A 45,687-nucleotide genomic window follows, 5' to 3' on the forward strand; every position below is an offset into this window, starting at 1 on the left:
GGGCGGGAGCTCGGTCAGGTGCTGGGTGAGGAGGAGGTGCAGCCAGCTCAGCCGCTCCGGTCCGGTGACGGTGACGACGCCGCGGTGCGACAGGTCGACGAAACCGCGGCCGTCGGCGAGGGCGCGCTGTTCGCCGTAGAGCTCTCCGTAGTGGGCTGCGACGCCTTCGTCACGGCCTTCGGCCGGTACGGCACCGGGCAGATCAATCAAAGGGCTGGTCATGGGGAAAGCCTACGACTGCCTACGACTGGTCCGACCGCCGCTTGGCGGCGCACTTCGCGCACAGTCCGAAGATCGCGAAGTGCTTCATGTCGGTCTCGAAACCGAAGTCGGCGCGCAGCTTGGCGGTGAACTGGGAGGCGACGTCCTGGTCCGCCTCGATCACGTCCGCACAGTCCCGGCACACCAGGTGGATGTGGTGGTGCCGGTCGGCGAGGTGGTAGGTGGGGGCGCCGTGGCCGAGGTGGGCGTGGGACACCAGGCCGAGCTCCTCCAGGAGCTCCAGGGTCCGGTAGACGGTGGAGATGTTCACGCCGGAGGCGGTCTTGCGGACCTCGGCGAGGATGTCGTCCGGGGTCGCGTGCTCCAGGGCGTCGACGGCCTCCAGCACGAGCTGGCGCTGCGGGGTCAGGCGGTATCCGCGCTGCCGCAGGTCACTCTTCCAGTCGGTGCTCACCACCCGGCCAGTGTAAGCGCGCGAAGGGGGCCGCGGACCGTTCCCGCGGCCCCCTTTCGCGGGGCTCGGCCGAGTCGGGCTCAGCGGAAGAACGCGATGCCGTCGTCGGGCATGTCCGGGAGGTTGCGGGCCATCTCGGCCACGTCCTCCGGGGTGACGACCTTCTTGAGCTGGGCCGACATGTACGGGCGCAGCTCGACCTCGGGGGTGGCCTTCTCGCCGACCCACATCAGGTCGCCCTTGACGTAGCCGTAGAGGCGCTTGCCGCCGCTGTACGGGCCGGAGGCGGCGGTCCGCGCGACCGCGTCGGTGGCGAGGTCGATCTGCGGCTTGCCCTCGGCGAGCTCGCCGTACCAGACCTCGACCACGCCCTGGTCGCGGACCATCACGATCTCGATCTGGCGGTCCTTGCCGATGCGCCAGTACCCGGTCTCCGACTCCAGGGGCTTCACCTTGTTGCCCTCGGCGTCCAGCACCCAGGTGTTCGAGGAGTACGACAGGAAGTCCCGGCCGTCGTGGGCGAAGACGACCTCCTGGCCGAAGTTGCACTTCTCGTCGCCGGGGTAGTCGAAGACGCCCGCGCCCTCCCAGGTGCCGAGGAGGAAGGCGAGGGGGACGAGGCCCGGGTTCAGGTCGGACGGAATGTGGATCATGTGTGGCTGCTCAGGCGATCTGTGGGAGGGGTGGTGGACCGGAGGTCAGCGCTGGCCCTGGTAGAGCTTGGCGACGGCCAGCACGGTGAAGGCGAGGACGCCGACGCAGACCAGGACCAGCAGGGAGGTGAAGACTGCCTCAAGCACGGGGTGCTCCTCGGGAGGGTTGACTGTGCGGGACCGGTCCCCAAGCCTACTGGCCCGGGGACCGGCGCACTGTGTGAGGTGGGCCGTAATGGCAACTCGGCCGGTGCCCGGGGCTCAGCCGAGCAGCTGGTTCTGGAGGATCACGGTCTGGTGGAAGGGGACGGTGGCGACGCCGCCCTTGCGGGTCTGCAGGATGACCGCCTGCACGTCTCCGATCTGCAGGCAGCCCAGCCGGACCTGCTCGTCTCCGACGGGCACCGCCTCCTGGTAGACGTTCACCGTGCTGGAGCTGAGCGTGCCGGAGCCCTGGAAGCCGCCGGAGGAGGGGCCACCGGGCTGGGAGACCTTGGCTTTGCTCCAATCGTGGTCCGGTTCCAGCCGCGGGCCGCCCTTGATCCGGATGTCGACGCCGCAGCTCTTGTACGTGTCCACGAAGCCGGAGGAGTGGAACCGCAGCAGGTAGACGCGGGTTCGGGTGCCGTCGGAGGTGACCCAGCCGCGCGCCGCCACTTGGCGGAGTCCCTCGTCCCGGAAGGCCTGCCCCATCGTCTCCCGCTGTCCGGGCTCGTCTCCGGGGTGGACCGTACGGCTTGCTGTGGCTCGGCCGCGGTCAGTGCGTCTTCCAAAAGGGGTCCCCCCACAGGACATGCGTCATGGATTCGATCACCAGTGCACAAGAAGGACCGTCTGAGGGGAGGGGGAGTTCAGGACACCCGAGATCACGATTCGGTGTCGCCCGGGCGGCGCTTGCCGTCCAGTTCGTCCCACCACTCGTCGGACTTCGGGTCGCCCGACGGGTCGTCCCACCAGCGGTCGTCGGGGCCGCGGCGGTTCGCGACCAGGGCGGCGACCGGGGGAAGGACCATCGCGACCACGCAGAGGGCGACGGCCGCCTCCACCGACCACAGCCGCACGTAGGACCAGGCGGAGACGAAGAGGAAGAGGCACGCGCCCATCAGCAGGAAGTAGGCGCGCCGGCGCCGGGCGTACATGCCTTCAGCGTAGTTCCGGGCGCGGACGGCACGAAGGGCCGCACCCGTCCCCGGTCCAGTGGCGTCCAACCCCCGGGGGAAAGGTGCGGCCCTTCGGCCGATCAGGTGCGCGTCGCTCAGACGGCGATCGCGACGTCCGTCACGCCGCCGGCCTCGGCGACGACGACGGAACGGTCCGCCTGGGCGCCGGGCACGAGCGCCCGCAGCGTCCAGGTGCCGGTGGCCGCGTAGAAGCGGAACTGGCCGGTGGCCGAGGTCGGCACCTCGGCGGTGAACTCGCCGGTCGCGTCCAGCAGGCGGACGTAGCCGGTCACCGGCTCGCCGTCCTTGGTCACCTGGCCCTGGATGGCCGTCTCACCCGGCTTGAGGGTCGAGAGGTCCGGCCCGCCGATCTGTGCTCCACACATGTCTCTGTCCTGTCCTAGAGAGTTCGTACTACGGGTCGCGCGTGCCCGTGGGGTTACTTGTTGGGGCCGAGCTCGATCGGCACGCCGACCAGGGAGCCGTACTCGGTCCAGGAGCCGTCGTAGTTCTTGACGTTCTCCTGGCCCAGGAGCTCGTGCAGCACGAACCAGGTCAGCGCGGAGCGCTCACCGATGCGGCAGTAGGCGATGGTGTCCTTCGCCAGGTCGACCTGCTCGGACTCGTAGAGGGCCTTGAGCTCGTCGTCCGACTTGAAGGTGCCGTCGTCGTTGGCGTTCTTGGACCACGGGATGTTGCGGGCGCTCGGCACGTGGCCGGGGCGCTGCGACTGCTCCTGCGGCAGGTGGGCCGGGGCGAGCAGCTTGCCGGAGAACTCGTCGGGCGAGCGGACGTCGACCAGGTTCAGGCTGCCGATGCCGGCCACGACGTCGTCGCGGAAGGCGCGGATGGAGGTGTCCTGGGCCTTGGCCTTGTACTGGGTGGCCGGGCGCTGCGGGACCTCGGCGCCGTCGACCAGGTCGCGGGAGTCGAGCTCCCACTTCTTGCGGCCGCCGTCGAGCAGCTTGACGTCCTGGTGGCCGTAGAGCTTGAAGTACCAGTAGGCGTAGGACGCGAACCAGTTGTTGTTGCCGCCGTAGAGGACGACGGTGTCGTCGTTGGAGATGCCCTTGGCGGAGAGGAGCTTCTCGAAGCCCTCCTGGTCCACGAAGTCGCGGCGGATCGGGTCCTGGAGGTCCTGCTTCCAGTCGATCCGGACGGCGTTGCGGATGTGGTTCTTGTCGTAGGCGGACGTGTCCTCGTCCACCTCGACGACGACGACCTTCGGGTCGTCCAGGTGGGCCTCGACCCAGTCGGCGTCTACGAGGACGTCGCTGCGGCTCATGGTGTTCTCCTCCGGGGCAGTGTTCGGCGGGGCGGTGCAGGAGTGCTGCGGTGGTGCGGGGGTGCGTGCGGGCCCGTTTCCGGGTGTGCTCGGGTGCCGGCGCGTCAGGGCGCTGGTCGGCGGTTCGGCGGTTCCGGGGGGGTCACGCGGGGAAGGGGCCGTCGTACGGCCCGGCGGTCGCGGCGTCGCGCGTGGTGCCGGATCAGCGACAGAGCATGGCGGCGACGCGACACAGGTCTACTGCCCGCCGCTTCGTGAGGTCCGCCTGCATTCGCTTCATGGGCATGGATCGTAGGGAGGAACGGGCCGCCCTGTCACCGGCGTGTCATATTCCGAGACGGGATCGTCCGGATTTCGGGATGGAGTGGCTGTCGGGGCCGCCGTGCCGGGGGTTTTCGCGCCCGTCGGTCGCCGTTCTCCTGCGGACCGGACCCGGCCGTCTCAGTATTCGGCCAGAGCGGCCGGATCAGCCGCCCAGGGCCACGTCGGAGCCGCCGAGCGTGAGCCGCACGCCGGAGGCGTCCGAGGTCAGACCGGACAGTGCCAGACCGGCCGGCAGACCGCCGCCCAGTTTCCGGTCGAAGTCGGTCTTCCGCCGGACCAGGTCCTCCACGCCGGGAATGCCCTCGCCGGGCACCTCGTCGGCGCGGACCCGGACCGTACCGCCGTCGACCAGGGTGACGGTGGAGATCACGCTGCGCGTGAGGGTGCGGCCGAGGATCTCGATGCTCGCCGTGACCTTCACCTTGCCGGGCGCCCCGCCGTAGGCGACGGTCACACCGGATTGGGAGGCCCTGGTGAGGTCCTCGTACGTCACCAGGGCGGAGCCGTCGGCGCGGCGGGCGGTGCCGCCGGAGTAGTCGTCGTCGACGGCCACGTCGTGCAGGGCCGCGTCCAGCCGGGCGATCCGCATGCGGCGGCCGTCGGCGGCCACCGTGACGTCGTCGAGGCGGACGTCGACCCGCTCCAGGCGCCGGTCCATGACCTGGGTGAGGAACGGGAAGCCCGCGATGTCGACCTCGGTGCTGCCGATCGAGGAGCCGCCGCCCGCGCGTACCTTGGCGGCCAGCTCGTCCTCCGCGTAGCCGACCGCGAGCCGGTCGGCCGCCGTGAACAGGCCGGCCAGGACCAGCCCCACGACCAGCAGCACCCGTATGACGCGCATTCCGTTCCCCCCTGTCGTGCGACCCTCCCCCGGACGACGTCCGGGGGGACCCGCCCTAGTTGATCACGCGCCCCATCAGGTAGACCGCGGGGGCGGCGGCGGCCAGCGGCAGCGCCACCCCGGCCGTCATGTGGACGAACTTCGAGGGGTAGTCGTACGCCGCCACGCGCAGCCCCACCAGCGCGCACACCCCCGCTGCCAGACCCACCAGGGCCCCGCCGGCGCCCGCGGAGGTCAGGCCGCCCACGGCGACGCCGGCTCCCGCGGCCGCGGCCAGCGAGACGCCCACGGAGGGGGCCGGCGGCAACGGCAGCGCACGGGTGAAGACGGCCACCGCGACCGCCGCGGTTCCGACGGTCACGGCCGCGGGGTCGGCGGCCAGGTAGCCGGCGCAGACGATCGCCAGCGCGGCGGAGGCCACCGAGGCCATCAGGCCGTACATGCGCTCGTCGGGGTCGGCCTGGCTGCGCAGCTGGAGCACCAGCGTGAGCAGCACCCAGGCGCCCAGGGTGCCGATGACGGCACCGGGCCCGTACGGGGCGCCGACCGCGAGCACCGCGATGTCGGCGGTGACCGCTCCGGCGAAGGCGAGGGCGATGCCCTGCCGGGCCGGCCACATGCCGTTCAGCCGGAACCAGCCGGCCGCGGTCAGGCCCTGCAGCGCGACCAGGGGCAGCAGCAGCGCCCAGTCCGCGACCGCGGCGGCCGCGGCCAGCAGCACGCCGAGGGCGGCGGTGAGCAGCGCCGGCTGCGGGCCGGGGTCGATGATCGGGGAGCGGCCCTCGGCCCGGGCCTGGCGGGGGTCCCTTATGCGGGTGGTGCCGGCGAGGGTGGGCGGGGAGTAGCCGGTGTCGCCGTCGTCCGGCCCCGCGGCCCGGGCGGCGTCCGGGCCGGCGGCGTGGGCCGCGTGGTGCGGCTCGGGCGCCGGGGCCGCGGCCGCGGCCGGCTCGGCGCCGGGGCCCGGGTACGGCGGGAGGTACGCCGTCTCGGCGGCGTCCGGGGTGGGCTGCGGGGGCACGGCCGCCTCGGCGCCGGGGCCCGGGTAGGGCGGGAGATACGCCGTCTCGGCGGCGTCCGGGGTGGGCTGCGGGGGCACGGCGGCGGCCGGGGCGGGTGCCGCGGTCTCGCCCGGGTACGGCGGCAGGTACGCCGTCTCGGCGGCATCAACCTGCCCGGCGGCGGCACCGCCCGGGTACGGCGGCAGGTACGCCGTCTCGGCGGCATCAACCTGCCCGGCGGCGGCACCGCCCGGGTACGGCGGCAGGTACGCGGTCTCGGCGGCATCAACCTGCCCGGCGGCCCCGCCGGGGTAGGGCGGCAGGTACGCCGTCTCGGCGGCGGACGGAGCCGGGGCCGCCGCGGCCGGGGCCTCCGGCCAGGGTCCGCCCGGGGCGGGCTGCTGCGCGGCGGCCGCACCGGGCCAGGGCGCGGCGGCCTGCGGTTCGTCGCGGAACCAGCCCTCCGGCGCGATGGGCTGCTGCTGCTCTGGCTGTGGCTGTGGCTGCGGGTGGTGCGAATGCTGCGGGTGGTGAGGCTGCGGGTAGGCGTGCGGGCCCGCGTCGGACCAGGAGCCACTCGCACCGGCGTCGGCAGCCGGCCACCCGGCACCCGGCTGCTGCTGCGGCTGCTGGGCCGCCGCCGGCTCGGCGGGCGCGGCGTCCCGGAACCAGCTGTCGGGGGCGGCCAGCGGCTGCTGCGCCCCTCTGTCCCCCTGGTCCTGGCCGGGGACCACGCCCGGCTGGTGCACCGGCTGGTAGGTGGTGTCCCAGGTGTCGGACTGCCAGGTCTGCGTGGCGTACGGGTCGGCCTGCTCGGGCTGGCCGGGCTGGCCGGGCTGGCCGGGCTGGCCGGGCTGGCCGGGCTGGCCGGGTCGGTTCTCGGCTGGCGTGCTCATCGTCGGCCCGTCACCCGCCCGCGAACGGCGGCAGGACCTCGACGGTGCCGCCCTCGGTCAGCAGGACCTCTTCATGGCTGCGCTTGCCGACCTGCTGCTCGTCCACCAGGAAGGAGCAGCGCTGCAGCACCCGGGCCAGTTCCCCGGGGTGCGCGGCGCGCACGGCGTCGAGCGCCTCGGCCAGTGTCCTCGCCGCGTACGGCTCCTCCGCCGTCCCGGCCGCGGCCTTGGCCGCCGCCCAGTAGCGGATGGTTCCGGTTGCCACTGCAGCTCCTCTCGTCGGCTCCGTACGGGTCCGTACGGCTCCGTACCGTCGGCCTCCATGATGACGCCTCGCGCCACCGGCGAGGGCGCCCGCTCCCCCGTGCCCCGGTGCGCCCGCCGCGCGCCGCCCCGCCCGCACGGCGGGCCGCCGAACCGGTGAAACCGGGCGCACACGGGACGGACGGCCCCCGAGGGGGTGGTGCGTTCCACAGAACCTCTGTGCCGGACGACCTCGGCCCGGGAAGGCCCGGCGGGCTATCCTGGCAGCGAAGAGGATCCGGGCAACGTAGCCCCCCGGGTCCTTTTGTGCTTTCAGCACGTTGAACAGAGTGCGAACAGTGGAATCCATGCGGGCCTCAGGGCGCGGGGACCGCAACCCGTACAGAGCACGTCCTCGACGGGACCGAGGAGGAACCGACGTGATGGGCCAGCCATTCCTGCACCGCCGCACGACCCGCACCCCGGCCGGGGGGTCGTGCCGATGAGCTCGTTGCTCCTGCTGACGAACGCCCTGCAGCCCTCCACGGAGGTGCTGCCCGCACTCGGCCTGCTGCTCCACAACGTACGGGTGGCCCCAGCCGAGGGGCCGGCGCTGGTGGACACCCCCGGCGCCGACGTCATCCTCGTCGACGGCCGCCGCGACCTGCCCCAGGTCCGCTCGCTCTGCCAGCTGCTGCGCTCCACCGGGCCGGGATGCCCGCTGGTCCTCGTCGTCACCGAGGGCGGCCTGGCCGCCGTCACCGCCGACTGGGGCATCGACGACGTACTGCTCGACACCGCCGGCCCGGCCGAGGTGGAGGCGCGGCTGCGGCTGGCGGTGGGCCGCCAGTCGCTCGGCTCCGACGACTCCCCCATGGAGATCCGCAACGGCGACCTGTCGGTCGACGAGGCGACGTACTCCGCCAAGCTCAAGGGCCGGGTGCTCGATCTCACCTTCAAGGAGTTCGAGCTGCTGAAGTACCTCGCGCAGCACCCCGGGCGGGTCTTCACCCGGGCCCAGCTGCTGCAGGAGGTCTGGGGCTACGACTACTTCGGCGGCACCCGGACGGTGGACGTCCACGTGCGGCGGCTGCGCGCCAAGCTGGGCCCCGAGCACGAGTCGCTGATCGGCACCGTCCGGAACGTGGGCTACCGCTTCGTCGCCCCGGAGAAGGTCGAACGGGCGGCCGAGGAGGCCCGCAGCAAGGCGGCCGCGGACGCCGCCGCGGCCGTCCCCCGGATGGAGGACAGGCCGGTCGGCGTCCGAAGCGCAGGACGACCTGCCCAGAGGTAGGTCACCCCGCGTAGACTTCCGCGCGTGGCCAAGGTGACGCGGGATGACGTGGCGCGACTGGCGGGTACTTCCACCGCCGTCGTGTCCTACGTCATCAACAACGGACCCAGGCCGGTCGCCCCGGCCACGCGCGAGCGTGTACTCGCAGCCATCAAGGAGCTGGGGTACCGGCCCGACCGGGTTGCCCAGGCCATGGCGTCGCGCCGCACCGACCTCATAGGCATGATCGTCCCGGACGCGCGGCAGCCGTTCTTCGCCGAGATGGCGCACGCGGTCGAACAGGCCGCCGCCGAGCGCGGGAAGATGGTCCTGGTCGGCAACTCCGACTACCGGGACGAGCGCGAGGTCCACTACCTGCGGGCTTTCCTGGGGATGCGGGTGTCCGGCCTGATCCTGGTCAGCCAGGGCATGAGCGAGCGGGCCGCCTCGGAGATCGAGGCGTGGGACGCGCGGGTGGTGCTGCTGCACGAGCGCCCGGAGGCGATCGACGACGTGGCCGTCGTCACGGACGACATCGGTGGCGCGCAGCTGGCGACGCGGCACCTGCTGGAGCACGGGCACGAGTACGTCGCCTGTATCGGCGGCGTCGAGAACACCCCGTCGGTCGGCGACCCGGTCGCCGACCACGTGGAGGGCTGGCGGCGGGCCATGCTGGAATCCGGCCGCTCGATCGAGGGCCGGCTGATCGAGGCCCCGTACAACCGGTACGACGCGTACCGGGTCGCCCTGGAGGTGCTCGCCCGGCCGGACCGGCCGACGGCGATCTTCTGCGCGACGGACGACCAGGCGATCGGCGTGCTGCGGGCGGCGCGCGAGCTGCGGATCGACGTGCCGCGGGAGCTGGCGGTGGCCGGCTTCGACGACGTCAAGGAGGCCGCGCTCACCGACCCGCCGCTGACCACGATCGCGTCGGACCGGCCGGCGATGGCCCGGGCGGCGGTGGATCTGGTGCTGGACGACGCGCTGCGGGTGGCGGGGTCGCGCCGGGAACGCCTGAAGCAGTTCCCCTCGGCGCTGGTGATCCGCCGCAGCTGCGGCTGCGCGTAGCCCTCGCGGCGCACCCGGGGTCCCGCCCCAGCACTCCGCGCCCCGAACGCCGGCGGGCTGGAGCCGCGGCGGGTTTATATGGGGCATACGCGGTTCTGGCGGGCTTCTCAGGCGGGACTCAGGTTGCTCTCATCATCCGCGGGCAGATTCGGTGCCATGACCGACAGCCACCGCCGCGAAGGCGGGTACCCGCAGGAGAACCGCCCCGGCCCGGCCGGCCCGTTCGGCGTCTACCCGCCGCCGCCCGCGTACCCGCCGGGCACCGGCGCCGCGCATGCCAAGCGGCAGCGGCCGCGCCCCCGGCCCGTCGCGCTGTTCGCCGCCGTGGCCATCACCGCGGCCCTGGTCGGCGGTGGGACGGCCGCCGCGGTGCAGCAGTTCCTCGGCACCGCCCCCGGCTCCGGGCCCGGCGGTTTCTCCGGCAGTCCGATCTCGCAGTCCTCCGCCGGCACGGTCTCCGGCGTCGCCGAGCAGGTCGGCCCCTCCGTCGTCCGCATCGACACCCGTGGCGGCGGCGGCCAGTCCACCGGCTCCGGCGTCGTGATCACCGGCGACGGGGAGGTCGTCACGAACAACCACGTGATCAGCGGCGCGTCCGAGATCCAGGTGACGACGAGCGACGGCAAGAAGTACGCGGCCAAGCTGGTCGGCACCGACCCGGACAAGGACCTGGCGCTGATCAGGCTGGAGGGCGCCAAGGGCCTCAAGCCGGCCAGGCTCGGCGACTCCGGCAAGCTCAGGGTCGGCGAGGAGGTCGTCGCCATCGGGTCCCCGGACCGGCTGACCGGCACCGTCACCAGTGGCATCGTCTCGGCGCTCGACCGCGAGGTGAACGTGCCGAAGTCGAAGTCCCCCCAGGGTGAGCGCGGCAGCGGCGGCTGGCCGTTCTCCTTCGACGGGCGGCAGTTCAACGGCGACACCGGCTCCGACACCACCTCGTACAAGGCCATCCAGACCGACGCCTCGCTCAACCCCGGCAACTCGGGCGGTGCCCTGGTGAACATGGCCGGGGAGGTCGTCGGCATGCCGTCCGCGATCTACTCGCCCGGCAACGACAGCTCCACCGCCGGCAGTGTCGGCCTCGGCTTCGCCATCCCGGTGAACGCGATCAAGGCGGACCTGGACTCCCTCCGCAAGGGCGGCCCCGGCGGGGCCGGCTCCCCGGGCCCCTCCGGCTACGGCTCCGGCTTCGGCACCTCCTTCTGACGGCCGCCGCCGTGCGAGGCTGGGGCGGACGTACCTGACCGACCGCAGACCACCCCCAGGGGGCGCACCGTGATTCCCGCCGAAGGCGACCCGCAGCGGGTCCTGATCGTCGATGACGAGCCCGCCGTCCGGGAGGCGCTGCGCCGCAGTCTCGCGTTCGAGGGTTACGCCACCGAGACCGCCGTCGACGGCCTGGACGCCCTCGACAAGGTGGCCGCGTACGAGCCGGACCTGATCGTGCTGGACGTCCAGATGCCGCGCATGGACGGTCTGACGGCGGCCCGGCGGCTGCGGGCGGCCGGCTCGGTCACGCCGGTGCTCATGCTCACCGCCCGCGACACCGTCGGCGACCGGGTGACCGGTCTGGACGCCGGCGCGGACGACTACCTGGTGAAGCCGTTCGAGCTGGACGAGCTGTTCGCCCGGGTCCGGGCCCTGCTGCGGCGCAGCGCGTACGTCGCGTCCTCCGGCCCCGCGCAGCAGCCCGCCGAGGACGTGCTGGCCTTCGGCGACCTGCGCATGGACCTCGCCACCCGGGAGGTCACCCGGGCCGGGCGGCCGGTGGAGCTGACCCGTACCGAGTTCACCCTGCTGGAGATGTTCCTGGCGCACCCGCGCCAGGTCCTGACCCGCGAACAGATCCTCAAGACCGTGTGGGGCTTCGACTTCGAGCCCAGTTCCAACTCCCTGGACGTGTACGTGATGTACCTGCGGCGCAAGACGGAGGCGGGCGGTGAGCCCCGCCTGGTGCACACCGTCCGCGGGGTCGGCTACGTCCTGCGGGCGGGCGACGGCGGGACCGCGGAGTGAGCCCGGTCGCCGGGTTCCGGGCGCTGCCGCTGCGGTCCCGGCTGGCCCTGCTGGTCGCCGTGGCCGTGGCGGTGGCGGTGGCGGGCGTCGCGGCGGTCAGCTGGTTCATGGTCCGGGCGCAGCTGCGCGACCAGCTGGACGGCTCCCTGCGGTCGACGGACGCGGTGGAGCAGGTGACGAAGTCCCCGGCGTACCGGCTGGGCTGCCTGTCGAAGCCGCCGGTGGGACCGGGCCAGTTCGTGAGCGACCTCAACGCGACGGTGCAGCTCGACTTCGCCGACGGCAGCCACTGCTGGGTGGACGGCCGGGAGACCCTGCCCGTCACCCGGATCGACAAGGAGATCGCGCGCGGGCAGCGGGGGCCGTCGCTGTACGACTCCACGACCGCCGACGGCGACCGGGTGCGGGTGTACAGCCAGCCGCTGCGCGTGGAGACGCAGGCCGGGACCCAGCAGGTGGCCCTGGCGGTGGCCAAGCCGCTGGCCGACGTCGACGAGCCCCTGTCCACCCTGGCCTGGGTGCTGCTGCTGGTGGCCGGGATAGGTGCGCTGGGGGCGGGGGCGGCCGGGCTGGTCGTCGCCCGGGCCGGGCTGCGGCCGGTGGACGAACTGACCGGCGCGGTCGAGCACATCGCCCGTACCGAGGACCTGACGGTCCGGATCCCCGACGAGGGCGAGGACGAGATCGCCCGGCTGTCGCGCTCGTTCAACTCGATGACGGCGGCGCTCGCCTCCTCCAGGGACCGGCAGTCGCAGCTGATCGCCGACGCCGGCCACGAGCTGCGCACGCCGCTGACCTCGCTGCGCACGAACGTCGAGTTGCTGGCGCGCAGCGAGGAGACGGGCCGGGCGCTCCCGCCGGAGGACCGGCGGGAGCTGCTGGCTTCGGTCAAGGCGCAGATGAGCGAACTGGCGGCGCTGATCGGGGACCTGCAGGAGCTGTCCCGGCCGGACGCCGACCGTCCGGGTCCGCTCCAGGTGGTCGCATGGCACGACATCGCCGTGACCGCGCTGGCCCGGGTCCGGCTGCGGGGGCCGGAGCTGTCGTTCGTCGCCGACATCCAGCCTTGGTACGTGCGGGGCGAGGCGGCCTCGCTGGAGCGGGCGGTGGTGAACGTGCTGGACAACGCGGTGAAGTTCAGCCCGCCGGGCGGTGTGGTGGAGGTGCGGCTGCGGGCCGGCGAGCTGACCGTGCGGGACCACGGGCCGGGCATCCCGGCGGAGGAGCTCCCGCACGTCTTCGACCGGTTCTGGCGGTCGCCGACGGCGCGGGCGCTGCCGGGCAGCGGGCTGGGGCTGTCGATCGTGGCCCGTACGGTGCGGCGCGCGGGCGGTACGGCCGAGCTGCGGGCGGCGGCGGACGGCGGCGCGGGGACCGAGGCCGTGCTGCGGATCCCGGGGGCACCGGCCCCGCCGCCGGGCGATCCGTCAGACGGGGTTGTGCGCGATCAGTGACTCGATGAAGCCGGCCCGGGTGTTGGGGAAGTCCATGGGAACGACCCCGAGGCCGGTGCGGCCGGCCATCTCGGCGCCGGTGACGAACGAGTGGATCTGCGGGTTGAGGCGGTCGGCGTTCCAGCGGGGCGGCATGTAGGCGGAGGTCGAGACGTAGTTGACGAAGAGCTTCCCGGGCTGCTGGACGGCCTTGCGGAAGTGGTTCTCGATCTTCCCGCGCTTGGCGAAGGGCTCGGCGTTCCAGTCGTCCTGGATGTCGAAGTGGGTGGGGTCGCCGTAGCGGATGCCGGGCAGGCCGCCGTTGTCGCCGAGCAGGACGACCTTGCCGCGGGCCTGGCCGAGGGTCGGCAGGGCGGTGGCGATGTGGAAGAGGGGTCGCCAGCCGCGGTTGTCGAGGTAGTCGTCGAAGACGGCGCGGAAGACGGCGTCGCTCTCGCCGGAGTACTCCTGTTTGACGCGCATCAGGACGGTCTCGGTGGGGTGGGCGAGCAGGAAGCCGCGGCAGGCGGCGAGCACGTCGCCGAACATCGCGTTCTGGTAGAAGGAGCCGTGGTGGATGGCGAACGAGCCGCCGGTGACGCGGCAGCGGACGTCGAGGAACCGGATGCCGGCGTCGAGCTGGGCGCCGATGCCGATGTTCTGGCAGGCGACGTAGAGGCCGCCGTACAGCGCTCCGGAGTCGTGGGTGCCGGGGACGGTCAGCTGCTGGAGGGCGGTGGAGCCGGGCACCGCGGCCATCCAGTCCCGGGTGCCGAGGGGGGTGCGGGCGGAGGCGGGCGCGGCCGCCGCGCCGAGTCCGGCCGCGGTGCCCGCGGCGAGTGCTCCGACCAGAAACGTACGCCTGTCCAGTGCCATGCCCGCCCCTTCGCCGGCTGCCGCGTCAGCCGGATTATGGCGTGCACAGGTCAGAAATAACTACCCATTGGTAGGAGGCAGTTGGGGCGGGCGGAGCCCCTCAGGCGCCCTCCAGCAGGTCCGCCAGCGCCCGCAGGCCCGACACGATCTCCCGGCCGTCCGGGGCGCACTCCGGGTCGGTGAGCCACTGGGTCATCACCCCGGTCATCACCGCCATCTGCACCGAGGCCAGCCCGCGCAGGTCCGCTTCGGCCACCTCGCCCTCGGGCACGCCGCGCAGCTGGGCGGCGATCTGCCGCCGGCTGGCCCGCTGCCCGGCGGCCAGGACGGCCAGCAGCCCTGGCGAGGACTGGGCGTGCACGAAGGCCTCCACCGACGCGGACCACAGCCAGCGCTGCTCGGTGAAGGAACGGACCTTGCGGGTCCAGACGTCGACGTAGCGCTCCTCGGCGGTCTCCCCCGCACCCCGGAGGCTGCCGACCTCCTCGCCCCACTCGTCCAGGGCGGCGAAGAGCGCCTGGTTGAGCAGGGCCTCACGGGAGCCGAAGTGGTAGCCGATGGCGGCACTGCTGACGCCGGCCGCCGCCGCGATGTCGCGGACGGTAGTGCGCAGGTAGCCCTTCTCCTCCAGGCAGCGGCGCGCCCCGGCCATCAGGTCCTCACGATTTCCCATCCGGGGATCGTACGCCGAACCCGGAGCCGTAAACGCTTGTATAGATCAGGCGATCTATACGAGGGTATTGCGCAAGCGAGCAAGATCGCCGTACGGTGGCCGCACACGCCCCGGCGAGGACGCACCGCCCCGCCGGGAAACGAGGGGAGACACCATGACCAGCACCGACACGGTCGCCCGCGCGGCCATCGCCGCCGCCGCCGACCCCGGCCTGCGCCACTCCTTCACCATCGACGGCCGCACCCTGTCCTACCTCGACTTCGGCGGCCCGGGCCGCCCCCTGCTCGCCGTCCACGGCGGCCTCTCCGAGGGCCTGCTCTGGGCCGACCTGGCCGCCCGACTCGGCGACGAGTGGCGGGTCATCGCCCCCGACCAGCGCGGCTTCGGCGACTCCGACCGCGGCCCCTCACACCAGCGCGCCGACTACGTCGCCGACCTGGTGGCCCTGCTGGAGCACCTCGACCTCGGCCCGCTCCCCGTCGTCGGCCACTCCCTCGGCGGACTCAACGCCCTGCACCTGGCCGCCGGGCACCCCGAACTGGTCAGCGCCCTGGTGAACGTCGACGCGGGCATCGTCTTCCCCCACGACGCCCCCAACTTCTTCGGCTTCCTCGCCTCGTTCCCGTACACCGCGCCCACCCGCGAGGAGCTCGTCGCCGCCTGCGGCCCGCTGGGCCCGACGGTCGCCCCCGCCCTGCGCCCGCTGCCCGACGGCAGCGGCTGGCGACTGCCGTTCCACCCGCAGGACCTGCTCGCCACCGTGGAGGCGGCCCGCGGAGACGACTTCCCCGCCTGGTCCGCCTCCACCTGCCCGGCCCTGCTCGTCCACGGTCTGCGCAGCGAGGTCCTCACCCGGGAGCTGGCCGACGCGATGGTCGCGGCCCGACCGGGGACCTCGTACAAGGCCCTGGACACCGGCCACGTCGTCCCGGTCGAGGACCCGGAGGGACTCGCGGCCGCGGTCGGAGACTTCCTCGGCGCACTCTGAGGAAAGCCGAAGGGGGCGGCCGGCCGCCGAAGCGGCCGGCCGCCCCCTTCCGGGACCGCCGAAGGCGTCGCCTACTTGATGACGGTGATCCGGTCGGCCGCCGGCGGCGCGATCGGGTTCGTCTCCGAGGAGTGCTTGCCCAGGTAGGCGTTGAAGACGTCCAGGTCGGACGCGCCCACCAGCTTGTTCTTGTGCTCCTTCAGGACGGTGAAGCCGTCACCGCCGCCCGCCAGGAACTCGTTCATCGCGACCCGGTAGGTCTTCGCCGGGTCGATCGCCTCGCCGTTCAGCTTCACCGAGTCGACCACGATCCGGTCGGCGCCGGCCTTCGTCATGTCGAGGGTGTAGGTGAAGCCCTTCGAGACCTGGAGGATCTTCGGGTTGGCGCCGTTGACCGGGCCGGAGACCTGCTGCTGCAGGGCCGTGATCAGCTGCGCGCCGGTCAGGTCCACCACGTTCATCATGTTGGTGAACGGCTGCACCGTGAAGGCCTCGCCGTAGGTCACCACGCCGTCGCCCTCGGCGCCGGCCGCCTTGTACGCCAGGTCCGCGCGGATGCCGCCCGGGTTCATGATGGCCAGCTGCGCGCCGCCCTTGTCGGCCGGGGCCAGGGCCTCCAGCTGGGCGTCGGCGATCAGGTCGCCGAGCGGCTTCTCGTAGGCGGAGGAGCCGCGGCCCGGGATGTCGGCCGAGATGAAGCCCTGCGGGCGGTTGGCGATCGGCGCCGCCAGCGCGTTCCAGCGGGTGATCAGCTCGGTCATGTCCGCGGCCTTGGGCTGGTCGCGGTGCACCACGTGGTTGGCGGCGGACGGCGACTTGACCGCGGTGCGGACGATGTCCTTGGTCTTGCGGTCGTACGTCAGCGTGGTCTCGGTGAACAGCCGGCCCAGGGAGGCCGCCGAGGTCACGGTCCGCGGCTGGCCGGCCGGGTCCGGGATGTTGCAGGCGTACGCCTGGTGGGTGTGGCCGGTGACCAGCGCGTCGACCGACGGGGCGACGTTCTTGGCGATGTCGACGATGGCACCCGAGATGCCGGCGCCGGCGCCCGGCACGTTGCAGTCGTAGTTGTACGCGCCGGAGGCGGGCAGGCCGCCCTCGTGGATCAGCGCGACGATGGACTGCACGCCCTGCTTCTGCAGCTGGGCGGCGTACTTGTTGATCGTCTCGACCTCGTCGCCGAACTTCAGGCCCTTGACGCCCTCGGCGGTGACGACGTCCGGGGTGCCCTCCAGGGTCACGCCGATGAAGCCGATCTTCACGCCGTCCTTCTTCCACACGAAGGTGGGCGACAGGAGCGGACGCTTGGTCTTCTCGTCGGTGACGTTGGCCGCGAGGTACGGGAACTTCGAGCCCTCGAAGGTCTTGTCGAACTCGTAGCACCCCTCGACCGGGTGGCAGCCGCCGTACTGCATGCGGCGGAGCTCGTCGCGGCCCTCGTCGAACTCGTGGTTGCCGACGCTGGTGACGTCGAGGCCCATCTTGTTCATGGCCTCGATGGACGGCTCGTCGTGGAAGAGCCCGGACAGCATCGGGCTGCCGCCGATCATGTCGCCGGCGGCGGCGGTGATGCTGAACTGCTTGCCCTTGCGGGCCTCGCGCAGGCTGGTCGCCAGGTACTCGACACCGCCGGCGGGTATGGCCTTGGTCGTGCCGTCGGCCTGCCGCTCGGTCACGGTGCCGGAAGAGCCCTGCGGCGGCTCCAGCGTGCCGTGCAGGTCGTTGAAGGACAGCAGCTGCACGTCGACGGTGCGGCCGTCACCACTGGCGGGCGCGGGCGTGGTGGCCACGGCCGGCAGCGCGACGGCGCCCAGCGTGCCGGCCCCGGCCGTGACGGCGAGGGCGGCGAAGGCCAACCGGCGGCTGCGGCGGCGCCGTTGTGGTGTCGCTGACATCAGTTCCCCTTTGTGGACAGCGAAAGAGTTTGGGAGGTCCCCGCAGCCTATGGTCAACGCGCGTAGCTCCGACAGGGGGTAGCGGGTTGCGAGCTGGTTACGCGCGAGTAGATCACACGGGGCAAACCGGACGAACTGTCCACCCATAGCCGGGAATCGACGGATTTGGGGGTCGGGACCGGCCGTGCGACAGCTCACGGTCGTAGGCTCGTCGCATGACTGACGCAGCAGCGGCCGTGGAGCCGGGACGGCAGATTCTGACGCTCGACGAACTGACGGAGGAGCAGGCGGACGCGGTCCAAGGCCTGCTGGAGGAAGCGGCGCGCACGGACGGCACCAGCGCGGTCTCGGAGCAGGGCCGGCTCCAGCTGCGCGGCGGTGCCCGCCCCGGCATCCGGCACTTCCTCCTGACCGAGGGCGGCAGGCTGGCCGGCTACGCGCAGCTGGAGGACACCGACCCGGTGGAGGCGCCGGCGGCCGAACTGGTCATCCACCCCTCGCTGCGCGGCCGGGGCCACGGGCGGGCGCTGGGCTCGGCGCTGCTGGCCGAGACCGGCAAGCGGATCCGGGTCTGGGCGCACGGCGGCAAGTCCGCCGCCCGCCACCTGGCGCAGGTGCTCGGCCTGACCCTCTTCCGGGAGCTCCGCCAGCTCCGGCGGCCCCTGGGCCCGGACGCGCCGCCACTGCCGTCTCCGGAACTCCCGCCGGGCGTCACCGTCCGCACGTTCGTCCCCGGCGAGGACGACGCGGCCTGGCTCACGGCGAACGCGGCGGCCTTCGCCCACCACCCCGAGCAGGGCTCGCTGACCCAGCGCGACCTGGACGACCGCAAGGCGCAGCCGTGGTTCGACCCCTCGGGCTTCTTCCTGGCGGAACGGGACGGGGCCCTGGTCGGCTTCCACTGGACCAAGGTCCACGCGGCGGAGGGGCTGGGCGAGGTGTACGTGGTCGGCGTACTGCCGGGCGCGCAGGGCGGCGGCCTGGGCAAGGCCCTGACCGCGATCGGCCTCCGCCACCTGGCCGCGGCGGGCCTGCCGACGGCGATGCTCTACGTCGACGCGGACAACCCGGCGGCGCTCTCGGTGTACGAGGGCCTCGGCTTCACGACACACGAGGTCGACCTCATGTACCGCACGGAAAGCTGACCCCCCGAAGCCGCCGCCGACGCCCCGGCCACCCCGGCCCCGCCGGCGTTCGAGGCGTGGGGGTCCCCCGGACGGAGTCCGGGGGAGGGTGCGGGGCGGAGCCCCGCGTGCCCGGCCGGAGCCCCGCGAGCCCGGCCGGAGCCCCGCCCGGCCGCGGGCCCCGCCCGGCCGTGGGCCCCGGGGGCCCGGTAGCGGCTCCCTGGAGGCCACGCCCCATTAACCGCGCATTAATGCACGCTTGCGACGCTCCCCCACATGCACCCTGGACCCCGACCGACGGCAACGCCGTCCGACGCGCCTGTCCTGCCGCGTGCGCGGAAGAATGGAGTCATGAGCCACCAGCCCAGCGCCAGCGCCACCGAGGTCCCCCTCCAGAACTCCCAGCCGGAGCGGCCCGCGCGGCTCGGTTCCATAGCCGCGCACCGCCCCCACGCCGACCTGGAGCCCGAGATCGACTCCGACCTCGACGCCTTCGACGAGAAGGACGACGGCGAACTCCCCGCCGGCCGGTTCCTCGACCGCGAACGCAGCTGGCTGGCCTTCAACGAGCGGGTGCTCGAACTCGCGGAGGACCCGGCCACCCCGCTACTCGAACGGGCTAACTTCCTCGCCATCTTCGCGAGCAACCTCGACGAGTTCTTCATGGTCCGCGTCGCCGGCCTCAAGCGCCGCATCGCCACCGGCGTGGCCACCCGCTCCGCCTCCGGCCTCCAGCCCCGCGAGGTCCTCGACCTGATCTGGACCCGCTCCCGCGAGCTCATGGCCCGGCACGCCGCCTGCTTCCAGCAGGACGTCTCCCCCGCGCTCGCCGACGAGGGCGTCCACCTCATCCGCTGGCCCGATCTGACGGAGAAGGAGCAGGCCCGCCTGTTCACCCTCTTCCGCAACCAGATCTTCCCGGTGCTCACCCCCCTCGCCGTGGACCCCGCGCACCCGTTCCCGTACATCTCCGGCCTGTCGCTGAACCTCGCCGTGGTCGTCCGGAACCCCGTGAGCGGCCACCGCCACTTCGCCCGCGTCAAGGTCCCGCCGCTGCTGTCGCGGTTCCTGGAGGCCTCCCCGCAGCGCTACGTCCCGCTGGAGGACGTGATCGCCGCGCACCTGGAGGAGCTCTTCCCCGGCATGGAGGTGCTCGCCCACCACATGTTCCGGGTCACCCGCAACGAGGACCTGGAGGTCGAGGAGGACGACGCCGAGAACCTGCTCCAGGCCCTGGAGAAGGAGCTCATGCGGCGCCGCTTCGGCCCGCCCGTGCGCCTGGAGGTCGAGGAGTCCATCGACCCCGGCGTCCTGGACCTCCTCGTCCAGGAGCTGAAGGTCTCCGCCGCCGAGGTCTACCCGCTGCCCGGCCCGCTCGACCTGACCGGTCTCTTCGGCATCGCCTCCCTCGACCGGCCGGAGCTGAAGTACCCCAAGTTCATCGCCGGCACCCACCGCGACCTCGCCGAGGTCGAGTCCGCCTCCGCGCCCGACATCTTCGCGGCCCTGCGCGAGCGCGACGTCCTGCTCCACCACCCGTACGACAGCTTCTCCACGTCCGTGCAGGCCTTCCTGGAGCAGGCCGCCGCCGACCCCGACGTCCTCGCCATCAAGCAGACGCTCTACCGCACCTCCGGCGACTCCCCCATAGTCGACGCCCTGATCGACGCCGCCGAGTCCGGCAAGCAGGTCCTCGTCCTGGTCGAGATCAAGGCCCGCTTCGACGAGCAGGCCAACATCAAGTGGGCCCGCAAGCTGGAGGAGGCCGGCTGCCACGTGGTCTACGGCCTCGTCGGGCTGAAGACCCACTGCAAGCTGTCGCTCGTGGTCCGCCAGGAGGGCGAGACCCTGCGCCGCTACAGCCACGTCGGCACCGGCAACTACCACCCGAAGACCGCCCGGCTGTACGAGGACCTCGGCCTGCTGACCGCCGACCCGCAGGTCGGCGCGGACCTCTCCGACCTCTTCAACCGGCTGTCCGGCTACTCCCGCCGCGAGACCTACCGCCGCCTGCTGGTCGCCCCGCGCTCGCTCCGCGACGGCCTGATCTCCCGGATCAACAAGGAGGCCGCGCACCAGCGCGCCGGCCGCCCCGCGTACGTCCGCCTCAAGATGAACTCGATCGTCGACGAGGCGCTGATCGACTCGCTCTACCGGGCCTCCCAGGCCGGGGTGCCCGTGGACATCTGGGTGCGCGGCATCTGCGCCGTGCGCCCCGGCGTCACCGGCCTCTCGGAGAACATCCGGGTCCGCTCGGTCCTCGGCCGCTTCCTGGAGCACTCGCGGATCTTCGCCTTCGGCAACGGCGGCGAGCCCGAGGTGTGGATCGGCAGCGCCGACATGATGCACCGCAACCTCGACCGCCGCATCGAGGCCCTCGTCCGGGTCGCCGACCCGGCCCACCGCGCGGCCCTGGACCGGATGCTGGAGACCGGCATGTCCGACGCCACCTCCTCCTGGCACCTGGGGCCGGACGGCGAATGGACGCGGCACAGCACGGACCCCGAGGGTCAGCCGCTGCGGCACGTACAGGAGATGCTCATAGACGCCCGGAGGCGCCGGCGTGGCTCAGCGAAACCATGACCTGACGGCGGCGACCGCGGGTGACGTCCTCGGGGCGTACCTGCGGTCGCAGGCGACCGCCTTCCTGCGCGGGCTCCGCCTGTACGAGGAGAGCGGCGCCGACGCGGCCGACGGGGCGGAGGCCGCGAGGACGCTGCGGGCCGCGTCCCGGCGCATCAGCGGCTCGCTGGCCACGTTCCGCGCGGTGACCCAGTCGTCCTGGGCGGACGGGCTGCGCACCGAGCTGGTCTGGCTCTCCTCCACCCTGGCCGACGAGCACGCCTGCGCGAGCCGCCTGACCCGGCTGCTGGACGCCCTGCACCGGCTTTCCGGGTCCCCCGACGTACCGGCGCCGAGGGCCTCCTCCGGCTCGCTGACGGTGGGCTCCGCGCGGGCCGGGGCGCTGCTGGAACGCCAGCTCACCCTGGCCCGGACCCGTGCGCATTCGGCCACGCTGCAGGCCCTCGGGTCCTCCCGGTTCCACGCGGTGGCGGACGCGGTGGCCGTGCTGGCGTCGGAGGTGCCGCTGGACGAGGTGGCGGCGGCCGGCCGGGTGCCGGACGTGCTTGTTCCGCTGGCCGAGCAGACGGGGACCCGGCTGGAAGTCGCCGTGTCGGCCCTCCCCCTGGTCCGGGCGGCCCGCCCGTACAACGCGGACGCCCTGGTGGACGACGCCCTGCAGGACGCGCCGTGGCACGCGGTCCGCCGCTTGCTGCGCGTGCACCGGTACGCCCGTGAGACGCTGGGCGAGGACGTGACCCGGCTGGCCGCGGCGGGCGAGGCCCTGGACCGGCACCGGGACGCGGCGGAGGCCGCGGCCGCCTCCGCGACGGCCGCCCGCACCCCCCGCATCGCCCCGGCGACCGCCTACGCCCTCGGCGTGCTGCACGCCGACCAGCGGCACGAGGTGGAGGCGGCCCGCTTCACCTTCCAGCACCTGTGGTCGGGCGCCGCGGCGGCGTCCAGCCCGGCCGGCGTCTGACGTCCGGGAGTGACAGGGTCCCCGCGGGGTAAGGGCGGAGCCATGAGGGGTCGGCGAGCGGGGCCGCGTGCGGTCCCTCCACCGGCGAGATCCGGCCATCCGGATCGCACGTTGAAAACGCCGAGATAACGGCGGGATAACGGAAAGTGGCGCCGCGGTGCTCCGGCGCACCGCCTCACCATGCCGTCCGCCACGGTTCACCGTTCGTTCACTTGCGACCGTCGGCCCCGTCACCTGTTCTGCCTAATTTCGGCAGTGCACGGTGCGAGTCCCGCCGAGAACGCGCAGCTCCGCCGGCCACCCGACGTAGTCCTCTACGCACGCCGCCCCGAAACCAGAAAGCGGCCGGCGGCTCCTGGAAGGAACACCCGAACAGTGAAGCTTCAGCGCAAGAACATGCTTCGTGCCTCCGCCCTCGGGGCGCTCGTCGTGTCCGGCGCCCTGGTCCTCACGGCGTGCGGCTCGGACGACAACACGAAGAACAACGGCTCGAACAGCGCTGCCCCGAGCGTCGCGGCCGGCGACGTCAAGTGCGACGGCGCCACCGGCAAGCTGCTCGCCTCGGGCTCGTCCGCCCAGAAGAACGCGGTCGACCTGTGGATCAAGAACTACATGGCGGCCTGCAAGGGCGTCGAGGTCAACTACAAGTCGTCCTCCTCCGGTGAGGGCATCGTGGCCTTCAACCAGGGCACCGTCGGCTTCGCCGGCTCCGACTCCGCGCTGAAGCCGGAGCAGGTCGAGGAGTCCAAGAAGATCTGCAAGGGCGGCCAGGGCATCAACCTGCCGATGGTCGGCGGCCCGATCGCGCTCGGCTTCAACGTCCCGGGCGTCGACAAGATCAACCTGGACGCGGCCACCATCGCGAACATCTTCAACGACAAGATCAAGAAGTGGAACGACGAGGCCATCAAGAAGCTCAACCCCGGCGTCGAGCTCCCCGACCTCGCCATCCAGGCCTTCCACCGCTCCGAGGACTCCGGCACCACCGAGAACCTCGGCAAGTACCTGAAGGCCACCGCCGGTGACGCGTGGCCGTACGAGGCCGCCAAGAAGTGGCCGGCCCCGGGTGGCCAGGCCGCCTCCGGCTCCTCCGGTGTCGCCGCCCAGGTCAAGCAGAACTCCGGCGCGATCGGCTACTTCGAGCTCTCCTACGCCTCGGCCCAGGGCATCAAGACGGTCGACCTGAACACCGGTGCCACCGCCCCGGTCGCCGCGACCGCCGAGAACGCCTCCAAGGCCATCGCCGCCGCCAAGATCGCCGGCACCGGCTCCGACCTGGCCCTGAAGCTCGACTACGCCACGAAGGCCGAGGGCGCCTACCCGATCGTCCTGGTCACCTACGAGGTCGTCTGCGACAAGGGCAACAACCCCGAGACGCTGAAGACCGTGAAGTCCTTCCTCACCTACACCTCCTCCGAGGCCGGCCAGAAGGTCCTCTCCGAGAAGGGCTACGCGCCGATCCCGGCCGAGATCAACGCCAAGGTCCGCGAGGTCGTCGCCTCGCTCGCCTGATCGACACGACCCAGCTGCCGGGTCGCCCACCGTCCAGGGCGACCCGGCATCCGGGCCCTCCCCCTCCACCCGGGGGATCCGGTGCACCGCCGCCAGGGGGCATGCCCCCCACACAGACCGGAAAGAACATGGCTTCCACCACACCCACCCGCATAGACACGGCTCCGCCATCGGCGACCAGGAGCGACAGGTCCACCGGCAAGGCCGGTGACAAGGTGTTCGCCGGCCTCTCCAAGGGCTCCGGCATCCTGCTCCTGGTGATCATGGCGTCGATCGCCGTCTTCCTCACCTACCGTGCGTCGATCGCGCTGTCGGAGAACGAGGGCAACTTCCTCACCACCTCCGACTGGAACGCCTCGGCGAACCCCCCTGTCTTCGGCATCGCCGTCCTGCTCTTCGGCACGATCGTCAGCTCGATCATCGCGATGGTCATCGCCGTGCCGATCGCCGTCGGCATCGCCCTCTTCATCTCGCACTACGCGCCGCGCAAGCTGGCCTCCTCGCTCGCCTACGTGGTCGACCTGCTGGCCGCCGTGCCGTCGATCATCTACGGCATCTGGGGCGCGCTCTTCCTGGTGCCGCAGCTGAACGGCCTGAACCTCTGGCTGGACGAGTTCTTCGGCTGGACCTACGTCTTCGAGAAGACCCAGGTCGGCGTCGCCCGTTCGCTGTTCACCGTCGGCATCCTGCTGGCGATCATGATCCTGCCGATCGTGACCAGCGTCAGCCGCGAGGTCTTCCTGCAGGTCCCGCGCATGAACGAGGAGGCCGCCCTGGCCCTCGGCGCGACCCGCTGGGAGGTCATCCGGATGTCCGTGCTGCCCTTCGGCCGCTCCGGCATCATCTCCGCCTCCATGCTCGGCCTCGGCCGCGCCCTCGGCGAGACCATGGCCGTCGCGACCGTGCTCTCCCCGAGCTTCCTCATCTCGCTGCACATCCTCGACCCGGGCGGCGGCACCTTCGCGCAGAACATCGCCGCGAAGTTCGACGAGGCCAACGAGTTCGGCCGGGACGCGCTGATCGCGTCCGGCCTGGTCCTCTTCCTGCTCACCCTGCTGGTCAACGGCGCGGCCCGCCTCATCATCGCGCGCCGCAAGGAGTTCTCGGGGGCGAACGCCTGATGAGCCACGCACTTCAGGACCCGCGCCCCACCGGCGCCCGCAGGTCCTCCGGCAGCCTGACCCGCGGCGGCCTGCCCCGCTGGGCCCCGGCCGGCATCGCCGTCGTCTCCATCGCCCTGGGCACCGGCATCGGTGCCGCCGCCTCCCTCGGCAGCAAGGTCCAGTGGGGCCTGATCGCCGCGCTCCTGTTCGTGGTGATCACGTACACGCTGAGCTCGGTCGTCGAGAACCGCCGCCAGGCCAAGGACCGCGTCGCCACCTCGGTCGTCTGGGTCTGCTTCGTCCTCGCGGTCATCCCGCTGCTGTCCCTGATCTGGGTCACCATCAGCCGCGGCCTCAAGGTCCTCGACGGCTACTTCCTGACGCACTCGATGTCGGGCATCACCGCCTTCGACGAGGGCGGCGGCGTCTACCACGCGCTGCTCGGCACCATCGAGCAGGTCGCGCTGGCGACCCTGATCGCCGCCCCGATCGGCCTGTTGACCGCCGTCTACCTGGTCGAGTACGGCAAGGGCTCGCTGGCCAGGGCCGTCACCTTCTTCGTCGACGTCATGACCGGCATCCCGTCCATCGTCGCGGGTCTGTTCATCCTGTCGACCTGGAACCTGATGCTCGGCTTCGGCCCCTCCGGCTTCGCCGGCTCCATGGCCCTGGCGATCCTGATGATGCCGGTCGTGGTCCGCTCCACCGAGGAGATGCTCAAGCTCGTCCCGAACGAGCTGCGCGAGGCCTCCCTGGCCCTCGGCGTGCCGAAGTGGCGCACGATCCTCAAGGTGGTCCTGCCCACCGCCATCGGCGGCATCTCCACCGGCGTCATGCTGGCCGTCGCCCGTATCGCCGGTGAGACCGCGCCGATCATGCTGCTGGTCTTCGGTGCGCAGCTGATCAACAACAACCCCTTCGAAGGCGCCCAGTCGTCGCTCCCCCTCTACATCTGGGAGCAGTACAAGGTCGGTAGTGAGGCCTCCTACGACCGCGCCTGGGCCGCGGCGCTCGTCCTGATCGCCTTCGTCATGATCCTCAACCTGGTGGCCCGCGGCATCGCCCGCTGGAAGGCCCCGAAGACCGGTCGCTGACCGCGGCCACGAAAGAAGCTCTGAATCACATGGCCAAGCGCATCGACGTCTCCGGTCTCTCCGCCTTCTACGGCAACCACAAGGCCATCGACGACATCTCGATGACCGTCGAACCCCGCTCCGTGACCGCCTTCATCGGCCCGTCCGGCTGCGGCAAGTCCACCTTCCTGCGCACCCTGAACCGCATGCACGAGGTCACCCCCGGCGGCCGCGTCGAGGGCAAGGTGCTCCTGGACGACGAGAACCTGTACGGCGCCGGCGTCGACCCGGTCGCGGTCCGCCGCACCGTCGGCATGGTCTTCCAGCGCCCGAACCCCTTCCCCACCATGTCGATCTTCGACAACGTGGCGGCGGGCCTCCGCCTGAACGGCAAGTTCAAGAAGGCCGAGCTGGAGGACGTTGTCGAGCGTTCCCTCAAGGGCGCCAACCTCTGGAACGAGGTCAAGGACCGCCTGGGCAAGCCCGGCTCCGGCCTCTCCGGCGGCCAGCAGCAGCGTCTGTGCATCGCCCGCGCCATCGCGGTCGAGCCGCAGGTCCTGCTGATGGACGAGCCCTGCTCGGCGCTGGACCCGATCTCCACCCTCGCCATCGAGGACCTGATCGGCGAGCTGAAGGAGCGCTTCACGATCGTCATCGTGACGCACAACATGCAGCAGGCCGCGCGCGTCTCCGACCGCACCGCCTTCTTCAACCTCGCGGCGGTCGGCCAGCCCGGCAAGCTGATCGAAATCGACGACACGGAGCGGATCTTCTCCAACCCGTCCGTCCAGGCCACCGAGGACTACATCTCCGGCCGCTTCGGCTGAGTCCCGGTCCCCACAGACGTCCTGCGGTGCTGCATGGCGGTGCCACCGCAGGTCGGCAGAAAGAAGGGCCGGCTCCCCCTGGGTGGGGGGAGCCGGCCCGTTTCCGTTTCGTGCCGCCCCGCGGCCCGCGCGGCTAGCCGAACGCCAGGTTCACGACCCAGAAGCTCAGCGCGGCGACCAGGGCCGCCGCCGGCATCGTGATGAACCAGCCCAGGATGATGTTCTTCGCCACGCCCCAGCGCACCGCGTTCACCCGCTTGGTCGCCCCCACGCCCATGATCGCCGAGGTGATCACGTGCGTGGTCGAGATCGGCGCGTGGAACAGGAACGCCGAGCCGAACATGATCGACGCACCGGTGGTCTCGGCCGCGAAGCCCTGCGGCGGGTCCAGCTCGATGATCTTCCGGCCCAGGGTCCGCATGATCCGCCAGCCGCCCGCGTAGGTGCCCAGCGACAGCATCACCGCACAGGCCACCTTCACCCACACGGGGATCGGGTCGCCGGCCTGCTCGACGTCGGCGATGACCAGCGCCATGACCACGATGCCCATGGTCTTCTGCGCGTCCTGCAGGCCGTGGCCCAGCGCCATGCCGGCCGCCGAGACCGTCTGGGCGATGCGGAAGCCGCGCTTGGCCTTGTGCGGGTTGGCCCGGCGGAACATCCACAGGATGACGACCATGACCAGGTAGCCGACGACGAGACCGGTGACCGGCGAGACGAACATCGGAATGACGACCTTGTCGACCACGCCGTTCCAGATCACCTCGGTCCCGCCGGCCAGGGCCGCGCCCACCATGCCGCCGAACAGCGCGTGCGAGGAGGACGAGGGGAGGCCGAAGTACCAGGTGACCAGGTTCCAGACGATCGCGCCGACCAGCGCCGCGAAGAGGATCCACATGCCCCGGTTGCCGTGCGGGGTCTCGATCAGGCCCTCGCTGACCGTCTTGGCCACCCCGCTGCCCAGGAAGGCACCGGCGAGGTTCATCACCGCGGCCATCGCCAGGGCCGCGCGCGGGGTCAGCGCCCGCGTGGACACCGACGTGGCGATGGCGTTCGCGGAGTCGTGGAAGCCGTTGGTATAGGTGAAGCCGAGCGCGACGCCGATGGTCACGACCAGCGCAAAGGTGTCCACGGGGTTCAGGACTCCTTGACCGCGATGGTCTCCACCGTGTTCGCGACGTGCTCGAACGCGTCGGCCGCCTCCTCGAGCACGTCCACGATCTGCTTGAGCTTGAGCACCTCGATGGCGTCGTACTTGCCGTTGAACAGGTGGGCGAGCAGCTTGCGGTGGATCTGGTCGGCCTGGTTCTCCAGCCGGTTGACCTCGATCCAGTACTCGGTGAGGTTGTCCATCGTCCGCAGGTGGGGCATCGCCTCGGCGGTCAGCTCGGCGGCCCGCGCCAGCACCTCGATCTGCTGCTCGACGCCCTTGGGGAGTTCCTCGACGTTGTAGAGGACCACCAGGTCGACGGCCTCCTCCATGAAGTCCATGATGTCGTCGAGCGACGACGCGAGGGAGTAGATGTCCTCACGGTCGAACGGCGTGATGAAGGAGGAATTCAGCTGGTGGAAGATGGCGTGGGTCGCGTCGTCCCCCGCGTGCTCCGCCGCCCGCATCCGCTCCGCGATCTCGGCCCGGGCGGAGGCGTCCGCCCCGAGCAGTTCCATCAGGAGCTTGGAGCCGGTGACGATGTTGTCCGCGGATGCGGCGAACATGTCGTAGAAGCTCGTCTCCCTGGGGGTCAGACGAAATCGCACGTGAGGTCCTCGGGGTGCATAGGTTTCGGACACGCTGATGCTAGGCGCATCCTCCGGCCACGGCTAACCGGCCGTTCCCCAGTGTCCTCCATCAGGCAGAGTGAGGGGTACGGGCCCCGCCACTCCTGGTGAAGCCCGCTACCCTATACCCATGAGGGGTATGTCACCGGGAGGCGGCGGAGGCCCGCCCCGGAGGCCCCTCACCCACGGAAACGGGAGGACGCATGACGACCACCGAGAGCGAGACCGGCACCCCCGCCGAGCCGGCCGGCGTCCACCACGGCTACCACCACCAGAAGGCGGAGCACCTCAAGCGGCTCCGCCGGATCGAGGGCCAGATCCGCGGCCTGCAGCGGCTCGTCGACGAGGACGTCTACTGCATCGACATACTCACCCAGGTCTCGGCCAGCACGAAGGCGCTCCAGTCCTTCGCCCTCCAGCTGCTGGAGGAGCACCTGCGGCACTGCGTGGCCGACGCGGCGGTCAAGGGCGGGGACGAGATCGACGCGAAGGTCGAGGAGGCCACCAAGGCCATCGCCCGGCTGCTGCGCACCTGAGCCGGCGCGTACGGCGGGGCCCGGCGTACGGCGTCACCCGCCCCAGGCGGCACCCGCCCCGAGCAGCACCTCGTCGATCCGGTCCTGGCTGAGCCGGTCCTCCAGCGCCGCGGACGCCGCGATGATCAGTTCGCCGCACAGCTCGATCTCGGCGAGAGCCACGTGGTCATGCACCGCCGTTCCGCCTCCGGGAGTCACGCGCGTCTCACCTCTCTCTGCCGGCTACCGGAATCGGGTTCTCAGCGTAGGGAGGCCCCGACGGCGCGCGCATGACACGGATGGACCATTTCCGGATACCACCCTGGCCAGAACCCGCCCGCCCGGCCCACCGGGCAACCGGTCGGCCGGTCACCCGGCGCACCCGCTCCGCTACTCGGCGATCTTGCCGGCGTAGATGTCGGCGCCGTCCGGCAGCACCACGGTCACCGGAGTCCCGAACCCGTACAGCAGGGTGGTCGAGGAGACGTCGATCGGCCCGTCGTTGACGTAGCTGAACCGGTGCCGGACCTTCCGGAGCCGACCGTCCTCGTCCAGGTAGGCGTCGAAGGGGACCGTGTCCTTGCTGAACCCTTTCGCCGCGGCCTCCAGCGCTCCACGCAGGTGCGCGGGGGCGCTCCGCGCGGCCCGTGCGATGTCGGTGGTGCCCCGGTAGTGCCGGACCTTCGTCCCGGACAGCTCGGTCTCCCCGACGTACGTCACCCCGTCCGCCGCCCGCAGCAGCTCGGCGGCGGCCAGCGGGTCGGTGGCCCCGCCGGTGACCAGGTTGCCGTCCGCGAGGGTGGTGGTGTCGACCCGTACCCACTTGTCCTCCGGGACCCCGGCGCCCCGGTTCTTCATGTACAGCGCGCCGGGCGTCAGCAGCTCCGTGATCGGGCGGTGCCCGGGCTTGCCGGTGACGTCGGCCGGCAGCATCACCAGCAGCTGCCCCATCCGGTTGCGGAAGTCGACCCCGCCCTCGCCGCGGATGGTGACCCGGGTGCCGCCGGTGGCCATCTCCATCGCCGTACGGGCGCGGGCGCTGCCCGACCGGGCGAGCACGTCCGCCGCCGCCCGCACGGCCGCCGTCCCGTCGGCCGCCGACGGTTCGCTCTCGCCGCAGCCGGCGATCGCCGTCACGGCCAGTACCGTCGCGGCCGCCGTGAGGGGGACCGCGACGACGGGCCCCCGGTCCCGGCCACCGCGCCTCTGCTGGTGCACCACCATCGCCTGCCAACCCCCAACGCATGAACGCCGCTTGTCCGAGGCCCCACCCGTTCCGCTTAACGACACCCCTGGGTGCCCGTCACGGTCCGCCGAACGAGATGCACCTCATCGGGAACACGGCCGACCCGGTACCGTGGGGAACGTGGAATCGCACACCCGATTGCAGCCCGCTCTTCCGCTTGGGGCCGTACCGGCCCAGCCCGGCCTCCACGTCACCGAAACCGCCGAACGCGGGTCGTTCGCCGTCGCGCAGTGCAGCTGCGGCTGGCGCGGCCCGGCCCGCCGCTCCCGCGACAAGGCCCGCGACGACGCCTCCCGCCACCCCGCCGCCTGACCTTCACCCGTCCGGCCCACCCGGGTGGCCCCGCCGCGCCCGGGGCGCTGCGCTGTACACATGCCGCCACGACTGGGGCGCCGCGGTGCGGTGCTCGCCTGGACCCTGCTGTTCGCCGCGGTCCCGGCCGCGGTGGCCCGGGCCGGACCCGTCGGCACGGCTGACGGCCCGGGCGACGTGGCCCTGGCCATCGGCACGACCACCGCGGCGGCGGCCGCCACCGGGCTGTGGCTGCGCGCCCGCTACCGCCGGGACCGCGACGACGACGAGGGCCCCGGCGACGGCACCCCCTGACCCGGGCCGCGCCGTGCCGCCTCAGGCGGCCAGGTCGCTCTCGCGCGCCGCGGCGGCCCGGGGCAGGTCCACGGGCTGCGCGGGGGCGCACCCCCTGGCCCGTACGAGCCACCCGACGCGGCGCGAGGCGGCGAGTGCCCGCGCCGGCGGGGTCAGCAGGGCCATGGCGAGCGGGGCGAGGAGCAGCACCACGGCGGTGCCGAGCGCGAGTCCGCCGACCACGTCGGTCGGGTAGTGCTCGCCGGTGTAGACCTTGCACAGGCCCACGGCCAGGGCCAGGCCGATCCCGGCGAAGCCGAGCTTGCGGTTGGCCATGAACAGGCCGACGCCCAGGGCCATGGCGAGGGCGGCGTGGTCGCTGACGAAGGAGAAGTCGTGCCTGCCCGAGGCGAGCACCTCCAGTCCGCCATGCTGACGGAAGGGGCGGGGCCGGGCGACGAACTCGCGCAGCGGGACGTTGAGCAGCAACGCGATCGCGGCGGCGAGCGGAGCCCACACCAGGGCGGCGAAGCCTTCTGCGGCGGCGGGCGCGGGCCGCTTCCTGACGCCGCGCCAGCACCACAGCACGAGCAGGACGAGCGCCGTGAGCAGCCCGTACTCACCGGCGGCGGCGACGGCGCGGTCGAGCCAGTCCGGGGCGCGCTGGGCCAACCCGTTGATCCCGTACAGCAGGCTGACGTCCATGTTCGGCCCACCGGTCGCGAGTCCAGCCATGGTGTTGCGACCCCTTGCCTTGCTCGGTCCCCTGTGGCGCACGCCGCTGTGCGCCCCTTAGACCCCCCCGGTGATCATCCCCCGTGCCCATGGAACGCCCGTTCTGGCGCGTACGTTCCACTCTCCACCGAATGATCACCCCAACGTTATCGAAGAGTGACTCATCGTCGCAGCTCAAGGCCTTTGCATCACGGAGCGTTGCCGGCACCGGTGTTGGGGGTCGTGGGCGCCGGCTTCTGACGGACCGGCAGGGCCTCCGCCCCGTCCCTGGTGACCCGGGTGGCACCGAAGTAGTCGGGGGTGTCGATCTTGTCGAACCGGATCACCGCGCCGGTGTACGGGGCGTTGATCATGTACCCGCCGCCGACGTAGAGGCCGACGTGCCGGATCGCCCGGGAGTTCGTCGGATCGTCGGAGAAGAACACCAGGTCGCCGGGGAGCAGTTCGTCCCGCGAAGGATGCGACCCGGCGTTGTACTGGTCGTTCGCCACCCGCGGCAGCCTGATCCCCACCGTCTCGTAGGCGGCCTGCGTCAACCCGGAACAGTCGAACCGCCCACCGTCCTCGACCCCGCCCTCCCCGCCCCACAGGTAGGGCTTCCCGAGCTGCTTCTGCGCGAAGTAGATCGCCCCGGCCGCCTGCTGAGAGGGCGCCACCCGCCCGACGGGCCGCTCGAAGCTCCTGGCCAGCGTGATGATCTTCTTGACGTAGCCCTGGGTCTCCGGATACGGCGGCACACCGCCGTACTTCTTCACCGCGCCGGCCCCCGCGTTGTACGCGGCCAGCATGTTCGCCGTCGGGTCACCGGGGACCTTGCCGACGTACCTGGCGAGTTCGCAGTCGTACGAGGCGGCCGACGGGATCGCGTCGTTGGGATCCCAGATGTCCCGGTCCCCGTCGCCGTCCCCGTCGATCCCGTGGGTGGCCCAGGTACCCGGGATGAACTGGGCGATGCCGCGGGCGTCGGCCGGACTGACGATGTCCGGGTCCCACCCGCTCTCCGAGTACAGCTGGGCGGCGAGCAGCGCCGGGGTCACGGCAGGGCAGAGGTTGCCCCACTTCTGCACCAGCGCCTGGTACTTCGACGGCACCGCTCCGGGCGCGAGACCGACCAGCCGGCCACCGGCCCCGCCCGCGATGCCGGCCGCCGCCGAGTACGTGCCGACGACGAGCAGGGCGATGAAGCCCAGGCACAGCCCCACGCCGATCCCGCCGGCCACCCAGACCTTGCGCACCCGTCAACCCTCCCCCATCGCCCGTCCCTTCACAGTACGTCCGGGACCCGTGTCGCCGTCAGGTCGCAAACCCGTCGCACAGGATGCTCTTGTACTCCGTGTCCGACTTCGCGTGGTGGAACACCACCGTCCACTCCCCGCGCATCGAGTCGAGCGGCGGAGCGGGGATCACCTTGCCGCTGCTGGTGCGCATGGAGAAGTCGTCCGGGTAGGTCAGCGCCTTCCACTCCTTCTCGTCCCCGGCGAACAGGTTCTGCGCCTTGGCCACGAAGCCCAGCTGCTCGTTGTTGAGCTCGGTGCCCAGCCGCCCCTGGTCGTCGGTCTCGTAAGGCGGCTTCACGGCGACGGCCACGTAGTAGGGCTCGTTGTTCGGCGTCTCGTACTTGAGTCGGAACTCGACCTTCGCCGAACCCTTCGACAACACCTTCAGGTGGTCGGTCTCCGGGGTGGTGATCGCCGTCTGGAACTGCGGGACGACGTCCCCCTCGACGAACGAGTCGCACCTGCCCCTGACCGCGTTCCAGTGGTGCACGTCCTTGCCCTTGGCGCGGATGTAGGTGGGAGGTCCCGCCGGCGACGCGGTGGGCCCGGCCGATCCCTGCGGAGTGCCGCCGACGCCGGGCGTCTGCGCGGCCGGGCTCCTTCCTCCTGCCGCGTCGGCACCCGAGCCGCCCTCGCCCCCGTCGAGGGGCAGCTGCCACACGGCCACCCCGCCGAGCACCGCCGCGACCGTACCCGCGGCCACCCACCGCCCGGTGCGCCGGCGGCGGTCCGGGGCGGACGTCGGCGACCCCGCGTGGGTCGGGGTGTACCCGTACCCGGGTCCTTGGGTCCGCATCTCGTGTACGGGAACGGGTGCCGCCAGCGACCCCAGCCCCTGGTAGACGGGATCGTCCACCAACGGGACCCGCACCGCACAGCGACGGATGATCTCCGCCGGGTCGGGACGCGCTCCCGGATCCTTCTCCACGCAGGCCCGGATCAGTTCGGCGAGCTCCGGTTCGACGCCGGTCACGTCGATCGCCTCGTGCACCGCGCGGTAACTCACGGTCGCCGCATCGCCCACCCCGAACGGCGGGCGACCGGTGGCGGCGTACGCCATCGTCGCTCCGAGGGCGAAGACGTCGGCAGGGTCCCCGCCGCTCTCGCCCCGGACGAGCACCTCCGGTGCGGTGTACCCGGGCGTCCCGGGAGCCTGACCCTCGTGGGTCAGCATGGTCGCCCCGACGCCCTTGGCTATGCCGAAGTCGATCAGCTGCGGCCCCTGCGCCCCCAGGATCACGTTCTGCGGCTTCAGGTCCCGGTGCGTCACCCCGTACGCGTGGACGCTGGCCAGCCCCTCCGCCAGCGCCGCGAACAGCCGGCGGCAGGTGTCGGCCGGCAGGGCGCCGTGGCGGGACACCGCGTGGGCGAGCGTCGGGCCGGCCACGTACTCCGTGGCCAGCCAGTACGGCGGGGCCGCCAGCGACGCGTCGATCAGGTTCGCCGTGTACGCCGACCGCACCGCCCGCACCGTCTCCGCCTCCCGGCGGAACCGGGCCAGCGCCTCCGGGTGGCCGGTGATCTCGTCGCGGATCACCTTCACCGCGACCAGCCGCCCGCCCGGCGACCGCGCGAGGTACACCTGCCCCATACCGCCGGCCCCCAGCCGGGCCAGCAGCGCGTGCGCGCCGATCTGCGCGGGGTCGGTGTCCTTCAGTGCCTCCATCCCGCCGAGCCTGCCACACCGACTTCCCACATCGGCAAGGGGGTTGGGCTAGCGGCACGCCCGTCAGCGCGGGGCCACGTACAGGCTCTGCGCGCCGCGGCCGATCGGGCCCTTCTCGTCGTGCAGGAGGGAGTCCGCCAGGCCGATGCCGCCGGGGTCCACGCTCGTCCGCGCCTGCACGCACACCCACTCGCCCACCGGGTAACGGTGCAGATGGACCGTCAGGTCGCTGTTGACGAAGACGTACCGGCGGATGTCCAGCACCGCGCTGACCCCGTTGCCGGAGTCCGCCGCCACCAGCACCCGGTCCGCCGCCCCCGGCTCCTCCCCGGCGATCAGCGGCACCCTCATCCGCATCCAGCACGCGCCCGGGCCGGGCTGGAGGAACGCCCCCTCGGCGAACCGGGTCTCCACCGCCGTGTGGTAGCCGACGTCCCACGGCACCGGGAAGAACGGGGTCTGCGCCACCTCCCCCGGCGCCGGCAGCACCGGCCCGGGCAACACAGCCGGAACCGCCCCCTCCGCGACCCGCACACGCAGCACCCGCGCCAGCATCACCGGCGCGTCCGCCCCCTCGGGCACCAGCGACGCCTCGACCACCTCGGTGCTGCGCCCCGCCCGGAGCACCGACGTGGCGACGGTCAGCCCGCCGATCGGCACCGGGCGCAGCACCTCGTACGTGACGCGCGCGATCCGCATGTCCGTACGGGCACCCGGCCGCTCCTCGACCGCCCGCCCGAGCAGGGCGGCGGGCGGGCCCGCGTGCTGCACGCCCGGGTCCCAGGGCCCCCGGGTGTACTCGGTGGCGGCGAACCGCCCGGCCCCGTCGATCCGCTCGTAGAACGCTTCACCCGCTGCGGCTGCACCCATACCCGGAACGCTACCCACAGGTAACCCGGGGCGGAAGGGCGTCAGCGCGCGAAGCCCAGGCCCACCCCCAGCCCCACCAGCACCGACCCGATCGCCCGGTTCAGCGCCTTCTGCGCCCGCAGCATCCGCTCCCGCAGCCGCGCGTTCGAGAAGAACAGCGCGACCGCGCCGAACCACCCCAGGTGCGCCGCCGACATGAACAGCCCGTACCCAGCCTGCTGCCACACCGGCGTGCCGGGCTCGACCACCTGCGTGAACGTGGCCACGACGAACAGCGTGGTCTTCGGGTTCAGCACGTTCGTCAGGAACCCCGAACGCAGCGCGCCAAGCGGGGTCAGCCCCGGCGCCGCCTCCAGGTCGACGGTCACCTCGGCCCGGGCCCGGAAGGTCCGGACGCCGACGTAGACGAGATAGGCCGCGCCCGCCAGCTTGATCGCGGTGAACAGGGCCGTGGAGGAGGCGATCAGCAGCCCCACCCCGAGCATGGTGTACGAGACGTGCACCAGCACCCCCGCCGCCACCCCGGCCGCCGCCAGCAGACCGGTCCGCCTCCCGTACAGGTAGCTGTTGCGCACCACCATCGCGAAGTCCGCACCCGGACTGATCACGGCGAGCACGGTGATGACTGCGACTGCGATCACTTCTGTCATGAACGCGATGCTCACCCGAGCGGCCCGCCCGATCAAGCCCCGCCGCCCGTCCCCGCCCTCCGGATCCGGGCCACCGCGCCCGACCGGTGACAATGGGAGGCGTGAGCTCCACCGCCCGGCCCGCGCTGCCCCTCCTCCACGCCGACTGCGAGAACTGTTTCGCGCTCTGCTGCGTCGCCCTGCCCTTCGCCAAGTCCGCCGACTTCGCCGTGGACAAGTCCGCCGGAACCCCCTGCTCCAACCTCCGGCAGGACTTCCGCTGCGGCATCCACGCCGGGCTCCGCGACCGCGGCTTCTCCGGCTGCACCGTCTTCGACTGCTTCGGCGCCGGCCAGCAGATCTCCCAGGTCACCTTCGGCGGCCGCGACTGGCGCACCCACCCCGGGACCGCCCGCGCCATGTTCGAGGCATTCCCGGTCATGCGCCAGCTGCACGAGCTGCTCTTCTACGTCGACCAGGCCCTCGCCCACCCGGCCGCCCGGCCCGTCCACGCCCAGCTCCGCCGCGCCCTCGCCGAGACCGAGGAACTCACCCGGGCCGACGCCGCCACCCTCGCCGCCGCCGACGTACCCGCCCTGCGGGCCCAGATCAACACCCTGCTGCTCAGGACCAGCGAACTCGTCCGCGCCAAGGTCCCCGGCCGGAAGAAGAACCACCGCGGAGCCGACCTGATGGGCGCCCGCCTCGCCGGAGCCGACCTGCGCGGGGCCAACCTGCGCGGCGCCTACCTGATCGCCGCCGACCTCACCCGGGCCGACCTGCGCACCGCCGACCTGATCGGCGCCGACTTCCGCGACGCCGACCTCAGCGGAGCCGACCTCACCGGCAGCATCTTCTGCACCCAGGCCCAGCTCAACGCCGCCCGCGGCTCCGCCGCCACCCGCATCCCGCCCGGCCTCACCCGCCCCGCGCACTGGACGGCGTAGGCCGGCACGGCGGAGGCGGAACGGGCGCGCACCGAACTGACGTGCGCCCCTCGCACACCCGGCCGGGGTGCCGTGCACCAGCCCGCGCACCGGACGGGCGGGCACGGGCACGGCACCCGCGGGGCTCAGACGCGGCTCCGGCGGGGCCCGCTCAGGCGGGCCGGACCAGCGCCGTCCAGCCGGTCGGGCAGATCAGCGTCGCGGTGACGCACCGGTTCTCGTAGACGTCGCCCTTCTTCGTCAGCACCTTCACGTACAGCGTGTCGGCCGTGGCGACGATGGAGACGCCACAGGCGTGCTTGCGGGGGAAGCCCGGGTTCTGCACACCCGACAGCAGCCGCCACTCGTAGGGAGTGGCGGGCGTCAGACGCCGCCCGACGTAGATGTTGCGGCCGCTCAGCACCGCCGAGTACTCGACGACCGCGAGCAACGTCGAGTCGATGTCCCTGCACACCACGGCGGGGGACGCCTCACGGCACTTCTTCGGCGGAGCGGGCTGCGCCACCTTGGCGGCCGGCCCGGCGGCCTTGACCGGCTTCACCGGCTTCCCCGGCTTCGCCGGCTGCACGGTCTTCGGCGCACCGTTCACCGGCTTGACCGCCTTCGTGTCACACCGGGTGTCCACCGGCTCGTGGTCCGAGGCCGCGGCCGGCGCCGTGAACCCGGCGAGCGCGAAGACCAGCGGCAGCGCCACCCCACCGGCGAACCGGGCACGCCGACCCTTCGATGCAAAACCCATCCCGTTTGCTCCTTGCGTCGTACGACGAACCGAACGCGGTGGAGCATCCCCCGCGCACCGGCGCGCAGATGGAATGACTGACGGAATGTCGGACAAGTGTCAGCGGGTTGGTGCAACGACACGCCGTCCCGCTGGGCCGAACGGCGGCCCCCCGGCCGAGCGTGCGCCGGTCCCACCGTCATTGCCCGGCGTCACCCCCCGTGATACACAAAGTGACGGACGGTGACGAAGTGCGTCCAGGCGGCGAGAACAGGTAAAGGAAGCCGCCAAGTCGACATACGCCGACGGTTTCATCAGGGAAGATAGTGCCTGACCCCCTGCCAACGGGCACGGGGTGACGGAACTACCCATACAGGGGCGGTGAGTTACATGATCCTGGCAGCCGAAAAGGGCGACATCACCACCATCATCGGCGGAATCGCCCCGAACTGGGGGCCGTTCGGCAGTCTCGGCAACGAAGCGAAGGTCATGATCGAGGTGGTCATGGCCGTCGCCATCCTCCTCTGCCTCGGTATCGCCATCTGGGGCGCGGCCAAGCAGCGCATCGGCGCGACCGCCCTGCGCGACACCTTCAGCGCGGAACAGGGCAAGGGCCTGATCGTCGCCGGCCTCACCGGCGTCTTCATCATCGGGTCCCTCGGCACCCTCTTCACCATCGTCTACGGAATGGCCGTCTAGCCCTCCGCCGTCCGCTCCGCCCGCTGAGGTTGCGCTTCCTGATGACGACTCACCACACGCTACCGTCGTACGACGCGGAGGGGGCGGACAAGGAATGACGGACGACGAGCGGCACGACCCGTACAGCACGCTGGGCGGCACGCGGCAGACCCGCACCCGCCTGCCCGAGCCCGCGGGCGACCCCTACGGGGGCGCCCGCCGCCCGGCCCGGTCCTCGCGCGGGCTGGTGACGGTCGTGGGCGTGGTGGTCCTGCTGATCGCCGCGATCGCCTTCGCCAACCAGAGCGGTGACGATCCGTCGGAAGGCTCCGACCAGGACGTTCCGACGGCGTCCCCGACCGCACCGACGGGCGTCCGCCCGGTGGACGGCAAGAACGGCGGCATCCCGTCGGGCTTCGCCCAGACGGAACAGGGCGCCCAGTCCGCGGCCGCCAACTACGTCGCCGCCCTCGGCTCCGACGCCATGTTCGACACGACGCGCCGCCAGGCCATCGTGCAGGCCGTCTACCTGCCCGACGTTGCCGCGGCCAACCAGGCTGCACTCGACCAGCAGTACAGGGATCCGGAGTTCCTGGCCAGGATCGGCCTGGACGCCAACGGCAAGGCGCCGAAGGGGCTGACCTTCGTCTCGCGGACCAACCCCGTCGGCACGAAGACCGAGCGCTACAACGGCGACACGGCCTCCGTGTCCGTGTGGCACTCCGCGCTGTTCGGTCTGGCTGGTGAGGGTTCCCGGAACCCGGTCTCGGAGAGCTGGTACACCAACACGCTCGAGCTCCGGTGGATCAACGGGGACTGGCGCATCGCCTCCTTCACGCAGAAGGACGGCCCGGCCCCGGTGGGGCGCGACCAGGCGGCCGCCTCGGCTGAGGACATGGCCGCAGCCGTCTCCCAGTTCGGGGGGTTCACCTATGCGCGCTGACCGTCGCGCCGTCTCCGTCACCGCCATCCTGGCAACGGTGCAGGCCGCCGTCATCCTCCTGGCCACCCGGGCGTGGGCAGCCCCCAGCCCCACCCCCACACCAACGCCGCAGCCGAGCAACAACCCCTGTGACCTGATCCGCGGCCCCGCCAAGGAGTACTGCGAACGCGGCGAACGCGTAGGCGGCGGCACCACCCAGCCCGGCATCGGCGGACCCGCCGACCCCGCCGACGCGCTGAACCCCCTCGCCGCCCTCGCCAAGGGCTGCGCCGACGCCGCCGTCTGGATCGTCACCGAGCTCAGCAAGATCGTGAAGGGCACCTCGGACGTCGACTTCACCGACGCGGGCTTCCTCAAGCACTACGCCATCGTCTTCGCCGCCTCCACCGTCCTCACCCTCCTCATCTGGCTCCTCGCCGTCGCCAAGCGCGCCATCCGCGGCGTCCCCTTCGCCACCGCCATGTCCGAGGCCGTCGGCTTCCTCTGGCTGACCGTCCTCGCCTCCGCCTTCACCCCCCTGGTCCTGCACGTCGTCGTCAGCGCCACCGACGGCATCTCCGAGACCATCGCCTCCGCCACCGGCAACCAGAGCGACGTCTTCTTCGGCTCGTTCGTCGAGGCCCTGAAGAAGGGCGACGGCATCGGCGGCGGGCCGATCATGCTGATCGTCGTCTCCCTCGTCACCATCCTCGCCGCCGGCATCCTCGCCCTGGAACTGGTCATCCGCGCCGCCCTGCTCTACGTCGGCGCCCTCCTCGGCGTCGTCGTCTACGCCGGGCTCGTCGACCGCAACCTCTGGGGCCACGTCCGCCGCTGGGCCGGCATCATGCTCGCCGTCATCCTCGTCAAGCCGGTCATCGTCATCGTGCTCGGCCTCGCCGGCGCCCTCGCCGGCAAGGAAGGCCCCGACGCCTTCTCCGCCGTCGTCTCCGGCCTCGCCATCATCCTGCTGGCCATCTTCGCCTCCGCGATGATCTACCGCTTCGTACCCGGCTTCGGCGACGAGATCGCCTCCGCCCGCGCGGGCCGCAAACAGGCCACCGACGGCGCCCAGGCCGCGGCCGTCATCAGCTCCCCGGCCTCCCTCGTCTCCCAGGGCATCAAGACCCACAGCAGCCGCAGCGGCGGCGGCGCCCACCGCGCCGACGGCGGCGGCAGCCCCGTCCCCGCCAACCAGATCTCCGGAGGCGTGGCCGCCCACAGCAGCCGCTCCTCCGGCGGCGGAGCCGGCGGCGGAACTGTCCCCTCCGCCGCACCCCCGCCCCGCCAGAGCACGAGCACCAGGAACACAGGAGGTGACGGGCGTTGACGACCCAGTCCCACCAGATCCACCCGGTCGCGCCCCGCCGCACGTACCTCATCGGCCGGGCCCGGCCGAACGCGATCGTCGGCAAGAACCGCGAGACGGGCGAGATCGCCCTCATCATCGCCGGCGGCTTCCTCGGCATGATGAGCGGACTGCTCGTCCCCTCCCTCACCCTGCGCATCGTCACCCTCGTCGGCTTCCCGGTGCTCGCCCTGGCCGCCGTCTACGTCCCCTACCGCGGCCGCACCTTCTACAAGTGGTTCGAGATCAACCGCTCCTTCAAGCGCACCCTGCGCCGCGGCACCACCTACCGCTCGGCCGCCATGGAAGCCGGCACCCGCGCCGCCGACGGCCGCGAGGTCGAGATCGGCCCGCCCCCCGGCATCGGCCGGATCAACTGGCTCGCCGCCCCCTTCGGCCCCGACGAGATCGCCGTCCTCCTGCACGCCGACCGCCGGACCGTCACCGCGGCCATCGAGATCGAAGGACCCGGCGTCGGCCTGCGCGACAGCGAGGACCAGGAAGCCCTCGTCGACCGCTTCGGCACCCTCCTCAAGCACGTCGCCAACGGCGACGGCTTCGTCACCCGCCTCCAGATGCTCGCCCGCACCCTGCCCGCCGACCCCGACGCCCACGCCAAGGACGTCGCCCAGCGCGGCGACCCCACCGCCCCCGGCTGGCTCCGCGACTCCTACGACCAGCTCCAGTCCATGGTGTCCACCTCCTCCGAGCAGCACCGCGCCTACCTGGTCGCCTGCATGCACTACACCCGCGAGCTCGCCGCCGAGGCCCACACCATCGCCCGAGCCACCAGCGCCCAGCGCGGCCGCAAGCTCGACAAGGACGCCGGCCTCGCCGTCGTCATGGCCCGCGAGCTCACCGACATCTGCGCCCGCCTCGCCGAGGCCGACATCCGCGTCCGCCAGCCCCTCGGCCAGGGCCGGCTCGCCTCCCTCGTCCACTCCATGTACGACCCCGACCACCCCATCGACCACATCCAGGCCATGACCAAGCGCAACGCCTGGCCCGCCGAACTCGACGCGGTGGAACCCACCTACCTCCAGGCCAAGACCCGCGAGTCCGCCACCCGCGCCCCCTGGTGCCACGCCACCGCCTGGGTCAAGGAATGGCCGATGACCCCGGTGGGCGTGAACTTCCTCGCCCCCCTCCTCGTCCACACCCCGGACGTGATCCGCACGGTCGCCGTCACCATGGACCTCGAACCCACCGAGATCGCCATCGAGCGCATGCTCACCGAGAAGACGAACGACGAGGCCGACGCCTCCCGCGCCGCCAAGATGAACCGCACCGTCGACCCCCGCGACATCGCCGCGCACGGCCGGCTCGACCAGCGGGGTGAAGATCTCGCCAGCGGTGCGGCCGGAGTCAACCTGGTCGGGTACATCACGGTGTCCTCACGTTCGCCCGAAGCCCTCGCCCGCGACAAGCGGACGATCCGCGCCTCGGCCGGCAAGTCCTACCTCAAGCTGGAGTGGTGCGACCGCGAGCACCACCGTGCCTTCGTCAACACCCTGCCGTTCGCGACCGGCATCCGACGCTAGCTGGAGGGCAGTGCCGCATGCGAGACCCGCTGTCCGCCATCACCGAGGCGTTCACCAGCTTCCTCTTCGGGAAGGTGGAGACCACACGCCTGCCCGTCCGCACCTCCACCGGCCAGGCCCAGGCCGTCTACCTGCCCACCGCCGCCCCCGGCCTCGGCGACTCCGGCGTCATCATCGGCCGCGAGGTCTACAGCGGCAAGGGCTACATCTACGACCCCTTCCAGCTGTACGGCCAGCAGCTCCCCGCCCCCCACTGGCTCGTCCTCGGCGAGTCCGGCAACGGCAAGTCCGCCCTGGAGAAGACGTACGTCCTGCGCCAGCTCCGGTTCCGCGACCGGCAGGTCGTCGTACTCGACGCCCAGGGCGAGGACGGCGTCGGCGAGTGGAACCTCATCGCCCAGCAGCTGGGGATAACGCCCATCCGGCTCGACCCGGTGGCCGCCCTCGACGGGGGCATCAAGCTCAACCCCCTCGACCCGGCCATCACCACCACCGGCCAGCTGGCCCTGCTCCGCACCATCATCGAGGTGGCCACCGGACACGGCCTGGACGAGCGCGCCGGCTTCGCCCTCAAGGTCGCCCACGCCCACGTCAACGACACCATCCGCGACCGCCAGCCCGTCCTCACCGACATCGTCGAACAGCTCCGCCACCCCGAAGCGGAATCCGCCGAGTCGATGAACGTGGGGATAGACGACGTACGCGCCTGGGGCCTGGACGTCGCCCTCGTCCTCGACCGGCTCGTCGACGGCGACCTGCGCGGCATGTTCGACGGCCCGACCTCCGTCGGCATCGACCTCGACGCCCCGCTGATCGTCTTCGACCTCTCCCACATCGACCGCAACTCCATCGCCATGCCCATCCTCATGGCGATCGTCGGCGTGTGGCTGGAGCACACCTGGATCCGCCCCGACCGGAAGAAGCGCATCTTCCTGGTCGAGGAGGCCTGGCACATCATCAACAGCCCGTTCGTCGCCCAGCTCTTCCAGCGGCTCCTCAAGTTCGGCCGCCGCCTCGGCCTGTCCTTCGTCGCCGTCGTCCACCACCTCTCCGACGTGGTCGACGGCGCCGCGGCCCGGGAAGCCGCGGCCATCCTCAAGATGGCCTCCACCCGGACCATCTACGCCCAGAAGGCGGACGAGGCCCGGGCCACCGGCCGCGTCCTCGGCCTGCCCCGCTGGGCCGTCGAGATCATCCCCACCCTCACCCCCGGCATCGCGGTCTGGGACGTCAACGGCAATGTCCAGGTAGTGAAACACCTGATCACAGAAGCGGAACGACCCCTGGTCTACACGGACCGCGCGATGACAGAATCCGCGACGCCGCCCTCACATCTCCCCGAGGACATGCTGGCGGCCGAACTGGAGGCGGAGGAACGCGCCATGTACATCGAGAGACACCGCAACGGCGGGGCCGGGACCACGGTGGCCTGACATGCCCGGTGCGACGCCGCAGCCCCGGCCCGCCCAGCGCGGAGTCCCCGACTCCCTGCTGGTGGGGCTGCTCGCCTTCCTGCTGGGCCTCGCGGCCCTCGTCTGGTCCTCGACCGGCCTGTCGGCCTGGCTCGCCCACGGCACCTGGCCGGACACCGTCACCTTCGGCCGCACCCCCGAAGCCGTCCGGTCACTGATAGCGCAACCGCACGACATGGCCGCCGCCTGGCCGGAGACCGCCCCGGCGGCCCTCTCGGGCTGGGGCCTGTTCTGGGGGCTGTTCATCAGCCAGCTGCTGGTGCTCTTCGTGCTGACCGTCTTCGGCATCGGCGTCGTCGCCCGCACCAAGGCCCGCCGCGCCCGCGCCCGCCACGCAGCCCTCACACCGGACCCGGTCCCGGTCCCGGACCAGCACCAGGAAGCGCGCCCCGACCCGGCCCCGGCCGCCGAGACCGCCCCGGCCCCGCAGCACGCGCCGGCACCCGCCACCCCGGCCGCACCAGCCACCCCGGACCGCGCAACGGCACCCCTACCGTCCAGCGACGAACCCCCCGTGCCGGTCCCCAGCGGCTACGAACCCGCGGCCGCGTACGGATCCCAGCCCACCGAACCGGCCCGCGCGGCCGTACCCCGTCCCTCCGACGAGGCCTACCGCTACGGCTTCGGCTACGCCCCGACCCCCGCGGCGCCCCCGGCCCGGCTCGCCTACGCCGGCCCGGCCGAACGGCACCACGCGGCCGCCCGCCGCATCCGCGAGGCCGAGGGCGCGGCCCTCGTCGTCACCTCCTCCCCCACCCTGTGGAAGGAGACCAAGGACGCCCGGGCCAAGCTCGGCCCGGTCCTGCTCTACGACCCTTCGCACCTCTGCGACAGCCCGGCCCGGCTCCACTGGAACCCGGCCGAGGACTGCGCCGACCGCGACGCCGCCGCGGCCCGCGCGGTGGCCCTGCTGGCCCCCGTACGCCCCCAGGCCCGCATCGACGCCGCCCTCGCCGACACGGCGGAAACGCTCCTGCGCAGCTGGCTCCACGCCTCGGCGCTCGCCGACCGCCCGTTCAAGCAGGTGCACCGCTGGGCCCAGGGCACGGGAGCCCAGGAACCCGTACAGATCCTCCGCACCCACCCCAAGGCGGCTCCGGGCTCCGCCGGCGAGCTGGAGAGCGCACTGACCGCGCACCCGGAACGCCGCGAGCTGGCCCAGCAGTTGACCGCCCGGGCGCTGTCCAGCCTCGGCTCGATCCACATCCGTGAGTCCTGCAACGGCAATCGAACGGATTCGCTCGCCCTGGCATCTTTTCTGAACGAAGGGGGCAGCCTCTATCTGGTGGGTGAACCCCTCGAGGACCCCCGGGCCCACCCGGGTGCGATGCCCCTGCTGACCGCACTCGCTTCCAGCGTGGTCGAGCACGGCCGTCGCATGGCCGCACGGTCATCCCACGGTCGGCTCGACCCACCACTGTCGCTGGTCCTGGACGACGTGGCCGCGGTCGCCCCGATCCCCCAGCTCCCCGACCTGCTCGCGGACACCGCTCTGCCGCTGCTGGCCCTGTGCCGCAGCCGCGAACAGGCCCGCTCCCGCTGGCCGGAGGCCGAGGCCGCGCTCCCGAGCCGCTAGTCGGCAGCCGCTTCCCGCGGCGGGGCCGTTCAGGGACGGGGACGGGGGAAGGCGTACTCCAGCTCCTTGGCCAAGGGGTCCGTCTCCATCGGCACGACCTGCCCGGTGGGCCGGAAGCCGGCGCGGCGGTAGAAGGCCGCTGCCCGGTCGTTCCGCTCGTGCACGTACAGCCGCACCCGCCGGAGCAGGGGCTCGTCCAGCGACCAGGCCCACTCCAGCGCGGCTTCGAACAGGGCGCCGGCCAGGCCGGTACCCCGCTGTCCGGGCCGCACGTACACGCCGACCAGGTGGCCCTGGTCGAAGTCCGTCGCCCCGCCGAAGATGTCGTCGTCGCCGGCCCGCTCCACGAGGACCGTCACGGACCCGTCCCAGCTGCCGTCCGGCGCCTCGGCCACGAACTGGTGGATGCTGCCGCCGTAGGCCGCCCCGGCAGCCCGGTCCTGCCAGAACGTGTCGGGCCGGGCGCGGGCCGACTCCAGGTCGTCGAGGAAGGCGATGGGGGCCGCCGGGTCAGCGAGCGCGGCGAGCCGGAGTTCCTTCACCTGCTCCCACTCGTCGGCGCGTACGGGACGTATCACGTGCTGAATGGTCATGGCCGGAGTCTAGCCAGAAACGCAGAAAAGCCCCGTACCAGATCTCTCGATCGGTACGGGGCTTCCCGCAATGATTGTTCGGCGGCGTCCTACTCTCCCACAGGGTCCCCCC

47 protein-coding genes and 1 pseudogene (1 of these 48 cut by a window edge) are annotated in these 45,687 nt (G+C 72.2%); 23 read left to right on the forward strand and 25 right to left on the reverse strand.

The genetic code is table 11. The features are described 5' to 3' along the window. The 11 genes and pseudogenes from ACFY61_RS24945 to ACFY61_RS24995 all read right to left on the reverse strand — a co-directional run. Positions 1 to 222 carry the start of a YgfZ/GcvT domain-containing protein gene (locus tag ACFY61_RS24945; RefSeq protein WP_389475229.1) on the reverse strand. 744 nt of this gene lie to the left of the window's left edge, so 222 of the gene's 966 nt are visible here — the first part of the coding sequence; it begins with the start codon at positions 220 to 222; its stop codon lies beyond the left edge, outside the window. Positions 223 to 241: 19 nt separating this feature from the next. Further along, positions 242 to 679 (reverse strand): Fur family transcriptional regulator, encoded by a 438-nt coding sequence (locus tag ACFY61_RS24950; protein WP_389475231.1) that lies wholly within the window; start codon positions 677 to 679, stop codon positions 242 to 244. Positions 680 to 756: 77 nt separating this feature from the next. Then, complete coding sequence (locus ACFY61_RS24955; protein WP_389475233.1) at positions 757 to 1,329, reverse strand: FABP family protein; 573 nt, start codon at positions 1,327 to 1,329, stop codon at positions 757 to 759. Between the two features lie 261 nt (positions 1,330 to 1,590). Continuing rightward, positions 1,591 to 2,016, reverse strand: a pseudogene (locus ACFY61_RS24960) (hypothetical protein); the annotation flags it as partial. Positions 2,017 to 2,195: 179 nt separating this feature from the next. Continuing rightward, complete coding sequence (locus ACFY61_RS24965) at positions 2,196 to 2,468, reverse strand: DUF3099 domain-containing protein (protein WP_389475235.1); 273 nt, start codon at positions 2,466 to 2,468, stop codon at positions 2,196 to 2,198. 116 nt (positions 2,469 to 2,584) lie between these two features. Beyond that, entirely contained in the window at positions 2,585 to 2,875 is a 291-nt protein-coding gene (locus ACFY61_RS24970; protein ID WP_389475237.1) for a DUF1416 domain-containing protein, read from the reverse strand. A gap of 53 nt (positions 2,876 to 2,928) precedes the next feature. Further along, positions 2,929 to 3,774 (reverse strand): sulfurtransferase, encoded by an 846-nt coding sequence (locus tag ACFY61_RS24975; RefSeq protein ID WP_389475239.1) that lies wholly within the window; start codon positions 3,772 to 3,774, stop codon positions 2,929 to 2,931. 202 nt (positions 3,775 to 3,976) lie between these two features. Beyond that, positions 3,977 to 4,060: a putative leader peptide gene (locus ACFY61_RS24980; RefSeq protein ID WP_389475332.1), complete on the reverse strand. Its 84-nt coding sequence runs from the start codon at positions 4,058 to 4,060 to the stop codon at positions 3,977 to 3,979. A gap of 180 nt (positions 4,061 to 4,240) precedes the next feature. Next, positions 4,241 to 4,939: a DUF2993 domain-containing protein gene (locus ACFY61_RS24985; RefSeq protein ID WP_389475241.1), complete on the reverse strand. Its 699-nt coding sequence runs from the start codon at positions 4,937 to 4,939 to the stop codon at positions 4,241 to 4,243. 55 nt (positions 4,940 to 4,994) lie between these two features. After that, complete coding sequence (locus tag ACFY61_RS24990; RefSeq protein WP_389475242.1) at positions 4,995 to 6,833, reverse strand: hypothetical protein; 1,839 nt, start codon at positions 6,831 to 6,833, stop codon at positions 4,995 to 4,997. A gap of 10 nt (positions 6,834 to 6,843) precedes the next feature. Next, a complete protein-coding gene (locus tag ACFY61_RS24995; RefSeq protein WP_389475244.1) occupies positions 6,844 to 7,098 on the reverse strand; it encodes a MoaD/ThiS family protein in 255 nt (84 codons plus the stop codon). Positions 7,099 to 7,578: 480 nt separating this feature from the next. Between ACFY61_RS24995 and ACFY61_RS25000 the strand changes: the two genes are divergently transcribed. The 5 genes from ACFY61_RS25000 (at position 7,579) to ACFY61_RS25020 (ending at position 12,887) form a co-directional block, all read left to right on the forward strand. Next, positions 7,579 to 8,370 (forward strand): winged-helix domain-containing protein, encoded by a 792-nt coding sequence (locus tag ACFY61_RS25000; protein WP_389475246.1) that lies wholly within the window; start codon positions 7,579 to 7,581, stop codon positions 8,368 to 8,370. A gap of 24 nt (positions 8,371 to 8,394) precedes the next feature. Next, a complete protein-coding gene (locus ACFY61_RS25005; protein WP_389475248.1) occupies positions 8,395 to 9,417 on the forward strand; it encodes a LacI family DNA-binding transcriptional regulator in 1,023 nt (340 codons plus the stop codon). A gap of 156 nt (positions 9,418 to 9,573) precedes the next feature. Beyond that, complete coding sequence (locus tag ACFY61_RS25010) at positions 9,574 to 10,623, forward strand: S1C family serine protease (RefSeq protein ID WP_389475250.1); 1,050 nt, start codon at positions 9,574 to 9,576, stop codon at positions 10,621 to 10,623. 69 nt (positions 10,624 to 10,692) lie between these two features. Beyond that, complete coding sequence (locus ACFY61_RS25015) at positions 10,693 to 11,433, forward strand: response regulator transcription factor (RefSeq protein ID WP_389475252.1); 741 nt, start codon at positions 10,693 to 10,695, stop codon at positions 11,431 to 11,433. Continuing rightward, entirely contained in the window at positions 11,430 to 12,887 is a 1,458-nt protein-coding gene (locus tag ACFY61_RS25020) for an ATP-binding protein (RefSeq protein WP_389475254.1), read from the forward strand. Before ACFY61_RS25015 ends, ACFY61_RS25020 begins: the two co-directional genes overlap by 4 nt. On the opposite strand, the gene ACFY61_RS25025 is transcribed toward ACFY61_RS25020, so the two are convergent. Then, complete coding sequence (locus tag ACFY61_RS25025; protein WP_389475256.1) at positions 12,861 to 13,742, reverse strand: phosphatidylinositol-specific phospholipase C; 882 nt, start codon at positions 13,740 to 13,742, stop codon at positions 12,861 to 12,863. The genes ACFY61_RS25020 and ACFY61_RS25025 overlap by 27 nt on opposite strands. Positions 13,743 to 13,842: 100 nt before the next feature. Next, positions 13,843 to 14,415 (reverse strand): TetR/AcrR family transcriptional regulator, encoded by a 573-nt coding sequence (locus ACFY61_RS25030; RefSeq protein ID WP_389475258.1) that lies wholly within the window; start codon positions 14,413 to 14,415, stop codon positions 13,843 to 13,845. A gap of 154 nt (positions 14,416 to 14,569) precedes the next feature. Between ACFY61_RS25030 and ACFY61_RS25035 the strand changes: the two genes are divergently transcribed. After that, entirely contained in the window at positions 14,570 to 15,403 is an 834-nt protein-coding gene (locus ACFY61_RS25035; protein ID WP_389475260.1) for an alpha/beta fold hydrolase, read from the forward strand. A gap of 71 nt (positions 15,404 to 15,474) precedes the next feature. On the opposite strand, the gene ACFY61_RS25040 is transcribed toward ACFY61_RS25035, so the two are convergent. Beyond that, positions 15,475 to 17,295 (reverse strand): bifunctional metallophosphatase/5'-nucleotidase, encoded by a 1,821-nt coding sequence (locus tag ACFY61_RS25040; protein ID WP_389475262.1) that lies wholly within the window; start codon positions 17,293 to 17,295, stop codon positions 15,475 to 15,477. A gap of 215 nt (positions 17,296 to 17,510) precedes the next feature. Between ACFY61_RS25040 and mshD the strand changes: the two genes are divergently transcribed. The 7 genes from mshD (at position 17,511) to pstB (ending at position 26,478) form a co-directional block, all read left to right on the forward strand. Beyond that, positions 17,511 to 18,440: a mycothiol synthase gene (gene mshD / locus ACFY61_RS25045; protein ID WP_389475264.1), complete on the forward strand. Its 930-nt coding sequence runs from the start codon at positions 17,511 to 17,513 to the stop codon at positions 18,438 to 18,440. Positions 18,441 to 18,770: 330 nt separating this feature from the next. Next, positions 18,771 to 21,002 carry an RNA degradosome polyphosphate kinase gene (locus tag ACFY61_RS25050; RefSeq protein ID WP_389475266.1) on the forward strand — a complete coding sequence of 744 codons (2,232 nt, stop codon included), beginning with the start codon at positions 18,771 to 18,773 and terminating at the stop codon, positions 21,000 to 21,002. Continuing rightward, on the forward strand, positions 20,983 to 21,963 hold the full coding sequence (locus tag ACFY61_RS25055; protein WP_389475268.1) for a CHAD domain-containing protein: 981 nt from the start codon (positions 20,983 to 20,985) through the stop codon (positions 21,961 to 21,963). Before ACFY61_RS25050 ends, ACFY61_RS25055 begins: the two co-directional genes overlap by 20 nt. Positions 21,964 to 22,338: 375 nt before the next feature. Beyond that, positions 22,339 to 23,475, forward strand: coding sequence for a phosphate ABC transporter substrate-binding protein PstS (pstS, locus tag ACFY61_RS25060; RefSeq protein ID WP_389475270.1), 1,137 nt, complete (start codon positions 22,339 to 22,341; stop codon positions 23,473 to 23,475). Positions 23,476 to 23,603: 128 nt separating this feature from the next. Then, positions 23,604 to 24,596, forward strand: coding sequence for a phosphate ABC transporter permease subunit PstC (gene pstC, locus ACFY61_RS25065; RefSeq protein ID WP_389475272.1), 993 nt, complete (start codon positions 23,604 to 23,606; stop codon positions 24,594 to 24,596). After that, on the forward strand, positions 24,596 to 25,672 hold the full coding sequence (gene pstA / locus ACFY61_RS25070) for a phosphate ABC transporter permease PstA (protein WP_389475274.1): 1,077 nt from the start codon (positions 24,596 to 24,598) through the stop codon (positions 25,670 to 25,672). Before pstC ends, pstA begins: the two co-directional genes overlap by 1 nt. Positions 25,673 to 25,701: 29 nt before the next feature. Next, entirely contained in the window at positions 25,702 to 26,478 is a 777-nt protein-coding gene (pstB, locus tag ACFY61_RS25075; RefSeq protein ID WP_389475276.1) for a phosphate ABC transporter ATP-binding protein PstB, read from the forward strand. A 133-nt stretch (positions 26,479 to 26,611) separates the two neighbouring features. Here pstB and ACFY61_RS25080 read toward each other — a convergent pair whose 3' ends face one another. Continuing rightward, positions 26,612 to 27,610 (reverse strand): anion permease, encoded by a 999-nt coding sequence (locus tag ACFY61_RS25080; RefSeq protein ID WP_389475278.1) that lies wholly within the window; start codon positions 27,608 to 27,610, stop codon positions 26,612 to 26,614. 5 nt (positions 27,611 to 27,615) lie between these two features. Beyond that, positions 27,616 to 28,236, reverse strand: a complete 621-nt coding sequence (locus ACFY61_RS25085) for a DUF47 domain-containing protein (RefSeq protein WP_026252685.1) — start codon at positions 28,234 to 28,236, stop codon at positions 27,616 to 27,618. Between the two features lie 224 nt (positions 28,237 to 28,460). Between ACFY61_RS25085 and ACFY61_RS25090 the strand changes: the two genes are divergently transcribed. Then, positions 28,461 to 28,793, forward strand: a complete 333-nt coding sequence (locus ACFY61_RS25090) for a metal-sensitive transcriptional regulator (protein WP_389475280.1) — start codon at positions 28,461 to 28,463, stop codon at positions 28,791 to 28,793. A 33-nt stretch (positions 28,794 to 28,826) separates the two neighbouring features. Here ACFY61_RS25090 and ACFY61_RS25095 read toward each other — a convergent pair whose 3' ends face one another. Next, positions 28,827 to 28,967, reverse strand: coding sequence for a hypothetical protein (locus ACFY61_RS25095; protein ID WP_389475338.1), 141 nt, complete (start codon positions 28,965 to 28,967; stop codon positions 28,827 to 28,829). Positions 28,968 to 29,162: 195 nt separating this feature from the next. Next, positions 29,163 to 29,996 (reverse strand): hypothetical protein, encoded by an 834-nt coding sequence (locus ACFY61_RS25100; RefSeq protein WP_389475282.1) that lies wholly within the window; start codon positions 29,994 to 29,996, stop codon positions 29,163 to 29,165. A 142-nt stretch (positions 29,997 to 30,138) separates the two neighbouring features. Between ACFY61_RS25100 and ACFY61_RS25105 the strand changes: the two genes are divergently transcribed. Further along, positions 30,139 to 30,330 (forward strand): hypothetical protein, encoded by a 192-nt coding sequence (locus tag ACFY61_RS25105; RefSeq protein WP_389475284.1) that lies wholly within the window; start codon positions 30,139 to 30,141, stop codon positions 30,328 to 30,330. A 60-nt stretch (positions 30,331 to 30,390) separates the two neighbouring features. Further along, on the forward strand, positions 30,391 to 30,624 hold the full coding sequence (locus tag ACFY61_RS25110) for a hypothetical protein (protein WP_389475286.1): 234 nt from the start codon (positions 30,391 to 30,393) through the stop codon (positions 30,622 to 30,624). 21 nt (positions 30,625 to 30,645) lie between these two features. On the opposite strand, the gene ACFY61_RS25115 is transcribed toward ACFY61_RS25110, so the two are convergent. From ACFY61_RS25115 to ACFY61_RS25135, 5 genes are all read right to left on the reverse strand, one after another. Then, complete coding sequence (locus tag ACFY61_RS25115; protein ID WP_389475288.1) at positions 30,646 to 31,338, reverse strand: phosphatase PAP2 family protein; 693 nt, start codon at positions 31,336 to 31,338, stop codon at positions 30,646 to 30,648. A gap of 188 nt (positions 31,339 to 31,526) precedes the next feature. Then, complete coding sequence (locus ACFY61_RS25120) at positions 31,527 to 32,558, reverse strand: NlpC/P60 family protein (protein ID WP_389475334.1); 1,032 nt, start codon at positions 32,556 to 32,558, stop codon at positions 31,527 to 31,529. A gap of 73 nt (positions 32,559 to 32,631) precedes the next feature. Next, positions 32,632 to 34,281 (reverse strand): serine/threonine-protein kinase, encoded by a 1,650-nt coding sequence (locus ACFY61_RS25125; RefSeq protein ID WP_389475290.1) that lies wholly within the window; start codon positions 34,279 to 34,281, stop codon positions 32,632 to 32,634. 63 nt (positions 34,282 to 34,344) lie between these two features. Then, the gene (locus tag ACFY61_RS25130; RefSeq protein WP_389475292.1) at positions 34,345 to 35,151 is read right to left on the reverse strand and encodes a thioesterase family protein; all 807 of its coding nucleotides are present in this window, start codon (positions 35,149 to 35,151) and stop codon (positions 34,345 to 34,347) included. Between the two features lie 41 nt (positions 35,152 to 35,192). Further along, complete coding sequence (locus ACFY61_RS25135) at positions 35,193 to 35,801, reverse strand: LysE family translocator (RefSeq protein WP_389475294.1); 609 nt, start codon at positions 35,799 to 35,801, stop codon at positions 35,193 to 35,195. Between the two features lie 92 nt (positions 35,802 to 35,893). Between ACFY61_RS25135 and ACFY61_RS25140 the strand changes: the two genes are divergently transcribed. Then, positions 35,894 to 36,727, forward strand: a complete 834-nt coding sequence (locus tag ACFY61_RS25140; protein WP_389475296.1) for a pentapeptide repeat-containing protein — start codon at positions 35,894 to 35,896, stop codon at positions 36,725 to 36,727. 151 nt (positions 36,728 to 36,878) lie between these two features. Here ACFY61_RS25140 and ACFY61_RS25145 read toward each other — a convergent pair whose 3' ends face one another. After that, entirely contained in the window at positions 36,879 to 37,466 is a 588-nt protein-coding gene (locus tag ACFY61_RS25145) for a hypothetical protein (RefSeq protein ID WP_389475298.1), read from the reverse strand. 369 nt (positions 37,467 to 37,835) lie between these two features. Between ACFY61_RS25145 and ACFY61_RS25150 the strand changes: the two genes are divergently transcribed. The 6 genes from ACFY61_RS25150 to ACFY61_RS25175 all read left to right on the forward strand — a co-directional run bounded on the left by ACFY61_RS25150 (position 37,836) and on the right by ACFY61_RS25175 (position 44,982). Beyond that, positions 37,836 to 38,144 (forward strand): hypothetical protein, encoded by a 309-nt coding sequence (locus ACFY61_RS25150; RefSeq protein ID WP_008742356.1) that lies wholly within the window; start codon positions 37,836 to 37,838, stop codon positions 38,142 to 38,144. Between the two features lie 94 nt (positions 38,145 to 38,238). Next, on the forward strand, positions 38,239 to 39,066 hold the full coding sequence (locus ACFY61_RS25155) for a hypothetical protein (protein WP_389475300.1): 828 nt from the start codon (positions 38,239 to 38,241) through the stop codon (positions 39,064 to 39,066). Next, positions 39,056 to 40,375 carry a hypothetical protein gene (locus tag ACFY61_RS25160; RefSeq protein WP_389475302.1) on the forward strand — a complete coding sequence of 440 codons (1,320 nt, stop codon included), beginning with the start codon at positions 39,056 to 39,058 and terminating at the stop codon, positions 40,373 to 40,375. The genes ACFY61_RS25155 and ACFY61_RS25160 overlap by 11 nt, the downstream gene beginning before the upstream one ends. Continuing rightward, the gene (locus ACFY61_RS25165) at positions 40,372 to 41,934 is read left to right on the forward strand and encodes an SCO6880 family protein (protein ID WP_389475304.1); all 1,563 of its coding nucleotides are present in this window, start codon (positions 40,372 to 40,374) and stop codon (positions 41,932 to 41,934) included. Before ACFY61_RS25160 ends, ACFY61_RS25165 begins: the two co-directional genes overlap by 4 nt. A 17-nt stretch (positions 41,935 to 41,951) precedes the next feature. Continuing rightward, positions 41,952 to 43,367 (forward strand): ATP-binding protein, encoded by a 1,416-nt coding sequence (locus ACFY61_RS25170; protein WP_389475306.1) that lies wholly within the window; start codon positions 41,952 to 41,954, stop codon positions 43,365 to 43,367. A 1-nt stretch (position 43,368) separates the two neighbouring features. Further along, a complete protein-coding gene (locus ACFY61_RS25175) occupies positions 43,369 to 44,982 on the forward strand; it encodes a type VI secretion protein (protein ID WP_389475308.1) in 1,614 nt (537 codons plus the stop codon). 29 nt (positions 44,983 to 45,011) lie between these two features. Here ACFY61_RS25175 and ACFY61_RS25180 read toward each other — a convergent pair whose 3' ends face one another. Continuing rightward, positions 45,012 to 45,569 carry a GNAT family N-acetyltransferase gene (locus ACFY61_RS25180; RefSeq protein ID WP_389475336.1) on the reverse strand — a complete coding sequence of 186 codons (558 nt, stop codon included), beginning with the start codon at positions 45,567 to 45,569 and terminating at the stop codon, positions 45,012 to 45,014. Positions 45,570 to 45,687 lie beyond the last annotated feature (118 nt).

It is taken from the genome of Streptomyces sp. NPDC012888 (assembly GCF_042900645.1).
GTDB lineage: Bacteria > Actinomycetota > Actinomycetes > Streptomycetales > Streptomycetaceae > Streptomyces.

Excerpts from the sequence above, each read along its gene's own strand:
- ACFY61_RS24955 (WP_389475233.1), bottom strand. The coding sequence starts at position 1,329 with ATGATCCACATTCCGTCCGACCTGAACCCGGGCCTCGTCCCCCTCGCC.
- ACFY61_RS24965 (WP_389475235.1), bottom strand. The coding sequence starts at position 2,468 with ATGTACGCCCGGCGCCGGCGCGCCTACTTCCTGCTGATGGGCGCGTGC.
- ACFY61_RS24970 (WP_389475237.1), bottom strand. The coding sequence starts at position 2,875 with ATGTGTGGAGCACAGATCGGCGGGCCGGACCTCTCGACCCTCAAGCCG.
- ACFY61_RS24975 (WP_389475239.1), bottom strand. The coding sequence starts at position 3,774 with ATGAGCCGCAGCGACGTCCTCGTAGACGCCGACTGGGTCGAGGCCCAC.
- ACFY61_RS24980 (WP_389475332.1), bottom strand. The coding sequence starts at position 4,060 with ATGCCCATGAAGCGAATGCAGGCGGACCTCACGAAGCGGCGGGCAGTA.
- ACFY61_RS24985 (WP_389475241.1), bottom strand. The coding sequence starts at position 4,939 with ATGCGCGTCATACGGGTGCTGCTGGTCGTGGGGCTGGTCCTGGCCGGC.
- ACFY61_RS24990 (WP_389475242.1), bottom strand. The coding sequence starts at position 6,833 with ATGAGCACGCCAGCCGAGAACCGACCCGGCCAGCCCGGCCAGCCCGGC.
- ACFY61_RS25000 (WP_389475246.1), top strand. The coding sequence starts at position 7,579 with ATGAGCTCGTTGCTCCTGCTGACGAACGCCCTGCAGCCCTCCACGGAG.
- ACFY61_RS25010 (WP_389475250.1), top strand. The coding sequence starts at position 9,574 with ATGACCGACAGCCACCGCCGCGAAGGCGGGTACCCGCAGGAGAACCGC.
- ACFY61_RS25025 (WP_389475256.1), bottom strand. The coding sequence starts at position 13,742 with ATGGCACTGGACAGGCGTACGTTTCTGGTCGGAGCACTCGCCGCGGGC.
- ACFY61_RS25030 (WP_389475258.1), bottom strand. The coding sequence starts at position 14,415 with ATGGGAAATCGTGAGGACCTGATGGCCGGGGCGCGCCGCTGCCTGGAG.
- ACFY61_RS25035 (WP_389475260.1), top strand. The coding sequence starts at position 14,570 with ATGACCAGCACCGACACGGTCGCCCGCGCGGCCATCGCCGCCGCCGCC.
- ACFY61_RS25040 (WP_389475262.1), bottom strand. The coding sequence starts at position 17,295 with ATGTCAGCGACACCACAACGGCGCCGCCGCAGCCGCCGGTTGGCCTTC.
- mshD (WP_389475264.1), top strand. The coding sequence starts at position 17,511 with ATGACTGACGCAGCAGCGGCCGTGGAGCCGGGACGGCAGATTCTGACG.
- ACFY61_RS25050 (WP_389475266.1), top strand. The coding sequence starts at position 18,771 with ATGAGCCACCAGCCCAGCGCCAGCGCCACCGAGGTCCCCCTCCAGAAC.
- pstC (WP_389475272.1), top strand. The coding sequence starts at position 23,604 with ATGGCTTCCACCACACCCACCCGCATAGACACGGCTCCGCCATCGGCG.
- pstA (WP_389475274.1), top strand. The coding sequence starts at position 24,596 with ATGAGCCACGCACTTCAGGACCCGCGCCCCACCGGCGCCCGCAGGTCC.
- pstB (WP_389475276.1), top strand. The coding sequence starts at position 25,702 with ATGGCCAAGCGCATCGACGTCTCCGGTCTCTCCGCCTTCTACGGCAAC.
- ACFY61_RS25090 (WP_389475280.1), top strand. The coding sequence starts at position 28,461 with ATGACGACCACCGAGAGCGAGACCGGCACCCCCGCCGAGCCGGCCGGC.
- ACFY61_RS25100 (WP_389475282.1), bottom strand. The coding sequence starts at position 29,996 with ATGGTGGTGCACCAGCAGAGGCGCGGTGGCCGGGACCGGGGGCCCGTC.
- ACFY61_RS25110 (WP_389475286.1), top strand. The coding sequence starts at position 30,391 with ATGCCGCCACGACTGGGGCGCCGCGGTGCGGTGCTCGCCTGGACCCTG.
- ACFY61_RS25115 (WP_389475288.1), bottom strand. The coding sequence starts at position 31,338 with ATGGCTGGACTCGCGACCGGTGGGCCGAACATGGACGTCAGCCTGCTG.
- ACFY61_RS25125 (WP_389475290.1), bottom strand. The coding sequence starts at position 34,281 with ATGGAGGCACTGAAGGACACCGACCCCGCGCAGATCGGCGCGCACGCG.
- ACFY61_RS25130 (WP_389475292.1), bottom strand. The coding sequence starts at position 35,151 with ATGGGTGCAGCCGCAGCGGGTGAAGCGTTCTACGAGCGGATCGACGGG.
- ACFY61_RS25135 (WP_389475294.1), bottom strand. The coding sequence starts at position 35,801 with ATGACAGAAGTGATCGCAGTCGCAGTCATCACCGTGCTCGCCGTGATC.
- ACFY61_RS25140 (WP_389475296.1), top strand. The coding sequence starts at position 35,894 with ATGGGAGGCGTGAGCTCCACCGCCCGGCCCGCGCTGCCCCTCCTCCAC.
- ACFY61_RS25145 (WP_389475298.1), bottom strand. The coding sequence starts at position 37,466 with ATGGGTTTTGCATCGAAGGGTCGGCGTGCCCGGTTCGCCGGTGGGGTG.
- ACFY61_RS25150 (WP_008742356.1), top strand. The coding sequence starts at position 37,836 with ATGATCCTGGCAGCCGAAAAGGGCGACATCACCACCATCATCGGCGGA.
- ACFY61_RS25155 (WP_389475300.1), top strand. The coding sequence starts at position 38,239 with ATGACGGACGACGAGCGGCACGACCCGTACAGCACGCTGGGCGGCACG.
- ACFY61_RS25160 (WP_389475302.1), top strand. The coding sequence starts at position 39,056 with ATGCGCGCTGACCGTCGCGCCGTCTCCGTCACCGCCATCCTGGCAACG.
- ACFY61_RS25170 (WP_389475306.1), top strand. The coding sequence starts at position 41,952 with ATGCGAGACCCGCTGTCCGCCATCACCGAGGCGTTCACCAGCTTCCTC.
- ACFY61_RS25175 (WP_389475308.1), top strand. The coding sequence starts at position 43,369 with ATGCCCGGTGCGACGCCGCAGCCCCGGCCCGCCCAGCGCGGAGTCCCC.